Origin of the sequence: Pyxidicoccus trucidator (assembly GCF_010894435.1) — a bacterium.
Classification (GTDB): domain Bacteria; phylum Myxococcota; class Myxococcia; order Myxococcales; family Myxococcaceae; genus Myxococcus; species Myxococcus trucidator.
The window spans coordinates 57,672-115,342 of the sequence record NZ_JAAIXZ010000011.1 but is presented as its reverse complement, the minus strand read 5'-3'; the positions used below and the strand labels follow the sequence as shown (position 1 = coordinate 115,342).

Annotated in this window: 45 protein-coding genes and 1 pseudogene (2 of these 46 cut by a window edge); 20 read left to right on the top strand and 26 right to left on the bottom strand. The window is 70.5% G+C overall.

The window, feature by feature from the left end:
- From G4D85_RS28490 to G4D85_RS28475, 4 genes are all read left to right on the top strand, one after another.
- Positions 1–516, top strand: the 3' portion of a protein-coding gene (locus G4D85_RS28490) for an NAD(P)(+) transhydrogenase (Re/Si-specific) subunit beta (protein WP_164017167.1). Its footprint begins 900 nt before the window's first position; only the last 516 of its 1,416 coding nucleotides appear in the window; the start codon falls outside the window, past its left edge; the stop codon is at positions 514–516.
- Positions 517–525: 9 nt separating this feature from the next.
- Positions 526–984 carry a GNAT family N-acetyltransferase gene (locus G4D85_RS28485; RefSeq protein ID WP_164017166.1) on the top strand — a complete coding sequence of 153 codons (459 nt, stop codon included), beginning with the start codon at positions 526–528 and terminating at the stop codon, positions 982–984.
- A 237-nt stretch (positions 985–1,221) separates the two neighbouring features.
- Positions 1,222–3,327, top strand: a complete 2,106-nt coding sequence (locus G4D85_RS28480) for an AgmX/PglI C-terminal domain-containing protein (protein ID WP_164017165.1) — start codon at positions 1,222–1,224, stop codon at positions 3,325–3,327.
- Between the two features lie 19 nt (positions 3,328–3,346).
- Complete coding sequence (locus G4D85_RS28475) at positions 3,347–3,676, top strand: DUF1330 domain-containing protein (RefSeq protein ID WP_164017164.1); 330 nt, start codon at positions 3,347–3,349, stop codon at positions 3,674–3,676.
- 99 nt (positions 3,677–3,775) lie between these two features.
- Here the strand turns inward: G4D85_RS28475 and G4D85_RS28470 are convergent, their stop codons facing one another.
- The 4 genes from G4D85_RS28470 to polX all read right to left on the bottom strand — a co-directional run bounded on the left by G4D85_RS28470 (position 3,776) and on the right by polX (position 9,186).
- Positions 3,776–5,890: a M4 family metallopeptidase gene (locus tag G4D85_RS28470; RefSeq protein ID WP_164017163.1), complete on the bottom strand. Its 2,115-nt coding sequence runs from the start codon at positions 5,888–5,890 to the stop codon at positions 3,776–3,778.
- 182 nt (positions 5,891–6,072) lie between these two features.
- Complete coding sequence (gene mrtX, locus G4D85_RS28465; RefSeq protein WP_164017162.1) at positions 6,073–6,798, bottom strand: myxosortase MrtX; 726 nt, start codon at positions 6,796–6,798, stop codon at positions 6,073–6,075.
- Positions 6,795–7,412, bottom strand: a complete 618-nt coding sequence (locus G4D85_RS28460) for an MXAN_2756 family trypsin-like serine endoprotease (RefSeq protein WP_164017161.1) — start codon at positions 7,410–7,412, stop codon at positions 6,795–6,797. Before G4D85_RS28460 ends, mrtX begins: the two co-directional genes overlap by 4 nt.
- Before the next feature lie 19 nt (positions 7,413–7,431).
- Complete coding sequence (gene polX / locus G4D85_RS28455; protein WP_164017160.1) at positions 7,432–9,186, bottom strand: DNA polymerase/3'-5' exonuclease PolX; 1,755 nt, start codon at positions 9,184–9,186, stop codon at positions 7,432–7,434.
- A gap of 66 nt (positions 9,187–9,252) precedes the next feature.
- Here polX and G4D85_RS28450 point away from each other — a divergent pair, with 66 nt between their 5' ends.
- The 7 genes from G4D85_RS28450 to eutB all read left to right on the top strand — a co-directional run bounded on the left by G4D85_RS28450 (position 9,253) and on the right by eutB (position 19,168).
- On the top strand, positions 9,253–9,570 hold the full coding sequence (locus G4D85_RS28450; RefSeq protein WP_164017159.1) for a Rieske (2Fe-2S) protein: 318 nt from the start codon (positions 9,253–9,255) through the stop codon (positions 9,568–9,570).
- A 265-nt stretch (positions 9,571–9,835) separates the two neighbouring features.
- Complete coding sequence (locus G4D85_RS28445; protein ID WP_164017390.1) at positions 9,836–10,303, top strand: MogA/MoaB family molybdenum cofactor biosynthesis protein; 468 nt, start codon at positions 9,836–9,838, stop codon at positions 10,301–10,303.
- A gap of 182 nt (positions 10,304–10,485) precedes the next feature.
- Positions 10,486–12,537 carry a M20/M25/M40 family metallo-hydrolase gene (locus G4D85_RS28440; protein WP_164017158.1) on the top strand — a complete coding sequence of 684 codons (2,052 nt, stop codon included), beginning with the start codon at positions 10,486–10,488 and terminating at the stop codon, positions 12,535–12,537.
- Between the two features lie 114 nt (positions 12,538–12,651).
- The gene (locus G4D85_RS28435; protein WP_205525751.1) at positions 12,652–13,644 is read left to right on the top strand and encodes a TIGR02757 family protein; all 993 of its coding nucleotides are present in this window, start codon (positions 12,652–12,654) and stop codon (positions 13,642–13,644) included.
- 91 nt (positions 13,645–13,735) lie between these two features.
- Complete coding sequence (locus G4D85_RS28430; RefSeq protein WP_205525750.1) at positions 13,736–15,628, top strand: ATP-binding protein; 1,893 nt, start codon at positions 13,736–13,738, stop codon at positions 15,626–15,628.
- Positions 15,625–16,779 carry a dienelactone hydrolase family protein gene (locus G4D85_RS28425; protein WP_164017157.1) on the top strand — a complete coding sequence of 385 codons (1,155 nt, stop codon included), beginning with the start codon at positions 15,625–15,627 and terminating at the stop codon, positions 16,777–16,779. Before G4D85_RS28430 ends, G4D85_RS28425 begins: the two co-directional genes overlap by 4 nt.
- A gap of 127 nt (positions 16,780–16,906) precedes the next feature.
- A complete protein-coding gene (gene eutB / locus G4D85_RS28420; RefSeq protein WP_164017156.1) occupies positions 16,907–19,168 on the top strand; it encodes an ethanolamine ammonia-lyase subunit EutB in 2,262 nt (753 codons plus the stop codon).
- A 144-nt stretch (positions 19,169–19,312) separates the two neighbouring features.
- Here the strand turns inward: eutB and G4D85_RS51015 are convergent.
- The 3 genes and pseudogenes from G4D85_RS51015 to G4D85_RS28405 form a co-directional block, all read right to left on the bottom strand.
- Positions 19,313–19,459 (bottom strand): annotated as a pseudogene (locus tag G4D85_RS51015) (tyrosine-type recombinase/integrase); the annotation flags it as partial.
- Between the two features lie 148 nt (positions 19,460–19,607).
- The gene (locus tag G4D85_RS28410; RefSeq protein WP_164017155.1) at positions 19,608–21,206 is read right to left on the bottom strand and encodes a vWA domain-containing protein; all 1,599 of its coding nucleotides are present in this window, start codon (positions 21,204–21,206) and stop codon (positions 19,608–19,610) included.
- Positions 21,207–21,296: 90 nt separating this feature from the next.
- Complete coding sequence (locus G4D85_RS28405) at positions 21,297–21,902, bottom strand: RNA polymerase sigma factor (RefSeq protein ID WP_164017154.1); 606 nt, start codon at positions 21,900–21,902, stop codon at positions 21,297–21,299.
- A 751-nt stretch (positions 21,903–22,653) separates the two neighbouring features.
- On the opposite strand from G4D85_RS28405, the gene G4D85_RS28400 reads away from it, so the two are divergent.
- Positions 22,654–23,406 carry a hypothetical protein gene (locus tag G4D85_RS28400; protein WP_164017153.1) on the top strand — a complete coding sequence of 251 codons (753 nt, stop codon included), beginning with the start codon at positions 22,654–22,656 and terminating at the stop codon, positions 23,404–23,406.
- Between the two features lie 398 nt (positions 23,407–23,804).
- On the opposite strand, the gene G4D85_RS28395 is transcribed toward G4D85_RS28400, so the two are convergent.
- Entirely contained in the window at positions 23,805–25,292 is a 1,488-nt protein-coding gene (locus tag G4D85_RS28395; protein WP_164017152.1) for a phytoene desaturase family protein, read from the bottom strand.
- Positions 25,293–25,581: 289 nt separating this feature from the next.
- Positions 25,582–26,451: a zinc metalloprotease gene (locus G4D85_RS28390; RefSeq protein ID WP_164017151.1), complete on the bottom strand. Its 870-nt coding sequence runs from the start codon at positions 26,449–26,451 to the stop codon at positions 25,582–25,584.
- 174 nt (positions 26,452–26,625) lie between these two features.
- Between G4D85_RS28390 and G4D85_RS28385 the strand changes: the two genes are divergently transcribed.
- A complete protein-coding gene (locus tag G4D85_RS28385) occupies positions 26,626–27,750 on the top strand; it encodes a tetratricopeptide repeat protein (protein WP_240359545.1) in 1,125 nt (374 codons plus the stop codon).
- Between the two features lie 33 nt (positions 27,751–27,783).
- Here the strand turns inward: G4D85_RS28385 and G4D85_RS28380 are convergent, their stop codons facing one another.
- The 3 genes from G4D85_RS28380 to G4D85_RS28370 all read right to left on the bottom strand — a co-directional run bounded on the left by G4D85_RS28380 (position 27,784) and on the right by G4D85_RS28370 (position 31,404).
- Positions 27,784–28,539, bottom strand: coding sequence for an energy transducer TonB (locus G4D85_RS28380; RefSeq protein WP_164017149.1), 756 nt, complete (start codon positions 28,537–28,539; stop codon positions 27,784–27,786).
- A 169-nt stretch (positions 28,540–28,708) separates the two neighbouring features.
- Positions 28,709–29,425 carry a response regulator transcription factor gene (locus G4D85_RS28375; RefSeq protein ID WP_164017148.1) on the bottom strand — a complete coding sequence of 239 codons (717 nt, stop codon included), beginning with the start codon at positions 29,423–29,425 and terminating at the stop codon, positions 28,709–28,711.
- A complete protein-coding gene (locus G4D85_RS28370) occupies positions 29,422–31,404 on the bottom strand; it encodes a sensor histidine kinase (protein WP_240359544.1) in 1,983 nt (660 codons plus the stop codon). The genes G4D85_RS28375 and G4D85_RS28370 overlap by 4 nt, the downstream gene beginning before the upstream one ends.
- 186 nt (positions 31,405–31,590) lie before the next feature.
- On the opposite strand from G4D85_RS28370, the gene G4D85_RS28365 reads away from it, so the two are divergent.
- Positions 31,591–32,340 carry a pyridoxal-phosphate dependent enzyme gene (locus G4D85_RS28365; RefSeq protein ID WP_205525749.1) on the top strand — a complete coding sequence of 250 codons (750 nt, stop codon included), beginning with the start codon at positions 31,591–31,593 and terminating at the stop codon, positions 32,338–32,340.
- Between the two features lie 9 nt (positions 32,341–32,349).
- Here the strand turns inward: G4D85_RS28365 and G4D85_RS28360 are convergent, their stop codons facing one another.
- The 10 genes from G4D85_RS28360 to G4D85_RS28315 all read right to left on the bottom strand — a co-directional run bounded on the left by G4D85_RS28360 (position 32,350) and on the right by G4D85_RS28315 (position 43,713).
- Complete coding sequence (locus tag G4D85_RS28360; RefSeq protein ID WP_164017147.1) at positions 32,350–33,153, bottom strand: hypothetical protein; 804 nt, start codon at positions 33,151–33,153, stop codon at positions 32,350–32,352.
- A gap of 116 nt (positions 33,154–33,269) precedes the next feature.
- Complete coding sequence (nadE, locus tag G4D85_RS28355) at positions 33,270–34,265, bottom strand: NAD(+) synthase (RefSeq protein WP_164017146.1); 996 nt, start codon at positions 34,263–34,265, stop codon at positions 33,270–33,272.
- A gap of 23 nt (positions 34,266–34,288) precedes the next feature.
- The gene (locus G4D85_RS28350; RefSeq protein WP_164017145.1) at positions 34,289–35,866 is read right to left on the bottom strand and encodes a class I adenylate-forming enzyme family protein; all 1,578 of its coding nucleotides are present in this window, start codon (positions 35,864–35,866) and stop codon (positions 34,289–34,291) included.
- Between the two features lie 40 nt (positions 35,867–35,906).
- On the bottom strand, positions 35,907–37,883 hold the full coding sequence (asnB, locus tag G4D85_RS28345; protein WP_164017144.1) for an asparagine synthase (glutamine-hydrolyzing): 1,977 nt from the start codon (positions 37,881–37,883) through the stop codon (positions 35,907–35,909).
- A 14-nt stretch (positions 37,884–37,897) separates the two neighbouring features.
- A complete protein-coding gene (locus G4D85_RS28340; protein ID WP_164017143.1) occupies positions 37,898–38,155 on the bottom strand; it encodes an acyl carrier protein in 258 nt (85 codons plus the stop codon).
- 62 nt (positions 38,156–38,217) lie between these two features.
- A complete protein-coding gene (locus G4D85_RS28335) occupies positions 38,218–38,808 on the bottom strand; it encodes an acyltransferase (RefSeq protein ID WP_164017142.1) in 591 nt (196 codons plus the stop codon).
- Positions 38,805–39,350: an acyltransferase gene (locus G4D85_RS28330; protein WP_164017141.1), complete on the bottom strand. Its 546-nt coding sequence runs from the start codon at positions 39,348–39,350 to the stop codon at positions 38,805–38,807. Before G4D85_RS28330 ends, G4D85_RS28335 begins: the two co-directional genes overlap by 4 nt.
- A 1-nt stretch (position 39,351) precedes the next feature.
- Positions 39,352–40,215: an SGNH/GDSL hydrolase family protein gene (locus G4D85_RS28325; protein ID WP_164017140.1), complete on the bottom strand. Its 864-nt coding sequence runs from the start codon at positions 40,213–40,215 to the stop codon at positions 39,352–39,354.
- A gap of 178 nt (positions 40,216–40,393) precedes the next feature.
- The gene (locus tag G4D85_RS28320; protein WP_164017139.1) at positions 40,394–42,802 is read right to left on the bottom strand and encodes an ABC transporter permease; all 2,409 of its coding nucleotides are present in this window, start codon (positions 42,800–42,802) and stop codon (positions 40,394–40,396) included.
- Positions 42,803–43,032: 230 nt separating this feature from the next.
- Positions 43,033–43,713: a hypothetical protein gene (locus G4D85_RS28315; RefSeq protein WP_164017138.1), complete on the bottom strand. Its 681-nt coding sequence runs from the start codon at positions 43,711–43,713 to the stop codon at positions 43,033–43,035.
- Between the two features lie 308 nt (positions 43,714–44,021).
- Between G4D85_RS28315 and hppD the strand changes: the two genes are divergently transcribed.
- From hppD to G4D85_RS28300, 3 genes are read left to right on the top strand one after another with little or no spacing between them, the layout of a single operon-like run.
- Positions 44,022–45,095, top strand: coding sequence for a 4-hydroxyphenylpyruvate dioxygenase (gene hppD, locus G4D85_RS28310; RefSeq protein WP_164017137.1), 1,074 nt, complete (start codon positions 44,022–44,024; stop codon positions 45,093–45,095).
- Between the two features lie 29 nt (positions 45,096–45,124).
- Positions 45,125–46,450 carry a homogentisate 1,2-dioxygenase gene (hmgA, locus tag G4D85_RS28305; protein ID WP_164017136.1) on the top strand — a complete coding sequence of 442 codons (1,326 nt, stop codon included), beginning with the start codon at positions 45,125–45,127 and terminating at the stop codon, positions 46,448–46,450.
- Positions 46,451–46,459: 9 nt separating this feature from the next.
- Entirely contained in the window at positions 46,460–46,837 is a 378-nt protein-coding gene (locus G4D85_RS28300; protein WP_164017135.1) for a Rieske (2Fe-2S) protein, read from the top strand.
- A 30-nt stretch (positions 46,838–46,867) separates the two neighbouring features.
- Here G4D85_RS28300 and G4D85_RS28295 read toward each other — a convergent pair whose 3' ends face one another.
- From G4D85_RS28295 to G4D85_RS28285, 3 genes are all read right to left on the bottom strand, one after another.
- On the bottom strand, positions 46,868–49,225 hold the full coding sequence (locus G4D85_RS28295) for a hypothetical protein (RefSeq protein WP_164017134.1): 2,358 nt from the start codon (positions 49,223–49,225) through the stop codon (positions 46,868–46,870).
- Between the two features lie 45 nt (positions 49,226–49,270).
- The gene (locus tag G4D85_RS28290) at positions 49,271–52,354 is read right to left on the bottom strand and encodes a sensor histidine kinase (protein ID WP_164017133.1); all 3,084 of its coding nucleotides are present in this window, start codon (positions 52,352–52,354) and stop codon (positions 49,271–49,273) included.
- A gap of 135 nt (positions 52,355–52,489) precedes the next feature.
- Positions 52,490–53,248, bottom strand: a complete 759-nt coding sequence (locus G4D85_RS28285; RefSeq protein ID WP_164017132.1) for a YciI family protein — start codon at positions 53,246–53,248, stop codon at positions 52,490–52,492.
- A 131-nt stretch (positions 53,249–53,379) separates the two neighbouring features.
- On the opposite strand from G4D85_RS28285, the gene G4D85_RS28280 reads away from it, so the two are divergent.
- Complete coding sequence (locus tag G4D85_RS28280; protein WP_240359543.1) at positions 53,380–54,153, top strand: hypothetical protein; 774 nt, start codon at positions 53,380–53,382, stop codon at positions 54,151–54,153.
- A 66-nt stretch (positions 54,154–54,219) separates the two neighbouring features.
- Here the strand turns inward: G4D85_RS28280 and G4D85_RS28275 are convergent, their stop codons facing one another.
- Positions 54,220–56,331, bottom strand: a complete 2,112-nt coding sequence (locus G4D85_RS28275; RefSeq protein ID WP_338052914.1) for an ATP-binding protein — start codon at positions 56,329–56,331, stop codon at positions 54,220–54,222.
- Between the two features lie 215 nt (positions 56,332–56,546).
- On the opposite strand from G4D85_RS28275, the gene G4D85_RS28270 reads away from it, so the two are divergent.
- Together G4D85_RS28270 and G4D85_RS28265 are read left to right on the top strand one after the other, a co-directional pair.
- Complete coding sequence (locus tag G4D85_RS28270) at positions 56,547–57,440, top strand: phytanoyl-CoA dioxygenase family protein (RefSeq protein WP_164017130.1); 894 nt, start codon at positions 56,547–56,549, stop codon at positions 57,438–57,440.
- Between the two features lie 207 nt (positions 57,441–57,647).
- Positions 57,648–57,671 carry the 5' end (the start) of a hypothetical protein gene (locus G4D85_RS28265; protein ID WP_164017129.1) on the top strand. Its footprint extends 777 nt past the window's final position, so 24 of the gene's 801 nt are visible here — the first part of the coding sequence; it begins with the start codon at positions 57,648–57,650; its stop codon lies beyond the right edge, outside the window.

The window sequence follows — 57,671 nt, the reverse complement described above, 5'->3', positions numbered from 1 at the left end:
GGCTCGGTGGAGGAGGCGGCCGAGGTGCTCCGCGCGGCGCGCTCCGTCATCGTGGTCCCCGGCTACGGCATGGCCGTGTCCCAGGCACAGCACGCGGTGCGGGACCTGGCCAACGCGCTCCAGGCCAACGGCTGTGACGTTCGCTATGCCATCCACCCGGTGGCGGGCCGCATGCCCGGCCACATGAACGTGCTGCTCGCCGAGGCGAACGTCCCCTACGACCACCTCTTCGACCTGGAAGTCATCAACGATGACTTCACCGCCACGGACGTGGCGCTGGTGGTGGGCGCGAACGACGTGGTCAACCCCGCCGCGCGCAGCAACCAGAGCAGCCCCATCTACGGCATGCCCATCCTGTCGGCGGACATGGCGAAGACCTGCCTCGTGCTCAAGCGCTCGCTCAACACCGGCTTCGCGGGCATCGAGAACGAGCTGTTCGTGCGCTCCAACACGATGATGGTCCTGGGTGACGCGAAGAAGACGATTACCCAGTTCACCGCCGCGCTGAAGGAGTAGCCGTCCGCGATGATTCGTGAAGCCGTGCCGGAGGATGCGCCGCTGCTCGCACTCCTGCTGCGAGAGGCCTTCGAGGAGTACCGGGGGCGGCTCGACCCGCCCTCCAGCGCCCACGGCAAGACGGTGGAGGTCGTCCTGCGCGAGCTGCGGGACGGGGGCGCCTTCATCGCCGAGTCCCCCTCCGGCGCGGAGGGGTGCGTCTTCTTCCATCCCAAGTCGGACCATCTGTACCTGGACCGGCTGGCCGTGCTGCCTCCCTTCCGGGGCCGGGGTGTCGCCCGGGCGCTGGTGGAGGCGGTGGAGTCCCGGGCGCGTGCGCTGGGCCCCATGCCCGTGCGGCTCAACGTGCGGCTCGCGCTCCAGGACCATCAGGACTGGTACGCCCGCCTGGGCTACACGTTCCTCGCCCACGGCACCCACGCGGGCTACCCCTCGCCCACCTTCGTGGTGCTCCAGAAGCGGCTCTGACGCGGAGGTGGCGCGCTGGAGGTCCGACACCGCGGCTGTGCGCAAGCACCGCACAGGGGCGTGCTCGCGCCCGGATGGGGACGGACATTTCCGCTGGGCCGCTGTTTCGAGTGCGCTCCATGTCCACCTCCGCGCCTACACTCTCCGTTGACGAATCCGCGCGCGGGCATTCCATTGGGGGGAGGTCAGAAGGTGGTCGGGCGGGTCGTCAATCGGGCTCTGGCAAGGAGCGGGTGCATGGTCGGTAACTCAGGGGACGGCGGTAGCGACCTGGGCAGTGCCCAGGGAGGTCTTCCAGGGGAACCGGAGGGAAGCTCCACGCCCGTGCTGGGCGGTGTGTCCGACGCGGAGCTGGACGCCTTCGTCAGCAAGCTGCGCACGGACAAGAACCGCATCGCAGCGCCCGCCACGCAGTCGCGCTCCCGCGGAGAGATGCTGGGCGAGCGCCTGCACCGGGGCCGTCCGCTCGTGTCCTCCGTGCAGGAAGCGGCGGTGAGCCACGACTGGTATGTCGCGCTGGGCGCGAAGCCCTCGGGACCGCACGACCTCACGGCGCTGAAGGGCTTCTGTGAGCGAGGCGAGCTGGGACCGGACTCGCTGTGCTGGCGCGACGGGTTCAGCGCGTGGCTGCCGCTGTGCCAGGTGCCGGAGCTGGCCGAGGCGCTCGTCCCGCTGCCGCGGGAGCGCGTGCCGACGGCGGACGAGGTGCCCGTGGGCGGCGGCGCTCCGGACTTCGAGCCGAAGGGCGCCGAGGCCCTGCGGTCCCTGTCCGCCGAGCCGGTGACGGCGAGCCTCGATGCGGCGGGCGCCCTGGGGACGTCCACGGTCGTAGCGACGCAGGGTCCGGTGGAGGGCCTCGCGGCGGCGCGGAGCGGCTCCGTGGACCCCGCGTGGACGCAGGCTTCCACGGCGATGCACGAGCAGGGGGCGGGCTCCCTCCAGGGAGGTACTCCGGTGGGCGGTGTGGGGACGCACGCGCCCGCGAACATGAGCGAGTCGGGAGCAGGCCTGCTCTCGGTGGGTGGCGCTTCCGTGGACCCCGCGGGGACGCACGCGGTGCTGGGCGCTGCGCCCGCGAACCGGGGAGAAACGCGGTGGCGTCGCGCGGTGGGGCTCGCGCTGCTGGGTGGCGCCACGGGCGGTGTGACGGTGGCCGTGCTCCTCGGCCTGCTGGGGAACGGCCAGGGGAGTGTGCTCTTCGGCCGACTGCGCGGCGGTGATGCCGTGAACGCCGCGGCTTCCGCGTCCGCAACGCCGGGCGGTGCCGGAGGTTCCACTCCTTCCGCGTCCGCAACGCCGGGCAGTGCCGGTGGCGCTGCTCCTTCCGTATCCGCAACGCCGGGCAGTGTCGGAGCCGCTGCGGCTTCCGCCGCAACCCTTCCGGGGAACGGTGTGCCTGTCTCGGCCTCCGCCGACTCGGCGCCTGGGACGGTGGGCACCGCGGCTTCCGCCGCGACCGTTACAGGGAACGGTGTGCCGGGCTCGGCCTCCGCCGGCTTGGCGCCTGGGGCGGTAGGCACTGGCGCGGGCCAGGAGGTTCCTGGCAATGCGATGGCTGCCCCCGGCACGGGCTCGACGGTGGGGACGGTGAAGGGCGCCACCGCCGCCTCCGGTGCTGTCGCGGGTGCTCCGGCCGGAGCCGCCGGCAGCGGTGCCGTCGCGGGCTCCTCGCTCGCGCCCCTTGGCAATGTCGGACTCGAGCGAGGTGGCAGCGTGCCCCTGCTGGCGACCACGGGTGGGAAGGCGGTGACGACTCCCAGCGCCCCGGCCGCGTCGCTGGCCTCCTCGCTGACGACGGCGAGCCCTCCTGTGCGTGCACCTGTCGCCCGGCCGAGCGCGCCCGCCGCCGCGCTCGCGCTGGAGAGTCGCCCGGCAGGTCCTCCGCCCGTGGACGACGCGTCGCCGGACGCGGAGCAGGTGGAAGCCGTCCCCGCCGCCAAGGAGTCGCCCGCGTCGGAACTGGGCCCCGACGAGGCCTTCGAGCGTGAGCTGTCGGAGCCGCCTGCCAAGGACGTGCAGGAGCGCACCGTCTATGTGCCTCCGGACCCGGCGAAGCCGGCCGCGTCGCTCGCCCAGTCCGACATCTTCGAGGTGGTGCTCGCCAACAAGGGCGACATCAACGCGTGCGCCGCGGCACAGCAGCCGCAGACTCCAAGCTCGGGAGGCCGCGTCGTCGTGCGCTGGAGCATCCTCCCCAGCGGTAAGGTCGGCGAGGTCGTCACCGAGACCGCCTCGCTCCAGGGCACGCCCATCGCCCGCTGCATCGAGGGCAAGGTCCGCGCCTGGACCTTCCCGAAGCACGAGGAGCAGGGTGGTCCCGTCCGCTTCCCGTTCGTCTTCTGAGTCGACTCAAGGAGCGTGGATGCCTGCGTACGTGCTGGTCCAGATCTCGGTGCATGATGCGCAGACGTACGAGCGATACAAGCAGCTCGCGCCGCCCGCCATCGCCCGGTACGGCGGGCGCTACCTCGTGCGCGGAGGCGCGACGCAGACGCTCGAGGGCACCTGGGAGCCGCCGCGCTTCGTCCTGCTGGAGTTCCCCAGCGTGGAGCAGGCCCGTGCCTGGTGGGCCTCGCCGGAGTACGCCGCGGCCAAGGCGCTCCGCCATGCCAGCGCCCACTCGGAGATGCTCCTCGTGGAGGGGCTGCCAGCAGGGCTGCTCGACGCGGGCGTTCCGCCCAAGACGTCCTGAGCTGTCACGCCGGCGCGACGTACTGCCCGCCGCGCCGACGTGTGGCGCTCCGGCCCCGGAGTCATGCTTCCCCGGGGCCGTCGCGCCTGGAGCCGCTGGCTAGCTCACGCCCACGGCGGACCAGCTCTCCTTCACCTTCTGGACCTCCGGCGAGTTCGCGCCGTGCAGGTCGGTCGCCGCCTTGACGCAGGCCTCGCGGGCCTGGGCGAAGGTGGTGTTGGGCGTCATGTAGTGGGCGAGGGCGCGGTAGTAGATCTTCAGGCCCTTCTCCATCCCGATGCCGTCCTTCACTTCCTGGCCGGAGGTGCGGTTCGTGCCGCCATTCACCATCAGGAAGAAGGCGTTGTTGGCGATGCCGCTGGAGCCGTGCACCTCCTTCATCTGCGGGTAGTTCTTGTAGTTGTCGATGGAGTACCCGTCCTTGGTCGGGTCATTCATGTAGCGCAGGCCGTCCTCGGTGTTGGTGCCGGGAGTCCACGCCGTCTCGCCCACCGTCCAGTTGAACTTCACGTCCGGGTTCTTCTGCGCCGCGTACCACTCCACGCCCGCGCCGAAGATGTCGCTCATGGCCTCGTTGAGGCCGCCGGACTCGTTGCGGTAGATGAGGCCGGCGGTGCGCTCGGTGAGGCCGTGCGCAATCTCGTGGCCGGCGATGTCCAGCGCGGTGAGCGGGCCGGCCGTCTTGCCGTCGCCGTCGCCGTAGCTCATCTTCTCGCCGTCCCAGAACGCGTTGACCAGGTTGTTGCTGACGTGCACGTACGAGACGAGCTTCTCGCCCGCGCCGTCGAGCGAGTCGCGGCCGAGGACGTTCTTGAGCATGTCGTACGTCATCGCGGCACCGTAGTGCGCGTCCACCGCGGCCTTGGTGCGCGCGTTGTCGCCCGCCTCGCCCCAGACGTCGTTGGCGTCCTTGAAGTCCACCTGGCCGGTGGCCTCTTCCTTGTTCTGTCCGTCGAACGTCACCACGCCCTTGCCGCGCGTGGAGTCCTGGAGGCTGAAGGTGCCGTCCGCGTTCTTCTTCGTCGCCAGGTCCACCTTGCCGCTGTAGAGCGAGGTGTCGTCCGCCTTGCCCGTGGGAGTCGGCGTCGGACCCGGCGTCGGGGCCGGCTTGCCGGTGGCCTTCAGGCTCCAGCTGTTGAGCACGCCCGTGTCGCCGCGCGCCTTGTCGCTCACGGTCAGGGTCCACTCGCCCTTGGCCTGCTCGCCCGCGAAGGCGCTCAGGTCGAAGCTGCCCTTCAGGTCGTCCGCGCTGCCGCCGGTGCGGTTGTGCACCACGGCGCTCTTGCCGGAGGGGCTGGTGAGGGTGACGGTCAGGTCGCCGCGGTACGAGTGCTTCACGTCCAGGTCCAGCTTCAGCTTGTCGACGGTGACGTCCTGGTCCAGCTTCAGCTTCGAGGTGACGGTGCCCAGGTCGCCGATGGTCGCCTTGGGGGTGGCGGTGCCCGTGACTTCGGTGGCCGCGGCGGCGGCGCCCTTCGTGCCCTTCTGCGGCACCACGAAGCCGTCAATCTCGTTGAAGCTCTCGAAGACCTTCCCGGTGTTGGCGTCCACCAGGTAGTTCATCTTGCGCGGGTGCTCCTGGCCTTCAATCCCGGCCATCTCCACGCGGTAGGCGGAGTGGTACTTGCCGGCGGAGTCCTGGTAGATGACGCGCTCCGCGCTGGGCTGCTTGTCCGGCTTCGCGCCGAACTCCTTGCGAGCCACGTCGATGGCCTGCGAGGGCGACAGCTTGGGCTTCGCGCTGCCCAGTCCGGCGGGGATGGTGGACTGCTCCCCGGTGACGTCCTTCACCTTCCCCTCCTTGTCCAGGTGGGTGATGACCTGCTCGCCGAAGACCTTCACGCCCTCGTGCACGCGGTCCATGCGCACGTGCGTCATGCCCAGCTCATCCCGCTCCACGTTGCGCGGGACGAAGGCCGGGGCCTGCGCCACAAGGGACTTGGACTCGGTCTCCGGGGCGAGGTGCGCGAGCGAGGTCTGGATGGCGCTCTGCGCGTCCTTGCTGTCGATGGGAAGGCGGCCCGGGAGGGGGACCGGCTTCAGCGTCTGCTCCGCGCGGGCCAGCTCGCTGCGGCGCGGGGCGGGGCTTCCGAATCCATCCTGGACGACGCGCGGACCGGCGGGCGTCCCGGGCTTCACCGTGTTCTTGGCCTGCGTCTCGGTGGTGGGGCGGAGGGAGACCGGCTTCGGGCCATCAGTACGTCGGATGCTCATGGTGGGGGGGCCTCGCTGCTAGGGGGTACGATATTGTCGGTCCAACGTCGCCAAAGTTGCCGCTGTGCGTTGAATTATTTAGCGGCCCCCTCTGAGCGACGTTCTTCCAGCGTACCCCGCGGTGTCCCCGGGACGGAAATCCCCCCGGAATTGGGGACGGGGATGGCGCCCCCCAATCCGCCTCACGGCCCTCCGAAGAAGGACACTTCCAGGAAGCGCACGTAGAGGTTGCACGCGGCGTGAAAGAGGGCCGCACCGAGGATGGTGCCGGTGCGCTCGCGCATCCACCCGAAGAGGAGCGCGGGGAAGAACACCGACAGGCGCCACACCTGGAAGATGGCCAGGTGCCCCAGCGCGAACAGCAGCGCCGTCACCCAGAAGGCGCGCCCCAGCCTGCCGCCCAGCACCCGGCGCCCCTGGGGCCACGCGTCCCTCAGCCGGGCCTGGAGGTAGCCCCGGTAGAAGAACTCCTCCGGGAGCGCGACGACGAAGAGCTGGTCGACCATCCACTCGGCGAAGCGCGGGGGAAGCCGGGGCCGGAAGTGGGCCTCGCCCACCATGGGCGTCAGGTGGCGCGCCAGCGAGTGGGGCAGGTGGGGCAGCACCTCCGCGAAGCCGGCGAAGGCGAGGAAGAACAGCGGCCCGAAAATCGCCGACAGCACCAGGAACAGGCGCACGTCCTCGCGCCACGCGCGCAGCGTCAGCCCGTAGTCGCGGTAGTCCTCGTCCCGCCAGCGCATGGCGATGAGCGGCAGGTAGAGGAAGCCCACGGTGGCCACCAGCTTGGGGATGCTGGTGCCGCCGAAGAGCAGGAAGGCGGCGATGATGCCCAGGAAGCCCACCGCCCACAGGCCCACTGCTTCCTGCACGGCGCTCGGGCGCCAGGGCGTCGCCAGGGCCTGACTCATGGCGTGTCCGCCGCCGCGAGCTGCACCTTCACCGCCCCCAGCGGCAGCACCCGGCAGCCGCGCTTGTGCCGCTGCACCACCACCGCCACCAGCCGCCCGTCCGCGTCGAACACCGGGCTGCCCGGCGGCAGCGCCAGGGGCACGTCGTAGAAGGGCTCCGGCGCGTTGCCACTGGCCTGCGCCGACACGGGCCTCGCGGGCTGCCCCTTCGTCCCGGGCACCACGCCCACCACCCACCGCCCCGCGAGGCTGTCGCCTTCCTTCAGCAGGCGCACCGGGACGGCGGGGTAGGTGCCATCCGGCGCGGCGACGAGGGCCACCTTGAGCGCCGCGTTGGCCAGCACCACCCGCGCGGGCAGGGACTTGCCGTCGTGCTCCACCGTGGCGGCGTTCAGCCCGACGAACTCCTCGCCCACCGACTCCACCGACGTGAGCACCTGCCCGGCGGCGCCGACGATGACACCGGGCCCCGTCTGCCTGGGCCCGCGCACCCGCACCACCGAGCGCGCGTGCAGCTCCATCACCCGCTGCAGGTCGGCACGCGAGGGACGCTCCTCTCCCGCGAAGGAGGGAAGGGCGAGCAGACAGAGGAGGAGCGGCAACAGGCGGGACATCGGCGCGCGCCGCAGCCTATCACTGGCGGGCGCGCAGCGCGGCGAGGAAGCGGTCCGCCGGGAGCGTGTTCAGCACATCCGCCTTGCGCGCCCAGCCCCGGCGCGCGGTGGCCACGGCGTAGGCCAGGTTGCGCAGGTCCTCCTGCCGGTGCGCATCACAGCTCACCACCAGTCTCACGCCGAGCTGGACGGCCTGTCGGACGTACTCGGCCTTGATGTCCAGCCGCGCCGGCTTGCCGTTGACCTCCACCGCCACCCCGCGCGCGGCGGCCCGCTCCAGCACCTCGTCCATGCGCAGGGGGTAGGGCTCGCGGCTCTGGATGAGGCGGCCGGTGGGGTGCCCGAGGATGTGCAGGCACGGGTTGTCCAGCGCGGTGAGCACCCGCCGCGTCATCTGGTCCTCGTCCATGCCGTGCCGCACGTGGATGGAGCCGATGACCAGCTCCAACTGCTCCAGCACGCTGTCGGGGTAGTCGAGCGCGCCGTCCTCCAGGATGTCCACCTCGATGCCCTTGAGCAGGCGCACCCCGGGCACCGCCGCGTTGACGCGGTCGATTTCCTCCCACTGGCGCTTCAGGTCCTCCACCTTCAGGCCGCCGGCGTAGATGGCCGCCTGGCTGTGCTCGGTGATGGTGAGGTACTTCAGGCCCAGCGCCTGGGCGGCGAGCGCCATCTCCTCCAGCGAGTTCCTCCCGTCGGACCAGGTGCTGTGCGCATGCACCGCGCCCTGCACGTCCTCCAGGGTGACGAGGTCCTGGGGCAGGCGGCCTTCCCGCGCGGCCTCCACCTCGCCGTTGTCCTCGCGCAGCTCGGGGGGCACGTACTGCATGTCCAGCAGCGAGTAGATGGCGGCCTCGTCCGCCACGGGCACCTTCGTCCCGTCCTCGCGGTGCACGCCCCACTCCGAAATCTTCAGGCCCCGCTCGTGGCCCAGGTTGCGCAGGCGGATGTGGTGCGCCTTGGAGCCGGTGAAGTGGTGGAGCGCGGTGGCGAAGTCCTCGTCCGGCAGCACGCGCAGGTCCACTTGCAGGTCCCCCGCCGTCAGGCGCACGGAGCACTTGCTGCCGCCCTTGCCCAGCACCGTTGCCACGCCCGGGGCGTTGGCCAGCGCGTCCAGCACGGGCCCGGGGTCCGCCGCGGAGGCGATGATGTCCACGTCGGCCACGGTCTCCGCGCGGCGACGCACGCTGCCGCCCAGGCTGGCGCGCACCACGCCGGGGCTGGCCTTCACCTGCTCCAGCAGGGCCTCGGCCAGGGGCAGCGCTTCACCCAGGAGCTTCCGCTCTCCGCGAGCGCGCCGGAACACGGCGATGCCCTCGAGAATCTTCGCCTCGCTCTTCTCGCCGAAGCCGCGCAGCTGGCGCACGCGGCCCTCGCGGCACGCGCGCTCCAGGTCCTCGATGCTGCCCACGTCCAGCTCGCGCCAGAGGACGGCCACCTTCTTCGGGCCGATGTCCGGCAGCTTCACCAGCTCCAGCAGGCCCGGGGGGAACTTCGCCTTCAGCTCCTCGAAGTAGCCCAGCCGCCCCGTGGTCACCAGCTCGGTGATCTTCTCCGCGAGCGCGGGCCCGATTCCCGGCAGGCTCTCCAGGCGGCCTTCGGCGACGAGGGGGCCCAGCTCCTGGGGCAGCCCGGCGATGCGGTCGGCTCCCATGTCATACGCGCGGACGCGGTACCCGCCCTCCCCCTGGAGCTGGAGCAGGAGGGAGATGTCCCGGAGGACCTGGGCAACTGCCGTCTTGTCGACGGTGGGTGGGCTGACGTCTGGAGTCACGGAGGGAAGGTAATGCCCGGGGAACGGGGGTGCAGGCCGCACCGCATTATGGGAAAAGAGACCGCGATGACGAAGATCAAGCTGGGCCCGGCGGACTTCGCCGAGAGGGAAATGCGCGGTTACGAAGTCGGCAAGCGCAACGTGTGTATCGCGAAGATTCACGGCCGCTACAAGGGCCTCGATGATTGGTGCAACCACGCGGGCTGTCTGCTGTCGGGCGGCCGCATCGAGGAGAACATGGTCGTCTGCCCGTGCCACGAGGTCGGCTTCGACATGGACACGGGCCGCAACGAGACTTCCCCGGGCGTCTGTGACGACCAGCCGACAGTCTCCGTCGAGGTCCAGGACGGCACCCTCGTCGTCGAGCTGCCCGAGAACACCTGACGCGCCGCGCGCGCACCGGAGCATCCCCATGGCACACGACGACCACGACCACGACCATGACCACGGTCATGGCCATGAACACTCCCACGGGCACTCCCATCCCCACGAGCACGGGCCGGGGCACCCGCACCACGACCACGCGCATGACCACGAGCACGGGCATGACCACGGGCATGGGCACGAGCACCACCACCATCACCCGCACGGGCATGACCACGGGGCCTCGGGCTCGCAGGTGGCGGCCGAGCACAAGTCGCGGGCGCCGGTGCATGTGAGCGCCTTCGTGGTGACGTGCTCGGACAGCCGGGACGCGGCGCACGACGAGAGCGGGCGCGTGCTGCGCGACGCGCTGGAATCGGCGGGGCACCAGGTCGCCGGCTCCGTGGTGGTGAAGGACGACCCGGAGGCCATCCGCGGCGCGCTGGAGCAGGCGCGGGCGGCGGGCGCGCGGGCGGTGCTGTTCAACGGCGGGACGGGCATCGGCCGCCGCGACAGCACCGTGGAGACGCTCCAGGCACTGTTCGAGAAGGAGCTGCCGGGCTTCGGCGAAATCTTCCGGATGCTGTCGTACCGGCAGATTGGCAGCGCGGCCATGATGTCGCGGGCCACGGCGGGCACGTACCAGGGGATGATTCTCTTCGCCCTGCCGGGCTCGCCCCAGGCGGTGCGGCTCGCGCTGGACGCACTCATCCTTCCCGAGCTCGGCCACGCCGTCCGCGAGCTGACGCGCTGAGCCTGTTTCATCATTTTCTCAATTAATGACGCTTCCACCGGGTTGGGGTGGACTGCGGTTGTTTCAGGACCGAGGCCGATTCCCCGCTATCGCGGAAAATGTCACACTCACTGCGAAGGCAGGGAGTTCGCGCCTTCAGGTCCCGCAGCAGCCGTTCCCCCAGCATGGCAGTGGAGAAGCGTATGAACATGAAGCGCCTGGCTTCAGTGGTCCTGGTGCTTGGTAGTGTCCCGGCGTTTGCGAAGGCCCCCGAGGCAAGCGCCCCCGTAGCGAAGGCCCCGGCCCGCGACGTCTGGATTACCGTGGGCTCGGATGTCCTTCACGTCGTGAACGCGACGTTGGTCGGCTCCGGACTCGCGGCGCCGGAGCTCGTCGGACAGAAGGGCGAGGTCACCGCGCTGCGCGTGCCCGAGTCCCAGCTCAACCTCATCTCCCGGGCCATGCACGATAGCGCCAACCGGTGCAGCGGCTTCATCGCCCACGAGTCCGAGTCCGAGGCGCTGGCGGCGCTCGACGGCACGACCGCGGCGAAGGCCATGTCTTCGCTGGCCGTGACGTACACGGTGGACAACGCCGCGACGGTCAACGCGCTGCGAGTCGGCCTCGCGGAGATCCGGATCCGCAACACCATCAAGTACCTGTCCACCCAATTCACGACGCGCTACCACACGTCGACGACGGGCACGGCGGCGGCCAACTGGATCAAGACGCACTGGGAGGGCCTGGCGGCGGCGGCGGGGCGCAGCGACGTCACCGTGAGACTCGAGCCGCACCCCACGACGTCTCAGCCGTCGGTCATCCTGACCATTCCCGGCACCACGCTGTCGAACGAGATTGTCGTCCTCGGCGGGCACCTGGACTCCACCAGCTCCGGCAGCTCGGCGCCTGGCGCGGACGATGATGCGTCCGGTATCGCCACCCTCACCGAGGTGATTCGCATCGCGATGCTGCAGGGCTACCAGCCCCAGCGGACGGTGGAGTTCATGGGCTACGCCGCCGAGGAGGTGGGCCTGGTCGGCTCCAAGGACATCGCCAACAAGTACAAGGCCCTGAACAAGAACGTGGTGGGCGTGTTGCAGCTCGACATGACCAACTACAAGGGCTCGACGGTGGACGTGGCGATGATGACGGACAACACCAACGCCGCGCAGAACTCGTTCATCACCTCGCTCATCAGCACGTACTACAACACCGCGCCGAACCAGATCACCTGGACCAACTCGTCGTGCGGCTATGCGTGCTCGGACCACGCCTCGTGGACGAACGCGGGCTACGCGGCCTCGATTCCGTTCGAGGCCATCATGAACCAGCACAACTCCGCCATCCACACGGTCAACGACACGCTGCTGCGCAGCCAGGACCGGGCGGACCACGCGCTCAAGTTCGCGAAGGTCGCCGCGGCGTACCTGGCGGAGCTGGCCAAGGGCCCGGTGAGCCCGACGGACACCACGGCCCCGGCCGTGGCGCTGACGTCCCCGTCGTCCGGCGGCACGGTGACCGGCGCCGTCACCCTCACGGCGACGGCCACGGACACCAACGGCATCAACCTGGTGGAGTTCCTGGTCGATGGGGCGGTGGTGGGCACGGCCGACACGGCGCCCTACACGTTCTCCTGGCAAACGGGCGCCACGCCCAATGGCAGCCACACGGTGGCGGTGAGGGCGTATGACGGCGTGGGCCTCCCGGCGACGAGCACCCCCATCACCGTGACGGTGAGCAACAGCTCCAGCACGGCGGCCTACGACTCGACGCTGAAGGCGCCCCGGTGCGCCTCCGTCTCGTCCGTGTGTGACTCCGGCACGCTGCTCAACGGCCGCGGCGGCATGGGGCCCGAGGTCAACATGCCCAACACCGTCAACAGCTCGTGCGCGGACGGCCTGAATGGCGGGTACCACGTGGACGAGTCGAACGACCGCATCAAGGTGTCCACGCTGGACGGCACGCCGTTCGGCGCGGGCAAGACGGTGCGAATCGAGGCGACGGTCTGGGCTTACTCCATCACCGCCGACAAGCTGGACCTGTACTACACGGGGAACGCCGCCAGCCCGACGTGGACGTACATCACCACGCTGTCTCCGCCGGCCAAGGGCGTGCAGACGCTGACGACGACCTACACGCTGCCCTCGGGCACCGTGCAGGCGGTGCGCGCGCGCTTCCGCTACAACGGCAGCGTCGCCGCGTGCGGCACCGGCTCGTACAACGACCACGACGACCTCATCTTCGCGGTCCAGTAGCAAAGCAGTGTCCGCTCCCCTTCCTCCGCTGCGAGGGAGGGGAGCACGGGCCGCGAGCGCCCGGGAAGCCCGACCCCCGGGCAGCCGTTGCAGGAGTCATTTGGAGCTTCCGACGTGACATCGCGCCCACCCCGGCGCCCGGGCCGTGACACCGGATTGAGCCCCCAGGCGGCCGAGCACCTGCGCCCCAGGCTGGACGCCTTCCTGGCCGCGACCGACACCCGCGCCCGCATCGGCTTCGACCCGGTGGAGTTCCCCCACCGCTACACCGACGCGCGTGACATCGAGGTCAGCGCCCTGCTCGCCGCGGCGCTGGCCTACGGCCGCGCGGACCTCTTCCGCCCCAAGGTGGACTCCCTCCTCCGGCGCATGGGGCCCTCACCGGCCGCCTTCGTGCGCGCGCTGGACGTCCCCGGCGCCGCCGCGCTGCTCGCGGGCTTCGTCTACCGTTTCAACGTGGGCACCGACGTCGCCGTGCTGCTGCTGGGCATGGGCCGCGCGCTGCGCGAGCACGGCAGCCTGGAGGCCCTCTTCGTCCGGGGGCTCGAGGCGCGGGGCTCGCTGCACGGCGCGCTGGACGCCTTCACCACCGGCCTGCGCGACGTCCCCATGGACGCGCTGCGCGCGACGCTGGGGCCGGAGCGCGGCCTGCACCACCTGCTGCCCTCACCCCTGGGCGCGGGCGCCGCCAAGCGGCTCAACCTCTTCCTCCGGTGGATGGTGCGCGGCCCCGACGCGGTGGACTTCGGCATCTGGAAGCGCGTGCCGCCCGCCACGCTCCTCATCCCCCTGGACACGCATATCGGCCGCATCTCCCAGCACCTGGGCCTCACCCGGCGCAAGGACCTGACGTGGCGCACCGCCGAGGAAGTCACGGCCTCCCTGCGCGCCCTGGATGCCGCCGACCCCGTCCGCTACGACTTCGCCCTGTGCCACTACGGCATGAGCGGCGCCTGCCCGGCCCAGCCCGTGGCCGAGAACTGCGCGCGCTGCCCGCTGTTGCCCGCCTGTGGCGTGGGCCCTGGCGTGGTGGCGGCAGCGACCCGGCGGGTCCGCGCAACCACCCGCCAGCGGAGCCAACCGCTCTCGGGAGTCCGGCGACGTTGACCGCTTCGCCCCGAGGCGCTGCAATCCATGAAGTGGCCCTTCGTCTGCAAGGAGGGTCCTCAGCCCTATCCGGGGCCAGGGAGTGACACGGGTGCACGCAACGCTGGTGGCCGTACCCTTCGCAGTGGCGGAGGAAGTCGAGCGCGGGTTGCGCGAGTCCGAAGCGGGCCGTGGCTGCTACGTGCTGCACGTCTCCGAGGCCCTGCCCGCGGGCTCCATGACGGAAGGGCTGCTCATTGCCTGGGACGACGGAGGCCCGCTGGAAGAGGCCCTCGCGCGCTGCCGCTCGCTCCATGAGTCCCGCGTCCCCTCGCACACGCACCTGGTGGTGCTGACCACGCGGCCTCCCTCGGAGACCGAGGCGCTGGCCAGCTCTGGCGCCGACGAGTGCGTGGCGCCGCCGGGCTCTCACTGGGGCGTGCGGCTGGAGTCGCTGAAACGCCGCCTCCAGGTGGAGCACGCGCGCATCAAGGCCCAGGACCTGCAGCGCACCGCGGACTTCCTGCGCAGCGCGCTCGACGCGGTGCCGGACCCGCTCTTCGTGAAGGACCGGCAGCACCGGTGGGTGGCCGTCAACAGCGCGTTCTGCCAGTTCATGGGCCGGAGCGCGGAAGAGCTGCTGGGCCGCTCGGACTACGACTTCGTCCCCGCCCACGAGGCGGACGTCTTCTGGCGGAAGGACGAGCAGGTCTTCCGCTCCAGCCGCACCGACGAGAACGAGGAGGGCTTCACAGACAGGGAGGGCCGGCCGCACACCCTGGTGACGAAGAAGGCCGCCTTCACCAGCGCGGGCGGTGAGCCGTTCCTCGTCGCCATCATCCGCGACGTCACGGACCGCAAGCACCTGGAGTCGCAGCTGCTGGTCGCCGAGCGCATGGCCTCGGTGGGCACGCTGGCGGCCGGCGTGGCGCACGAAATCAACAACCCGCTGGCCTACGTGAGCTCCAACCTCTCGTACCTGCGGGAGCGGCTGGCCCAGCCCGCGCTGACCTCGGAGCAGCTCCCGGAGCTGCGGGAGGTGTTGGCGGAGGCGGAGGAGGGGGCCGGGCGCGTCGTCTCCATCGTCCGGGACTTGCGCACCTTCGCCCGCGCGGACGAGGACCGCCTCGCCCCGGTGGACGTGGCGCGTGTCGTGGACGCCGCGCTCCGGCTGGTGCGCAACGAGCTGTCTCACCGCGCGCGCCTGGTGTGCACGCTGGAGCCTGTGCCGCGGGTCCATGGCAACGACGTGCGCCTGAGCCAGGTCCTCGTCAACCTGCTGGTGAATGCCATGCAGGCGCTGCCGGAGCGGCCGGTGGAGGAGAACGAGGTGCGCGTGTCCCTGCGCACCAGCCGCACCGGCCAGGTGGAGCTGGAGGTGGCGGACAACGGGCGGGGCATGCCGCCGGAGGTGCGGCGCCGCATCTTCGACCCCTTCTTCACCACCAAGGCCGTGGGAGAGGGCACCGGGCTGGGGCTGTCCATCTGCCTCACCCTGGTGCAGGCGATGGGCGGGCGCATCGAGGTCTCCAGCATTCCGGAGCGCGGGAGCTCGTTCCGCGTGGTGCTGCCCGCGCTCGCGGCGGAGGTGGCGGCCCCACTGGCGGGGGCAAAGCCCCGCCCGCCGCTCCCGACGGTGCCCCGCAGGCGGCTGCTGCTCATCGACGATGAGCCCTCCGTGGGTCGCTCGGTGAGCCGCCTGGTGCGCGACATGTACGAGGTCCGCGCCGTCCAGGGTGGGCGCGAGGCGCTCCAATTGCTGTCCTCGGGGGAGCGTTTCGATGCCATCCTCTGTGACTTGATGATGCCGGGCATGACCGGGATGGAGTTCGTGGTGGAGCTGGAGCGACTGTCACCGGAGCTGGTGCCGCACACCGGGCTGATGACGGGCGGCGCCTTCACCCCGCAGGCCCGCGAGTTCGTGGGCCGCCACTCGCGCGAGCTGCTGGAGAAGCCCTTCGAGCGTGAGCGCCTGTGCACCTTCGTGGAGCACCTGCTTCAATGAGCCGTACCGGCCGGAGGACCCTGGCCGCGTCGCTGGCGGTGCTGCTGGCCCTGGCGGTGTGGGCGGGGCCGGAGCGGCTGCGGGGGCTGGCCTTCGTGGTGCGCGCCGCGGGCATGCAGGGCGGCGCGGCCGAGTCGCTCGCGCGCTGGCGCACGGTGCCCTTCGACGTGAGTGACGTGCGCGTGCCCACGCGCCATGGCCCGGTGCGCGCCCGGCTGTACCGCCCCCTGGAGCGGCGGGGCCGCACGGTGGTGCTCACCTCGGGCGTGCACGCGGACGGCATCGACGAGCCGCGCCTGGTGAAGCTGGCCGGGGACCTGGCCATGGGCGGGCAGTGGGTGCTCACCCCCGAGCCGCCGGACCTGCTGCGCTACGAAATCACCCCGCGCCTGCCGGACGTCATCGAGGACGCCGCCGCGTGGGCCTCGGCGCAGCCGGACCTGGCGCCCGACGGGAAGGTGGACCTCTTCGGCATCAGCTTCTCCGGCGGGCTGTCCGTGGTGGCCTCGGGGCGGCCGGCGCTGAAGGGAAGGGTGGCGGCCACGCTCTCGTTCGGCGGGCATGGCGACCTGCCCCGGGTACTGGCCTTCCTGTGCACGGGGGAGCTGCCGGACGGCACCCGCCTGACGCCGCACGACTACGGCGTGGTGGTCATCCTCCTCAACGTCGCGGACCGGCTGGTGCCACCCGAGCAGGTGGAGCCGCTGCGCGCGGCCATCCGCACCTTCCTGCGCGCCTCGCACCTGACGCTCACCGACAAGGCGCTCGCGGAGCAGACCTTCGCCCGGGCGCGGACGCTGCAAGCGGAGCTGCCCGAGCCGGCCGCCACGCTGATGGGGCACGTGAATACCCGGAACGTGGAGGCGCTGGGGCCGCTGCTGCTGCCGTACGCGAAGGCCTTCGCCGCGGACCCGTCGCTGTCACCGGCCCGCTCTCCGGCGCCGGGCTCGCCCGTCTACCTGCTGCATGGCGCGGGCGACACGGTGATTCCCGCCATGGAGTCCGTGCTGCTGGCCGAGGCGTTGCGGCCCCACACGGAGGTGCACCAGCTGGCCACGCCCCTCATCTCCCACGCGGAGGTGGACCGGCAGGCGGACGCGGCGGACGTGTGGCGGCTGGTGGGCTTCTGGTCTGCCCTGCTCGACGAGTGACGCGGGCGCTTGGGACCGCAACGAATCCGTTCCACGAATACGGAACGGGCGGCCGGGCGTTACACAGGCGACACCCGAACACGTGCATGGCTTCCGGAATGGCTCGCCGGATACATTGTCCCGCGCCATGAGCGTGAGCCTCCGCGACGTCCTCACCGGCGAGGACGTTTTCGGCTACATCCACCGGGTCCAGGGTTCTTTCGACGGGCGCCTCTACCAGCAGATTCTGGGCGCGGCCAACGCCTTCAAGGAAGGCGACGCCGCCCTCGGCATCGCCGCGGCGGACGACGTCTCGCGTGCGCAGGCGCGCGCGCTGCTCTCCCGCACGAAGCTGGGCGCCATCCACTCGCACCCGCCGTTCGAGGACCGGCTGCACGCGTTCATGCTGGAGGCGCTGGACGGGGAGCTGATGCCCCGGCTGGCCGAGTGGACGCTGGGGCAGCTCAAGCGCTTCCTGCTCACCGCGCCCGAGGCGGAGGTCCACGCCATCCTCGGCGGGCTGGGCAGCGACGTCATCGCCTGTGTCGTGAAGCTGATGAGCGACGCGGAGCTGACGGCGGTGGGGGCTCGCATCTTCCACCCGTTGCCGGGGAGCAAGCTGGGCGCGAAGGGCTACCTGGGGGCGCGGCTGCAGCCCAACTCGCCCACGGACCACCCGGACGACATCCGCTGGCAGGTCTTCAACGGCTGGTCCTTCGCGGTGGGGGACGTGGTTCTGGGCACGAATCCGGTGTCCTCGGTGCCCGCGTCGGTGGCGGCGGTGGAGTCGGCGCTGCACGACATCCTCGCCACCTTCGGGCTCACGGAGGTGATGCCCCACTGCGTGCTCTCGCACATCGACGTGCAGGCGCAGGTGGAGGCGAAGCAGCCAGGCACCACGGGCATCTGGTTCCAGAGCCTCGGGGGTAACGAGGCCTCCAACCGCACCTTCGACGTGACGATTGAGAAGATGGTCGCGCATGCGGCCCGCCGCACCGGGAAGTTCGGGCTCTACCTCGAGACGGGGCAGGGCGCGGACGCGACGAACGGGCACCACCACGGCTGCGACATGCTCATCCACGAGTCGCGCAAGTACGGCTTCGCGCGGGCGCTGAAGGCGCGCGTGGCGCTGGCGCAGCTCGGGGCGGGGCGGGCGCCGGAGCCGTGGGTGCACGTGAATGACGTGGCGGGCTTCATCGGGCCGGAGGTGTTCCGCACCCGCGAGCAGCTTGTGCGCTGCTGCCTGGAAGACATTGTCATGGGCAAGCTGCACGGGCTGATGATTGGCCTGGACGTCTGCTCCACGCTGCACATGGACGTGTCGCTGGATGACCTGGGCTGGTGCCTGGAGCAGGTGGCCCCGGCGGGCCCCGGCTACCTCATGGCGCTGCCCACGCGGAACGACCCGATGCTCAGCTACCTGACGACGGCGTTCCAGGACCACGTCCGGCTGCGGGAGAAGTTCGGCCTCAAGGTGGATGACCGGATGTGGGCCTTCTTCCAGGACCTGGGCGTCATCGACGCGCAGGGCGGGCCTACGGAGCACTTCGGGAATCCGGCGTGGGTGTACCTCCAGTACCGGCGGCGCAAGGGGGACACGCGCCCGGACGCGGAGGTGCTCGCGGAGGCGAAGCGGGAGATGGCCGCGGTGCGCGAGCGCAGCGTGCCGCTGGCGGTGGGGCACGGGGAGCGGACGTACGATTTGGACCCGGCGCTGGAGCGGGAGCTCCACGCGCTGTACGAGGACGCGAAGGCGGGCCTCTGGTCCGAGCTGTCCGAGGCGGCGGTGGCGCGGCTTCCGGACGTGGTGCCGCTGCGGACGTGCTCGGAGGACCGGCGCGACTACATCCTGCACCCGCCGTCGGGGGAGCGGCTGGATTCAGCGTCCGAGCTGGCGGTGCGGATGCTGCGGCTGCGGCAGGCCGGGCAGTGGGACGCGCAGCTTGTCATCTCGGACGGGCTGGACGCGCGCTCGCTGATGGACGAGGGGCACCTGCTGCCGTTCGTCACCGAGCTGCGGCGGGAGCTGGCGGCGGCGGGCTGGCGCGTGGCGCCCGAGCACCTGGTGGTGAAGTACGGCCGCGTGCGCGCGGGGTACCAGGTGGGGGAGCTGCTCTTCGGAGACACGGAGGAGTCTGCGCCGCGAGCGCTGGTGCACGTCATCGGCGAGCGGCCGGGCTCCGGGCACCATGCCTTCTCCGCGTACCTCAGCGCGCCCTCGGCGCGAGCGTGGGGACTGCAGGGCAGGGTGGACCACGACATTACCCGGCTGATTGCCGGCATCTCCGACACGAGCGTGCGGCCGGAGGCGGCGGCGCGCGAGGCGGTGCGCATCCTCGCGGAGCTGGCTTCTTCCGCGCTCCATGAGCCGCCCACGGTGGGTGGTTCCATGGAGGCTCGGGGCGCGTAGGCCCCGCAGAGGGCTTGAGCAAACGCCTCTTGGGGCAGGGGGCTCGAGTTTGGAATCGCTGTCCCAGGTGCAGCGGTGTCTTGGTTCAGCCGGTTGGCGCGCGGTCCTGTCGCACCGGAGGGCACGGGTTCAAGTCCCGTACTCCTGTTCCTGGGCCAGTGCGAGCAACTTGTGCAGCACGGTCAGGACGTCGTTGATGGACTTGAGGCTCAGGAGCTTCACCCCGGAGCCCTTGCGCTTGCGCAGGGACTCCTTTGAGGGGGCGTCCTTCCTTCCGGGAATGCCCAAGGGGCTCGCGAAGTACCACTCGGACCAGGTCGCACAGGAGCCCAGGTCCGCTTCCGCCGTGGCCAGCATCTCGGCCTCCAGCGCCGCCGAAGGAGTGCCCCTCGGCGGCGCGGGGAAGCAAGGTGGGGCGCTCAGGCCCCCGCGTCCGACGTCAGGGGACGCTGGAGTCGGTGAGCAGGTAGCTCACCGTGCCCGAGCACGAGAGGCTGGAGAAGCAACCCGCGCGGACCTCCGACTGGCCGGCGCCGGTGGTCGGAACGAGGTAGGAGATATACGAGAGGTTGCCGCAGGCCTGGTCATTCAGGGCCACCTGCGTGCCAGTGCTGCCGAAGAGCCGCAGGAAGGTGTCACCCACGCCCGAGGAACCGGGCACGGTGCAGGTGCCGACCTGGATGCGCTGACCCGGGCGCAGATAGACGGGGCGGTTGGTCGTGTTGACGGTGGCGTTGCTGGTGTTCGCCGCCGAGTAGTTGAACGCGCCGCTGATGGTGTAGGCCGCCGTGCCGCTGCAGGGGTTGTTGGCGAAGCAGCCGACGCGGACCTGGTACGTGCCCGTCGCGGGCGCGGTGTACGTGATTTTGGAGAGGAGCCCGCAGCCGTCGTCGCTCGCGGCGACCTCCGTGCCCGTCAGGCCGAACAGGCGCATGGAGGTGTCACCCGTGGCCGAGGCGCCGGTGACGCCGCAGGTGCCCACCGTGAGGGTCTCCCCGGCGAGCAGGTAGATGCCCTGGTTCGCCGTGTTGACGGTGGCGTTGTTGGTGCCGCTCACGCTGAAGGTGTACTTGTTGCCCGTCGTTCCGGTGTAGGGCATGGGGCAACTCGTCGAGCTCGAACACGGATAGGCCGTATTGTTGTCCTTGGCCCGGCGGTACTCGCCTCCCGACACGGCCGCCAGCGCGGAGAAGAGCTTGTCCTCACAGGCCGCGACGCCGCTGCACGTGGCGGTGGCGGTGAAGTCCGTCTGGCCGGAGGGCGCGAACTCCAGGTCCGTCGCGGACACCCAGTAGCTGGTGCTCGTCTTCACCAGCTTGGTGGTCGCCTGGTTGTAGACCGCGTTCTGCCAGGTGCCCGACGTCAGGGGGTCACCCGACGGCAGCTTGACCCCCGTCGCGTTCTTGATGCAAGGGGTCGAGTTGCTCGAGTTCTCATAGCCGTCCGTGGCGATGTACAGGTTGGTGACCTGGCCCGCCTCCTGGATCGACAGGTTGTCGATGGCCCAGCACATGGCATCCGCCAGCGGCGTGTTCTCCGTGGTACAGCCGAGGGTCTCCACGGAGTTGATGGCCGCATGGGCGGTGGCGCGGCTCACGTAGCCCTTGGTGTGCTTCGTGGTGGTGGCGCCATGGAAGCTCCACACCGCGACGTGGGTCCGCCCCTGCTCGTCGAAGAGCTTGTCCAGCTCGATGCGCGCCTGCCGGATGGCGTCCACGCAGCGGGTGTTGCTCGTGCTGGTGCGGACCGTCCCCATGGAGCCCGAGCGGTCGATGAGAATCATGCCGAGCTTGTCGCCCGGGGCCAGCTCCGCCCGGGGGTCGCCGAAGGACTCCTCCGCCTGGACCAATTGGGTGCGGGACCCATCGCTGGGCACCTCCATGACCTTCACGGGCTCCTCGGCCACCAGGGGCTGGGCCTGGGGCGCCGGCTCCGGCTGGGACGGGGTGTCCGCCCCGGCGTCTCCTTCGGCGCCACAGGCGGAAATCATCGGCACGGCCAGGGCACACATCAGCAATTGCTTGAGCGAGCGCTTCACGGAGGCTCCATCAAACGGCGGGTGGGGTGGGGCACTGCGGCTGATAAAGCGTCTGGCGTCAGCAATTCGGGACATTTTTCTTTTCGACAGTCATTGCCCAGCCGTGTCGTAAGGGCTTCCCCTTACAAGCCGTGTGCTGCGTTTGCGGGCCCGGCTCACGAAGCGCTCCAGCAGCCGGTGCACCGTCTTGCGTGACAGGTCCAGCCCTTCCCCCACTTCCGTCAGCGTCTGCCCCTCCACGAAGTGGAGCACCGCCACCTGGAGGGTGCGCGGGCACTCGCCGCGGGTGAGCAGCGAGAGGTCCTTCGCCGCCTCGATGCGCCTGGCGCCTCCCTCCTGCGAGGACTCCACCGGGTGCGCCTCCGGCTCGGGTTTTCCCTCGGGGCCGAACCAGCGGGCCCGGTGGCGCAGCCGGTCGATGGCCAGGCTCGTGGCCATCTGGTACAGCAGCGACGCCGACTCCCGGGGCGAGCGCATGGGCGCCAATTGCTCCACCAGCGCGACGAAGGTGTCCTGCGTCACGTCGCGCGCGTCGTCGGCGTCCTTCAGCAGGAACATGGCCCGCCGGTAGACGCCCCCCCCGAAGCGCCGGTACAGCCCCGCGATGAGCAGCGCCGGCTGCTGACTGGCAATGCCAGCCTCCGCGCGCTCCTCCGCTGGATATTGACTGTCTGGATTGTTGTTTTTGGCTGTCACTGTATTCACCCCGCATGAGGACAGACAGCGTTGCGAGGCTTTCAAGGGAACGCCGCGTCCGGCCGGCCCTCGGGCACGGCCAGCGTGGACCTGTTCCAGACGGCTCCGGTGTCCCCCTCCTCCCCCTTGATGCCTTGCGCACCCCATGAACGGGAGGGCCCCGGACTCTTCGTTAAAAACCACATTTTCTCGGAACGCGGGACTGGGCCGGTCATGGCGGGCCCGCCCCGGCGCCGGACGTGGAAAAGCCCAGCAAGCCGTTGAGCTTGCTGGGCTTTGGGGTGGAGCAGCGGGGACGGCTCAGAGCGTCTTCATGTACTCGATGAGGGCCCAGCGCTCTCAGCAGCGATAGGCTCGTCGACGCGCCGTCATTCACGCCCCCTACCTGCCACGCTCCACGCTCCTCGGCACCCTGGGCTGGACCGGGCGCTTACCTCGCTGCGGCGGCATCCTGCCGACCCCGCCTGCTTCCTCGCTCACGGACCCCATCAAGTGCGGGAGAGCCACGAAACCGGGGCAAGCCCAATGGGAGTACGCGTACTGACGATGTGGCTGCCAATCGGGAACGCGTTTCCTTTGAACGCGATTGCGTCCATCGAAGACGCAGTTGTGCGGGGCGCGCAGGTCATGCCAGGGGATGCCTTCTCGAACCGCCCCGAGGTTCATCCTGGTACGTCACTTGCTGCTGGGTGAACGTGGTTCCCAGGCAACCGCCTGAGGGCCTCGAAGTCACCAGCGTATAGGAGGCACTATGAGCGAACAGACTCTCCTCTCGCAGCACGACGTCGAACGATTCCAGAACCAGACGGCGGATGCCATTCGGAGCGCCGCGGTGCTCGCCCAGATGCGCGCCGACATGGTCGGCCCGAGGCCGCTGAGAGGCGGCGCCGGCGGTCCGCAGATCCCGAAGTTTCCCGATATCTTCCAGGGGGCGAGGATCTGGGCTCGCTTCGCCGAGGAGTCCGCGCGCAACGGCGACACCTTCGCCCAGTTCTCCGGCGCCGTCGCCGGGCTGGCGGGAAGTGAACTCATCGGGCAGACACAGCGCATGATCCAGGCGGGCCAGGCGGATCCGCGCCTCGTGAGCAATCTTCAGCAGCGCCTCGGATCCAAGGCCCCGGGGGGGCACAACACCCTGCAGATAGGGATCGTGTCGGGCGCCAAGGTCGGCGCCGGCATCGGCGGGATCACGGGCGTGGCGCTCCCGCTGCACGAGGGCAGCAAGGTGAAATGGTTCTCCGGCGCCGAGGCATCCGTTGGAGTGGTCATCGAGTGGGAAGCGGCCGCGATCTCGATCGGCGCGAAGCTGGCCTTTCCACACGAGCTGAAAGGCGAGTTCTGGGGCGCCCACGTCGGTCTTCACGTCGGGGCCGGCCTCGGATTCAACATCTTCTTCAGCGCCGACGACAAGCTGAAGTACGAAGGGTTTTCCTACTCGATCGGCGCGGGTCTCGGCGGCGGCGTGGCGCTCCTCGCCGGGTTCGAGATCGTGACGTCCGACTGATGACCCGGCCGTCCAGTAGTAGGCGCGACCCTGCGCCCAGTTGATCGACTTCAACGCTCGTGAGACCCCCGAAAACATCGTTGTCCTGACGACCGGCACTATTTGTACGACCCTGTCGATGGCCGGAACCGTCTGGCGTTCGACTGACGGCGCGGAGCGGGTTGTTCGGGAACACGACGCAGATGTTCCTGATCGACCGGATTGTCGACCAACTCATCAAGATGAAGCCTGAAGGCGGCTGGGGTATCACTACTCGCAAAGTGCCGGTCAGATAGGGCATGGCCTACCAGGTCTGAGTCAGGTATGGCCATGAACACGCAGGTGCGCGCGGCCTGTTGAACGAGTCCGTCGAGTGGACACTGCTTCCACCGTCCAGGCGAAGGGGTTGGAGTGAGGCTTCAGCTCCGGGAGGCGATGCTTGCCGCCGTGCGCACGCCGCCCACCGCCGTGGCCAGCGTGCTCTGCCCGGGGAACACCGAGTCACCCACGAGCCACAGCCCGTCCATCACCTGCATGGGGCCCAGGTTCCGGTAGTTCCCCAGCCCCGCGCGCCGGGGCACTCCGCCCACCGCGCCGCCCTCCCGCTGCGTGAAGCGCTGATACGTGCGCGGTGACGCCGTCATCGTGTGCGTGAGGCCCGCCATCCACTCGGGCGCGAGCTGCTCCAGGCCCTGGTGCATGCGCTCCTGGATGCAGCGCATGTACGGCGCCTGTTCCTCCGCGGACATGCCCGCCAGCGTCTTCAGCGGCACGTGCGTGGACACCGTCACCGTGCGGTGACCCTCGGGCGCGCGGCCCTCGTCCTTCGCGCCGCTGATGGACATGAACAGGTGGTTGCCTTCGATGAAGGGCGCGCCCGTGTCCTTCACCAGCTCCAGGTGGTGCGCGCTGCCGTCCCCGTGCTCCGGCGCCTTCACCACGAGGTACAGCATCGCCGCGCCCCAGCCCTCCTCGATGCGCTCGGACATCGCTCCCAGCCCGGGGAGCTGTTCGGGTGGCATTCCCAGCAGCCGTGTCACGCCCCTCGGCAGCAGGTTGGCCACGACGTGCCGCGCCAGCAGCTCGCCCTTCCGCGTCGCCACGCTCCAGCCTCCGGACACCCGGGCAACGCCCTTCACCCGGTTGGCCAGCAGCACCGTTCCGCCGCGCGCCTCCACGGCTCTCGCCATCGCCTCCGCCAGCTTCCCGATGCCACCCCGCACATGCCCCGTGCCACGCCAGTAGTAGTCCATGGCCGCCAGGGCGAACGGTGCCTCCGCCTCCGCCGCGCTGCACTGCACGGTGATTTGACAGAGCGCATCCAGGTACGTGCGCAGCGGAGCGAAGCCGGCGAGCCCCAGGTGCTCCAGCACCGCGCCCAGGGGCCGCCCCATCCACCGCAACAGCGGGGCGTACCGGAGCACCCGTCCCGAGTGGCGCAGCAGCGCCTTCACATCCAGCGGCGGTAGCAGCGCCGGGTCATCGAACAGCGGCCACAGCGCCTCGGCCACCTGTGCCTGCAACGCGAACAGGCGCCGGATTCCGGCGACGGGCGCACCGGGCAGGGCGCACAGCGACTCGATGAAGCGGGCCTTGTCCCGGAACACGGGCAGCCGCAGCTCCGGCGTGCGCAGCTCCACCACCGGGTCCAGCCAGTCCACCGTCACGGCCATGCCGTGCTCGCGAATCCACCGCCCGAAGAGCTGGTGCGGCTCGAAGCCGGAGAACAGCGTGGCCCCGGCCTCGAAGGCATGGCCCTCTCGCCGGAAGGTGCTGGCGCAGCCGCCGGGGTAGTTCAGCGTCTCGCACAGCGCCACGCGAGCGCCTCGCCGCGTCAGCTCCAGCGCCGTGGCAAGCCCGCCGAAGCCCGCGCCTACCACCACCGCGTCGTACCAGGTGCTCGACATCGTCCATGCCGGGAACCCGAGGCCGGCCGGCCCCCGGCCAGAGAGGCCCGCCCGTGTGCCTTGGTACCGCGACCCTGGCCCGGTGCGGCGTCCCGCTACTAACGAAGGTGTCCCCCTCGTGCGAGTCTTTCCACGCACCCAGGGGCCCCCATCCGCCCGAAGGAGGACGCCACCGAGGTGCCCAACGGGCAGGCGGGCCTGGGACTCAGCCCCAGGGCGACAGTACCTCCGAGCCCCACGGGCAGGCGGGCACGGAGGCCCGCCCGCCCTCGACTTCCCGCCGCGTGGTTCAGCGGTAGGTGAGCGCCATGCTGTCCATGCGAGCGGACTGGCCGGGCGTGAACTCGAACATGCAGCGGTCGTCCGTGTAGCTCATGTAGTTGTGGATGGGGTCCGGTCCGGGGTCGGCCGGGCACGTGTCCAGTCCATCGGTGCAGGCGAAGGAGGAGCCGCTGGCCCTCGGCGTGTCCGCCACGCCGTCATCCAACGAGCAGCCCTGGTTCGTGTGATTCAGGCCCAGCCAGTGCCCCACCTCGTGCACGGCGCTGTCCCCTTCGTTGAAGGGCGCCGTCGTGCCGCCCGGCACCGTCGAGTTCAGCATCACCACGCCGTCGTTCACCGGGCTGGAGGTGTAGCTCCAGGGGAACGTCGCCCAGCCGAGCAGCCCGCCTCCGGGATTCGCGAGGTACAGGTTGAGCGACTCCTTGCCGCCCCGGCGCAGCGCGGTCTTCGCCGTCCGCTCCGCCGAGCTGCCCGGGGACATCGTGTACCAGGTGAGGTTCGTGGTCCGGGTGATGGCCGTCAGCTCGAGGGCGAAGGGCGTGCCGCTGAACGCACTGCGAAGCACCTCGAACTGCGCGCGCACCACCGTGTCCGGCACGTCCCCGTTCGCCGTCCCCGTCCCCTTGCGGATGACGTGGATGTACGTGGGCACGCGCACCGAGCCCGGCAGGCGCATCGCGCTCACCGCGTGCTCCGCCAGCTCCGCGTCCACCCGTGCCAGCTCCGCGGTGTCCGCCACCTCCGTGGCACACCATGCGGCGGTGGCCTCGGCGACTTCTGGTGCCAGGGGCTCCAGCTCACCGCCACAGCCTCCGGCCATCAGGCCCCCCACGACGAGTGCCAGCGTGCTGCCTCGCTTCATCCACTGCATTCGCATGACCCCTCCTGTGTGTGTCGTTACGGTCGTGAACCGGAGAGAACCGTACTCTCCGTCACTGACGGAAAACGAGGCGCACTGCGACAGGCCATGTCTTTTCATTTCGGGTGCGCGGTGACCCGGCTTCCGGGGCGTAGACTGGCCGCGCCTCCACCACCGAAAGGGCACGCCCTCTTGAATCGCTCACTCATCGCCATCGGCTGTGCGCTCTTCCTGGGTTGTGCCTCCACGCCGAAGCCCGCGGCCACGAAGGGGACGGAAGCGACGGAGACGCCCGCCTCTGCCTCGGGGCCCGGGCAGCCGGAGTTCCTCTCCCCCGCGGAAATCGTGAAGCGCCTGGAGGCGTCGAAGGTCTCCTACCGCGTCGAGGGCAAGGACTCGCCGCCGGGAGGCTGGGCGGAGCCGCTGTGGCCCCAGCGCGTGAAGGTCGTGGAGTTCCCCCGCGTGGTGGTGGAGCGCGGCGAGCGCGTCATCCGCGAGTGGCCCGAGCACGCCGGAGCGCGGAAGCTGCTCGACGAGGCCGAGCCGCACTTCCAGGCCAGGCGCTATGACGAGGCGGGGAAGCTCTACGCGCGCGCCACCGAGGTCTGCCCTGACTGCTACATGGCCTGGAACTTCCGCGGGGACGCGGCCTACTTCGCTGGCGACGTGCCCACCGCGCTGGAGCACTACCGCAAGGCCAGCGCGCTCAACCCGGATGACCACCGCTCGTGGTTCTTCCAGGGCAATGCGCTCGCGAAGCTGGGGCGCTTCGACGAAGCGCTCGACGCCTGGGCGTGGTGCCTGGTGCTCAGCCCGCGCTACCCCGTCATCCGCCAGTTCTTCCGCAACAACTCGCAGCTGGGGCTCATCATCCGCGAGGACTCCATCGTCCCCCGTGGCTACGCGGAGCGGGCTGGCGAGGACATCTCCATCCAGTTCGACCCGAACCACGACCCGGCCTGGTTCGCCTTCGCCAACTGCAAGGCACTGTGGCTGGGAGAGCCGTCCCACCGCCAGGAGATGACCGGCTCCACGGAGGAGCACTTCTCCTCCGTGGAGGAGCTGGAGTGCCTGGGCTCCGCGCTCGTCGTCCACGAGGGCATGAAGGAGCAGGGAAAGGCGGAAGCGTCAGACCCCACCCTGGACCGCCTGTACGCCGTGGCCCAGGACGGCATGCTGCTGGAGGCGGTGCTCTTCGAGGTGGGCTCCCGCGTCCACCCGCAGATTTCCCTCACCCTGGAGGATGCCACCCGCCAGCGCCTCAAGGCCTACGTGCTCAAGCACGTGCTGGTTCCGGTGGGTGGCATCACCCTCTGACGAGGTCTCCAGCGCGACGACCTCTGACGAGGCCTACCGGGGCAACGAGAGGCGGACGGTGAAGACGTAGGACACGCTCACGGCCCGCCCCTGGTACGTCACCGGGCGGTAGCGCCGGCTCTCCAGGGCGTCCACCACCGACTCGTCCATGTGCGGCAGGCCCTTGATGAGGCGGCAGTCCCGCACGCGGCCCTCCACGGTGACGACGCACTTGGCGATGAGCGTGCCTTCCACGCGGGCCGCGCGGGCCGCGGGGGTGTAGTCGATGGGGGTGCCGCCCATCAGCACCGGCGGCGTCATGCCCTGGCCGAACTGGAGCACCTCGGTGCCCGTGCCGCCCTGGCCCGTGCCTCCCGTGAGGCCGGGGATGAGCGGCACGCCGATGGCCGTGCTGTTCTCGTCGCCATCCGGGTGGCCACCGGCGACGCCCTCGCCCGGCTCCGCCGTCTCGTCGGTGTTGCCAGTGTCAGGGGCGGTGGGCTCCACGGGTGCCGGGGGCTCCGTCGGCAGCGGCTGGACCTGGGTGGGGGCGCGGTCCTTGTTGCGCGGCTTCCGGGGCGGCTGGCTGTTGGCCTGCTTCGGCGCGGCGGGCGCCGGAGAGCCCTTCGCCAGGTTGGGGCCCGGGTTCAGCTTGAGGACGTATTCCTTCTCCGGCTCCGGCGGCAGCTCCGCGGGCCTCGCGGAGATGACGAGCACGGCGGCGAACAGCGCCACGTGCACCCCGATGGACACCCACACCCCCGTGCCAAGACGTCCTGCCCTCTGCCGCTCGATGACTGACCTGAACATTGTGGAAGGCCTCCTCCAAGGACGATGCTCCCGGTGTCCGGCCGCTCCCCTACGGCCGGACACCGGCGTGGGCGGTTGGCTTTGGAGCGCCCCGTCCACGCACCATTCAAACTACGGAGTCGGCGCCACGGAATGGCCGTGGCTTGGCCATCTCTTCGTCACCGTTCAGTCATGGCCCGGAGACCTCCATCCGGTAGCCCACGCCGCGAATCGTGTGGATGGTGAACCCGGAGGCGCTCGTCCACCCCAGCTTCTTCTTCAGGCTGGAGACGAAGTTGTCCACCGTGCGCGGGTCCACCACCACGTCACGGCCCCACACCGCGTCCAGGATTTCTCCCCGGGGCAGCGCGCGGTCCTTGTGGCGCAGCAGGAAGGCGAGCAGGTCGAACTCCGTGCGCGTCATCTCCACGTCCGTCCCGTCCGGCCGCGCCACCGCGCGCCGGCCCAGGTCCAGGGAGTAGCCGCTGAAGGTCATCACCTGGGGCGGCGGCGTGCCGGCCCGCCGCACCAGCGCGCGCACCCGGGCCAGCAACTCCCGCAGCCGGTAGGGCTTGGTGAGGTAGTCCTGCGCGCCCGCCTCGAAGCCCCGGAGGATGTCGTCCTCCAGCGAGCGCGCGGTGAGCATCATCACCATGCTCTTCACGCCCTCGGTCCGCAGCCGGCGGCAGAAGCTGTAGCCGTCCTCGCCCGGCAGCATGACGTCCAGGATGAGCAGGTCGAACTCGCGCTCGCGCAGCAGCGGCTCGGCGTCGCGGGCGGAGGGCGCCTCGGACACCACGTAGCCTTCGTCCTGCAGGTTGTCTCGCAGGCCGATGCGCAGGTGGGCATCGTCCTCGACGATGAGGACGGAGGGGCGGGTGTTCTGGGGCGGCGTGGCGGTCGTCATCGAGAGGGCTCGTGAAAGTTCAGGGCGAACGTGGTGCCTTCCGGCCCGGAGGTCACCACCTGGATGTCGCCACCGTGCAGCTTCATGATCTTCCGGCAGAGCGCCAGTCCCAGGCCACTGCCATGGGCCTCCAGCCCCGCGGGGGCCAGCCGGTAGAACTCCTGGAAGACGTTCTCCCACTCGGACGCGGGGATGCCCACGCCGTTGTCGCTGAAGAGCACGGTGCAGTAGAGGCCGGGAATCTGCTGGGCGGTGACGGAGATGACCACCGGGCTGCGCCGGTTGTAGGCGCACGCGTTGCGGCCCAGGTTGGAGAAGAGCAGCCGCAGCAGGGACGGGTCCGCCTCCAGCTCCGCGTCGCCCACGTCGGTGGTCAGCTTGAGCGGGACGCTGGTGGCGCTGGCCAGGTCGTCGCGCAGCGGGTTGACCAGCTCCTCCAGCCGCACCAGCGAGGTCCGCAGCTTCCAGCGGCCCTTGTCGATGCGGTTGAAGGACAGGATGTTCTCCACGAGGAAGTGGAGCCCGTCCGCCGCCTGGACGATGCGCGTCGGGTAGTCCCGCACCTCGGGGGCCTGCGACAGCTTGCGCTCCAGCGTCTCGCCCAGCAGTCGGATGGAGGCCAGCGGCGTGCGCAGCTCGTGCGACACGGTGGCCACGAAGTCGCTCTTCAGCTCCAGGAAGCGGTACTTGCGCTGCTGCGACACCACCGACAGCGCGAAGATGGCCAGCGCCAGCGCGCCGCACACGGCCACCAGCGCCGTCTTCAGGCCATAGCGCGCCTCGATGTCCGCCTCCGCCCGCGCCCACTGGGGCATGTCCGCGAGGACCTGCACCGTGCGCACCTGCTGCACTCCGCTGCCGGGCTTCAGCCGGAGCACGCCGTCCGCGTCGAGGAGCTGGCGCGCGCGCAGGTCCTCGGCGATGGGGCGCAGCAGGTCGTCCATGTTCACCGCGATTCCGTAGACCGCCTCCTTCCGGGAGGTCACGTACCACTGCTCGCGCATCAGGACGGGCTCACTGAGGTCGTCCGGTATCACCAGCCCGCCAGCGCCCACCTCGGTGGCGCGCTCCACGAAGTCACGGAAGGGCTCGCCCAGGCTGGCGCTGAGCTGGAGGACGCGGGTGTGGAGGAAGTCGAAGTCCACCTGGGTGAGCCGTGGGCGCGCGCGCAGCAAGTCCCGCTGGAGTCCCGACGCGCGGGCGAAGCCGCCGAAGTCCTCCGGCAAGCCCTCGCGCAGCAGCGCCCGGACGAGCGGCTCCGTGTCCGGCCCACGCTGCAGCTGCTCCGCGGCCAGCAACAGGAAGAGCAGCTCCTGCGGCGCGGGCAGGGGGTTGTCGGCGTGGAAGCGCAGCATGGCCTCCACCCGCCTGCTGGCGCCCCGGGCTCCCGGTGTCGAGAGCGCCGCATCCGCGGCGTGCAGCAGCTCCAGGCGCTGCTCCCATCGGCTCGCCGTCGAGCGGTCCACGAGGGGGGCCGCGAGGGGCCGCTCCCAGACGTCCTCGCCCTTGTCATTCAAGGGGGGGACGATGAGGGGCTGCTTCCACCCGTCCTCGTCCTTGTCATCCACGGGGGGGAGGACGAGGCGCTGCTCCAGGCGGACCGAGGAGGCGCCCTCCCGCAGGTGGGCCTCGAGGGCGTAGTACGCGTCGCGGACGGGCGCCTGCGTGCCGGGGCGGGGGCGGGTGGGGCGCGGCAGCAGCTGCTTGCCGCGGAAGCGGAGATAGAAGCCCTCCGCCGAGACGAGCGGGTCTCCCGCGGCGTCGTGCAGGGCGGGGAGCCGCGCCTCGAAGTGCAGGGGCAGGCTCAGCCGCAAGGTCTGGGTGGCGAAGTGCTGCAGGGCCTCGCGGCGCGAGTGCACCTGGGCGCGGGCGTCCTCGCGCTCCTGGAGGAAGATGCGCTGGAGGCTGAACAGCCCCCAGCCAAGGGCCAGGAGGCCACAACCCAGGGCCACGAGCGTGGGGAGGAGCCGGCGGAGCATGGGAATCCGCCGCCAACTATTGCACAGCCCACGGCCCCACAGGCCCTTCGCGTGGGCCCTGGGACGGAGACAAGTGTCCTCGGAGGGCGGACGGGCGGCCTTCCGGTCCACGGGCCGACAGCGCGGGGGGCGCGGGGTTGGCGCGGTGCGACGTGAGTGGGGAACGCTGGGGCCTGGAGGTCCCGCATGCGCGTCGTGTTCCCGCTGTCGCGTCCCTGGCCCGGTGGCCCCGTGGTGCTATGGGGGGGCTCGCTCCCCGCGGGGAGCCTCAAGTACCTCACCTTCTCGCGGTACCTGGAGTCCTCGCTGCCGGAGGGGGCCACGGGGCTGGTGGAGCTCTCCGGGGCCGCCACCGCGCTGGCGCTGGACGCGCTGGGGCGGGAGCGGGGCCTGCCGGTGGTGGCGCTGACGGACGCGCAGGGGACGGCGTACCTGCGGACGAACGGGTTCGGCGGCGAGGTGCGCACCGTGCGCGGGCTCTCCGAGGCGTGGGAGCTGGCGCAGGGCTATGAGCGCCGGGGGTGGTGCTGGCCGAGGCAGCTCGCCAACGGGGCGCTGGTGGAGTGCGTGGCGTCCTGGGCCGTGAAGCTCCGGGAGGTGGTGCGCGACGCCTTTCCCGCCGTGAGGACCGTGGTGTGCGGCTTCGGCACGGGCGCCACGGTGGTGGGGCTGCACCGGACCTTCGCGTCGGAGGGCTACGAGGTGGTGGGCCTGCAGCCCGCGCCGGGCCGCTCCATGCCCGGCTGGCGGTGCTGGGCGGAGCAGAGCCTGGGGGAGAAGGACCTCTTCTATCCGTACCGCGAGGACGTCTCGCTGGAGGTGGCCCGGACGCGGGGCGCAGACGGGCTGGGCGCGCTGCTGGCCTGGGCGCGCGAGGAGCCGAGGTCGGAGGAGGTGCTGGTCATCTCCCACAACGCGCGGCCCCCGTGTGGCTGAGCGGGGCGACTACGGCTGCGCGCCGTTGGTGCGCTCACCGCGCCCCCCGCGAGGGCGGTCGCCGCCGCCTCCTCCTCCGCCTCCGCCTCCGCCTCCGCCTCCCCGGCCCTCTTCGCGACGCAGCTCCCGGTACTTCGCCTGCTGGGCCTCGTCGAGGAGCGCGGCCATCTCCTGGTCCGTCGTCTGGCGCTCGGCGCGCAGCTCCTGCCGCATGTCGCGGGGGTTCTTCGTGCCGGCGCGGACCTCCTCGATGAGGGCCTGGCGCTTCGCCTCCTCCGACTGCATGCGGCGGGTCAGCGTCTGCTCCTGGTTGTAGTTGAGCTTCGCGTCGCTGACGAACTGGCGCAGCCGCTCCGCGCGCTGGGTCTGGCCCTGCGCCTGGGCCTGCACCCACTCCTGCTGGCGGGCCTCGCGCTGCTCCGTGCGCATCTCGTCCTGCACCGAGCGCACCGCGTCCTTCAGGTAGGCGCGCCCGCCCTCGGAGTGGAGCGCCTCACCGGCGACCATTCCGCGCACCTCCGCGCGAAGCTGCTCCAGCTCCGCGGTGAGCGCCGTGGGGGCGGCCACCGGGCCTCCATCCGCGGACACCGCCGGCCGCTTCTCCAGCGCCATCAGCCGGCGGGACAGGCCCAGCGTGGTGTCCTCCATCGCCTGGATTCGCCGCTCCAGATACTCCAGGTCCTCGGGCGCGACGGCGGCCGATTCGTCCTGCGGGGCGGGGGTGGGGGATACGGACTCACCTCCGCCCCAGAGGGCGACACCGAGCGCAGCGGAGGCCAGGAGGAGGGAGGCGATGCCGAGGAACCTGTTCATGTCTTCTCCGACGTGGGACGGGAGCCCGTATTCCATACCCCGTCCGTCGGTCCGGCTCCACCCACCCGCCGGGGAACGGGCGGCGGAGCCCTCGGTTCGGGCAACAGGGGGCCTGCTCAGCCCAGCTTGAACGCGTCCAGCTCCGGCACCTTCTCCAGCAGGAGCGGGGCGGAGTGGAGGTACGCGGTGGAGCGGCGCTTCTGGTCGATGTCGTCGTAGACGCGCTGCACCTGCGTGGGCGTCAGGCCCATCACCTGCGCGGCCTCGTCCGTGGACACTGCGTGGTTCTTCGCCCACATCAGCAGGTCCAGCTGCGAGTAGTGCACGGAGAAGTAGAAGTCCTCCTGCGACTGCGGAAGGCTGAACGTGTCCGTGGTGGGCTCGCCGCTGGTGATTTCGTCGATGACGCCCAGGTGCTTCGCCAGCTTGTAGACCTGCGTCTTGTAGAGGCCCGCAATCGGCTTCACGTCCGCCGCGCCGTCACCGAGCTTCACGAAGAAGCCCTGGTCGTACTCCAGGCGGTTGGGCGTGCCGGCCACCGCGAAGTTCAGCCGGTCCGCGTGGAAGTAGTCCATCATCTTCCGGGTGCGCTGCTTGAAGTTCGTCGCGGCGACAATCTGCGTGTACGCCTGCGGCGAGAGGCGGAAGCGGCGCTCCTCGCCGTTCACCTGCACCACCACGTTGAAGAAGTTCATGGTGTCCGTGTTCAGTCGGTCACCGTGCATGACGATCTTCCACTTCATGTCCGGGGTGAACTCCGGGAACACCGAGCGCACCGCCTCGTCCCGCTGCCGGTAGCAGCCCGCCGCCTCCAGAATCGGAGCGATGTCGTGGAGCTGGTACTTGATGCCCAGCTTCTCGGACAGCTTGCGGCCCAGCTGCGAGCTCCACCCGCTGGAGTCCTTCTCCGGCAGGAGGATGCCGAACACGCGCTCCGGCCCCAGCGCCCGCACCGCCAGCGCCGCCACGCACGCCGAGTCGATGCCACCGGAGATGGCCACCACCAGCCCGCGCTTCTTCAGCTTCTTCAGCACCGCCTCGCGGAGCCCCTCGGACAGCTCGGCCGCCTTGGCCTCCCAGTCCAGTTCCAGCACCTGCTTGGAGAACTTCATCGTGTCCACCCCTCTCGAATTCCTTACGAAGAACCGACTGACGAATACCGTGTGCGCAGCTCCGCCTTGAGCACCTTGCCGGCGGGTCCGCGCGGGAGCGCTTCCGAGAACACCACGTGCTTCGGCACCTTGTGCACCGGCAGCGACTCGCGACAGAAGCGCCGCAAGTCGTCCTCCTTCACCTCGGCGCCCTCGTGCGTCACCACCACCGCGCAGGCCGCCTCGCCGCCCAGCGCGTCCGGCACTCCCACCACCGCCACCTCCTTCACCGCCGGGTGGCGCGCGAGCTGGTGCTCGATTTCCGCCGGGCTCACCCGGTGGCCGTTCACCTTGAGGATTTCCTTCGCGCGCCCCACCAGGAAGAAGCAGCCGTCCGCGTCGCACCAGGCCAGGTCGCCCGTCCACAGCCAGCCGTCCCGCAGCACGGTGGCCGTCTCCTCGGGCGCGCCCAGGTAGCCTGGCGTGACGTTGGCGCCCTTCGCCACCAGGTGGCCCGTCTCGCCCACCGGCAGCGGCGTGCCGTCCTCCGCCACCACGCGCAGCTCCACGCCCGGAATGCCCATTCCGATGGAGCCTGCCTTCTCCCGCGCCAGCCTCGGCGGCAGGTAGCTCAGTCGCGCGGTGGCCTCTGTCTGGCCGTACATGACGAACAGCTCCGCCGGGCGGAACGCGTCGCGCGTCCACTGAATCGTGTCCGGCGCCATGCCTCCGCCCGCCTGCGTGACGTAGCGCAGCTTGAGCGTGGACAGGGACTCGGGGCTGGCCTGTCGCTTCAGCAGCTCGAAGGTGAGCGGGACTCCGGCGAAGCCCGTGCTGCCCTCGGCCGCCATGGCCTCCAGCACCACCTGCGGGTACATGAAGCGCGGGTCCAGGAACACCGAGCCGCCCACGAGCAGGTGCGTCTGGAGCACGCTCTTCCCGTAGCAGTAGTGCAGCGGGAGGATGAGGTGTGCCCTGTCTCCCGGAGTCAGGCCCAGGTACTCGACGATGGAGCGCGTGTTGGCGGCGATGTTGCCGAACGTCTGGATGACACCCCGGGGCGTGCCCGTGCTGCCGGACGTGTAGACGATGGCCGCGTGCGTGTCGGCCGGCGTGGAGGGCAGTGCCTCAAGCGGAGCGGCCTTCGCCTCCGCGTCCAGCGCGCCGTCCTCCTGCACCCAGGCGCAGCCGGCCGGCGCGAGCACCTGGAGCATGCGCTCCGGTGGCCGCGAGGAGTGCACCACGTAGAAATGGCTCAGGCCGGACTTGCCGGCCCACTTGCGCGCGTCCTGTCCGAAGAGGAAGGCGTGCCGCGCGCCCGTCTGCGTGAGGATGGCGTCCAGTGACGCCGCGCCGGACTCGCGGTCCAGCTCCACCGCGCACGCGCCCAGCGCCTGCACCGCGAGCCCCGCCACCACCGCCGCCGAGCCGAGGGGCAGGGCGATGAGCACCTTGTCTCCCGGGCCGACGCCCGCCGCGCGCAGGTGTCCGGCCAGCGCCAGCATCCGGTCCGCGAGCTGCCGGTACGTCAGCCGCACCCACGGCGAGTCCACCGCGGGCGCGTCCGGGGTGCGCCCCGCGTGGCCGAGCACCCAGGCGGGAGAAGAGTCCGCGGCGCTCATGAGGCCTCCCGCACCACGGCGTCCACCGTGCACCCGGCGCTCATGCGGCCTCCAGCACCACCGCGTCCACGTCAGCGGCCGGGGGCGGGCGCGGGTGGAGGAAGTGGTGGGCCAGCAGCTGCGTGGATGCCATGGCGAAGAGGGCCATGGTGTCCGCCTCGCTCTCGGCGGCGTTGGGCGCGCGCAGCTTGGCGACGAGCCGCTCCGCCTTCTTCGCGTCGAAGACGCCTACCTTCGCCACCGCTTCGGGCGCGAGCAGCTCCCGGGCCCAGGCCGGCGCGTCGGGGCCCACCAGCGCTCCGGCGATGGGGGCACGGTAGGGGAACTTGCTCCGCTCCAGGATGGAGGCGGGCACCTTGCCCCGGGCGAAGCGCTTGAGGAGGTGCTTCTCGTCCAGCCCCTTCAGGCGCAGCCGCTCCGGCACGCGCGCGGCGAACTCCATCACCGCCGTGTCCAGGAAGGGGAAGCGCCCCTCCACCGCGTTGCCCAGCAGCATGCGGTCGCCCTGCGCGGACAGGAGGTAGCCGGACAGCAGCGTCTTCGCCTCCAGGTACTGCGCGCGCGCCAGCGGCCGCCACCGGGCCACGTGCTCCGGCACCGACTGGAGCACCGAGGCCACCGGGTCCTCGTCCGCCACGCGCGCGGCGAACTCCGGCGCGAGGAAGCGGGAGATGCGGCCGCTGTTGGACCAGCGCACCAGGTGCGAGAAGGCCAGGCTGCCCGGGTCCTCCAGCCCCATGCCGAAGAACTCCCGCAGCAGCTCCACGTTCTGCTGGCTCACCGACAGGGTGGGGTAGAGCTTCCGCAGCAGCAGCGGGCGGTACTTCGACGCCGGCTGGCGCGCCCAGAACTGGCGGACCTTCGTCTCCTTGAAGAGGTCATAGCCGAGGAACATCTCGTCCGACCCTTCCCCGGTGAGGACCACCCGGATGCCATTCTCCCGCACCCACTCGCTCAGGCGCAGGAAGGGCGCGGGCGCGGAGCGCATCATCGCCTGCTCGGCGTGGAAGATGACGCCGGGCACCAGCTTGCCGATGTCCCCGTCCTTCATCTCCACCACGCGGTGCTGCGTGTGCAGCTCCTCCGCCACGGTGGTCTGGTGCTGGCGCTCGTCGAAGCGCGCGTGCGCGAAGCCCACGGAGAAGGTGCGCAGCGTGCCGCCCAGCTGCCCCTGCGCCAGCGCGCACAGGAGGCTGGAGTCCAGCCCGCCCGACAGGTACGCCGCCACCGGCACGTCCGCCCGCAGCCGCAGGCGCACCGCGCGCTCCAACACCTCGCCCAGCTCCTCCAGCAGCTTCGGCTCGTCCGCCGCCTCCGGCGTCACGCCGAAGTCCAAATCCCAGTACCGGAACACCTCCAGCTTCCCGTCCCGGAAGCGGGCCGAGTGCGCGGGAGGCAGGAGGCTGACGCCCTCGAACGAGGTGCGCGGCGCCACCGGGGACCAGAGCTGGAAGGTCTGCTTGAGGCCGCGCGCGTCCAGCGCCGGAGTCACCAGCCCGCCCGCGAAGAGCGTCTTGGCCTCCGAGCCGAACGCCAGCTGACCGCCCGGCAGCTCCGCGTAGTACAGCGGGCAGATGCCCACCCTGTCGCGGGACAGCCAGAGCGTCTTGTCGCGCGGGTCCCACAGGGCGAAGGCCCACTGGCCCTCGAAGCGGCGCACGCAGTCGATGCCCCAGGTGAGGAACGCCGCGAGGATGACCTCGGTGTCCGAGCGCGTGCGGAACGCGTAGCGCCCGGAGAGCTGCTCGCGCAGCTCCACGTGGTTGAAGATCTCCCCGTTGAAGACGACGGTGAGGCCCGTCGCCGCGTCCCGCATGGGCTGATGGCCGCCCTCCAGGTCGACGATGGAGAGCCGCGTGTGGCCCAGGCCCACGCCATTCAGCAGCAGGGCCCGCTGTGCGTCGGGGCCCCGGTGCTTGATGCTGGCGGTCATCCTTCGCAGCCGCTCGGCGGACTCCTGCCGCGCGGCGCCGGCGCTCTCGCCCGCCGGAAAGGTGAAACCCGTGATGCCACACATGGCGGTGCTCTCTCTCAGCCGGCCTGGGGCAGGCGCTGCTGCTGCTTCTTCTCGACGAAGGCGACCACGCGCGACAGCGAGTCCAGATTCTCCGGCACCAGCTCGCGGTCCTCGAGCTTGAGGCCGAAGTCCTGCTCCAGGAAGGCCACCAGCTCCATCATCCCCGTGGAGTCGATGAGGCCCTTGCGGAGGAAGGAGTCGTCGTCGGCGAACTCGTCCACGAAGAAGGTGTCGACGATGAAGGTACGGATGCGCTCACGGAGGCTGCTCATGGTTTCGTTCCTGTCTGGAATGAGGTGAAGGGAAGACGGAATGCGGCCGCGACTCGCGGGAGTCAGGCGCCCGACTCGCGGGCGACCAATTCCAGGCTCATGTTGCGGGCGGGGTTGCCCATGGCGAGCGAGTCTGGCGGTACGTCCTGGGTGACGATGCTTCCGGCGGACACCACCGAGCGCGCCCCCACGCGCACCCCCGGCATGATGATGGCGCCGTGGGCCACCCAGACGTCGTCCTCGATGACGATGGGCGCGGTGCGGTGTCCGTCGCGGTCGCTGATGCGTACGAACGAGGCGAACATGCATCGCTCACCGAGGGTGACGGACTCCCAGGCCTCCAGGGAGACGCCGTAGTTGAACTGAGTCTCGGCGCCAATGGTCAGCCGGGCACCCGGGTGGCTCACCAGCGAGCTGGGCATCATTCCGCCCACGAAGGTGAGCCGGTCCCCCAGCTTCATGGTGCCCTCGTTCTTCACGGAGAGGGGCCCGTACGCGGCCACGTTGTGGCCCACGGACTGGAGCGAGCGGAACAGCCAGCGCGCGCGCACCAGGGCCACCGCGCGCTCGGCCCGGGGCTCCAGCGACTCGCGAAGCCCGTGGAGCTGGGCCACCACGGTGGACAGCGGGACGGAGGCAATTCTCGGAGTCATTCGGCCACCTCGCGGCGAAGCACCCGGGCCGGCGAGCCCCCCACCGTCACGCGCGGGGGGATGCGGCGGGAAATCACGGTGCCGGGGGCCACGGTGGCACCCTGCTGCAGGTGCGTGCCCGGGAGGAGGATGGCGCGGCTGCCCACCGTCACTCCGTCCTCGATGACCAATGGGACGGAGGGGGGCCGCTCGTGCCGGTTGCCTCGCAGCGGGTGGTGCTGGTTGTCCATCACCTTGCAGAAGGCACCCAGCTTCGCGCCCGCGCCGACGGTGATGGACTGGAGCGCCTCCAGCGAGGCGCCTCCTTCGATGGCGACGTCGTCGCCCAGGACGATGCTTCCGCCCCGCATCGCGTGCAGCTCGATGGGCGCCATCCGCCCGTCCAGCACCACGCGGTGCCCCAGGCGGACTTCCCCGGGGCCGTGAATCCATACGCGGCCGAGCACCGTGGGAGCCTCCCCCACCATCCGGCAGCGCCGCAGCTTCAAGCGCGAGAGCAGCGAGCCCAGCTCGCGCGACAGGGCAACAGGTAGGGGGCTCATGTCACGGAGTGGGTTGGGCAGCGGGGATGGGGGGCTGCACGGCGGGCGCCGGCAGCGTGGACAGGAAGGCGAGGAACTCCTTTGCCATGCGGGCCTGCCCCGCGGCGTTGAGGTGGCCGCCGTCATCCGAGTACGCCGGCACCATGGCCGGCCACGACTGCCCGTTCAGCTCGTACGTCTCCGGCGTCCCCTCGGCGGTCGTGGACTCCAGCATCGCCAGGTCGAACAGCGGCGCCTTGCCGCCGCCGTACGTCTGGCGCAGCAACTGGTTGAACGTCTCGCGCTGCACGTTCTCCGTGAGGCCCCACACGGGCCGGCCCAGCAGCTCCTTCAGCCACGCCTTGGCGCCGCGCTGCACGGTGGTCAGCGGCACGGTGACGTGGACGAAGGTGGTGCCCGGGTGGCGCGCCTTCAGCCCGTCCATGGTCGTGCGGTACTTCTCGAACAGCGCGCGCGTGTCCGTCGTGCCGCTGAAGTCGATGTAGCAGAACTTGAAGAAGGCCACGTCGGCCTGCTTCGCGAGCCCCGCGTCCATCAACCGCTCGAAGTCGGCGATTTTCGACTCGGGCTTCAGGTTCTCACCCACCATGGCGTGGGCGATGGTGCCGGGCGCCACCGTCTCGGTGGGGGCCTTCACCTCCACGATGCGCGGCGCCGCGCCAAGCTGCTTGACGCCGTCGAGGATGTTGCCGCCCACCGACTGGTGGCCGAAGAAGATGCGCTGGCGGGACAGCTTCTCCATCGACACCCCAGAGGCGGGAGTGGAGGGAGTCGACGCGTGCGCCGCGCCGTGCAGGGCCATGAGCATGATGGCCGGCAGCACCAGCGCACTCATCCGCACAAGAAAGGTCCAGTCGAAGTGCATGCGGACTCTTAAACCCGACGCTTGCCAAGCGTCAAAGGGTCAACCGTCCATCACTCCGGATAGGGTTTCTCCGCTCCGCCACCGAAGGCCGGGATGAGGGTGGCGCCGACCCCCCTGGTCGCCCGGGCAGCAGGCAGCCGGGCGGCGGTATTGACAGGAGCGGCGCCGGGCGCGGGGGCTACTCCGAGCGCAGGGAGATGGCCGGCGACACCCGGCTGGCGCGCAGCGCCGGCAGCCAGCTGGCCAGCAGGGACACCCCGCCGAGCACCACCGCCACCCCCAGGAAGATGGTCGGCTCGCTGGCGTCCACGCCGTACAGCAGCGACGCCAGCAGCCGCGTGCAGCCAAAGGCGGCCAGCAGTCCCACCCCCACGCCCACCACCGTCAGCCGCAGGCCCTGTCCCAGCACCAGGCGCAGCACCTGCCTCGGGTGTGCGCCCAGCGCCAGGCGGATGCCCAGCTCGCGCGTGCGCTGGCCCACGGTGTACGCCATGACGCCATAGACGCCCACGCCGGCCAGCACCACCGCCAGCAGGGCGAAGGCGGCCAGCAGCCGGGCCGTCGCCGTGGGGCGCAGCAACTGGCTGTCGATGCGCGCGGTGAAGGGCGCCAGGTCGAAGATGGGCTGCTCCGCGTCCACCGCCTTCACCTCCTGGCGCACGGCGGCCATCACCGGCGCCTCCGAGCCCCGGGTGCGCAGCAGCAGCGTCACCGTGGGGACGGGAAGCTGGGCCAGCGGGAAGTACACCTCCGGCCGGGCGGGGAGGGTGAGCCGGTCATGCCGCACGTCCGCCACCACGCCGACGATGTCGTGGAACGCGCTGTCCCCGTTCCAGTCCAGCTTCACCCGCCGGCCCAGGGCCTCGCCGGTGCCGAGGTAGCTCCGGACGAAGGCCTCGTTGACGATGGCGACGGGCGCGCCCTTCTCCCCGTCCTGGGGGCCGAAGGCGCGGCCCTGGCGCACGGGGATGCGCATGGTGCGGAAGTAGTCCGGACTGGCCACGCGGTACTCGGTCAGGTACCGCTCGCCGGGCTGGACGGGGCTGCCCTCCAGGGTGAAGTCTCCGTTGGTGTTGCTCTGGCCCAGGGGGGCGTCGTTGATGAGGCCCACCGCCTCCACCCCGGGCAGCGCTCCCAGGCGTCCCTGCAGCTCGTCGAAGAAGGTGGCCCTGCGCGGCGCATCCACGTACTTCGCGGCGGGCAGCGACAGCCGCGCGGACAGCAGCCCGTTCGTGTCGAAGCCCAGGTCCACGGACTGCACGTTCTGCAGCGTGCGCACCATGAGCCCGGTGCCCACCAGCAGCACCATCGCCAGCGCCAGCTGCACCATGACGAGCGCATTGCGCAGCGGGTGGTGGGCGCGCGCGCCCGCGGAGCTGCCGGACTGCTTCAGCAGCGGCAGCACGTCCATGCCGGAGGTGTGCAGCGCGGGCGCCAGCCCGAAGAGCAGCCCCACGCCCACGGACAGCGCCATGCTGAAGGCCAGGGCCGGGACGCTCAGCTCCAGCGGCGCCAGCCGCAGCATGCTGGCGGGCAGCAGGGTGCGCACCAGCTCCAGGCCCCACAGCACCAGCAGGAGTCCCACCGCCCCGCCGACGAGCGCCAGCAGCACGCTCTCCGCCAGCGCCTGTTGCATCCTCCGGCCGCGGCTGGCCCCCAGCGCCGCGCGGATGGCGCCGTCCCGCTGCCGCGCCAGCGCCCGCACCAGCATCAGGTTCGCCACGTTGGCGCAGGCGATGAGCAGCACGAAGGCCACCGCGCCCCACAGCATCCACAGCACGGGACGCATGTTGCCGGTGAGCTCCTCCTGCCAGGGGCGCGTCGTCACCCCGTGCGGAGTCGGGTCTCCGGGCTCCGGGCGGTGGATGAGCGTGGCCACCCGCCCCAGGTCCGCCTGGGCCGCCTCCAGCGTGACGCCCGGCGCCCGCCGGCCCAGCACGGACAGGTAATGGTGGCCATGGCGCTGCGGGTCCAGGCCGAGGGGAAGCCAGACCTCCGCCTCTTCGGCGTACTCCGGGAAGTTGAAGGACTCCGGCAGCACGCCCACCACGGTGTGGCCGCGGCCGTCCAGCACCAACGTCCGGCCCACCACGTCCGCACCCCCCGCGAGCGCCCGCTTCCAGAAGCCGTGGCTCACCACCACCACGGACGCCGGCTGGCCGGGCCGGGCGTCCTCGTCGGTGAAGTCGCGGCCCTGCGATGGCCTCACCCCCAGCGTGGAGAAGAAGTTGGCCGTCACCACGCTCGCGCGGACCCGCTCCGGTGAGTCCACCCCGGTGCGGTTGAGGTCCTTGCGGCCAAAGGCCGCGAGCTGGGCGAAGCTCCGGCCATGCTCCCGCCAGCCGAGCAGCTCCGGCTCCGAGACGGAGGCCGTGTCGAGCCCTCCGCCCTGGCGGCACCAGGCGCGCACCAGCTCCCCGGCTTCCTGGAAGGGCAGGGGCCGCAGCAGCATGGTGTGGATGGCGCTGAAGAGGACGGTGTTCGCGCCAATGGCCAGCGCGAGCGTGATTCCGGCGGCCAGCGTGAAGCCGGGGGTACGCGCCAGCGTGCGCAGCGCGTAGCGGAAGTCCTGGCGGAGGGAGTCCATATACCGGGGCCCAGAGCGAAGGACATGCCAGCGCCCGGGGTCGGGGCAAGCCCCCGGGTTTCCGAGGGAAGGCTTCCCCACGGCCGCCAGCGGCTGCACGGATGCGGGATGTCACGTCCCGGAATCGGACACCCCACGCCTCGGCGCCGGTGACGGGGCCGCGTCACCGGCAACCGGGGGGCGCACGGAAGGGGCCCGGAGCCCGCCGGGCCCCGAGCCCGGGGCCGGGTTCAGTTCACGTCCCAGCGCGCGGCAATCTCCTCGCACGCCAGCTTCACGTCGTTCATCCGGCGCTGCTGGGCGCGGGGCGCGAAGTACAGCCGGCCGGCGAAGACGTCGAAGACGCCCACGAGGCGCGGGTCCACCGGGCCGCGCTGCTCCAGCCGCTGCTCCGCGTACCGATGGAGCACGGTGGCGATGTACTGCCCGGAGCGCTCGTCCAGCGGCGTGTGCTTGGAGAAGTAGAGCTTCAGCAGGCCGGAGCGCATCTGCCCCTGGGCATCCACGCTGCGCAGGATGACCTCCGGCCGCACGTTGATGGCGACGCCCGACAGCTCCAGCGGCGGCAGGTCCGCCTCCGCCGGGCTGGCGATGGCGTTCGCGGCGAGCCCGTCCACGGAGACGAGGCAGCGCTGCAGGGCCTCGGCGCACAGCGCGAGGCGATGGGCGTCGAAGTCCGACTCCGGCGCGGCGTTCAGCAGCCGGCGCTGGTGGTAGCGGAGGATGACCTCGTCGCGGCCCTCGCAGAGGAACTCGACGATGGCCTGGGCGGCGGCCGGGTAGCGCAGGTACTGCGGGTCCACCGGGTGCTTCTGGCCGTGGATGATGCGCTTCCGCAGCGAGGGCGTCGCGGTGAGGTACTGGCCGAGCTTGTTGACGGAGACACGCGGGTTCTCACGAGTGGCAGTCATGGCGACCTTCCTTTTCGGCTTCGCTTCGTTGATGGAAGGAGACTACCGGAGGGGTCTGACATTCCCTCGGCCGGCCGGCGGTCCAGAGGGAGGGCATCGTTTCCTCCCTGGGCGGTAGGAAGTGGGGACCCCACCGGCGGTCCTAGCCGCACCGCATTGTGCAGAAGGCTGACAATCTATGCCTGCCCTTTGTACTTTTCTCCGATGGGGTCGATCCCTACCTTGCGCCGCGAAGAGCCTCCCTCAGCTGGGGGCTCCAGGGACCGGCGCGGGAGCTCGCGCCCAACGCGATGCGCGGAGGTGGTGCAATGGTGGATACAGCTGAGAATCCCCTTGGGCTGAACGGCTTCGAGTTCGTGGAGTTCACGAGCCCTGCTCCCGAGGTGATGGTGAAGCTCGTGGAGCGGCTGGGCTTCGTTGCGTACTCCAAGCACCCGAGCAAGCACCTGGTCCGCTACAAGCAGGGCGACATCAACCTGCTCATCAACGAGGAGCCCACCGGACAGGCCGCGGAGTTCCGCGCGGCCCACGGCCCCTCGGCCAGCGGCATGGCGTTCCGCGTGGCCAATGCCCGGACGGCGTACGAGATGGCCCTGGAGCGTGGCGCCCGCGCCGCGGACCCGTCGCGGGGCGCGCTGGGCGAGGGCTCCTATGTGCTCGAGGGCATCGGCGGCAGCCTGCTGTATCTCGTCGACCGCTACGGCGCGAAGGGCTCCATCTACGACGCCTGGGAGAAGATTCCGGGCGCGGACGCCGCCGAGGCGAAGAACAGCGTGGGCCTGGAGTCGCTGGACCACCTGACGCACAACGTGCGCCGGGGCCAGATGCGGACCTGGTCGTCGTTCTACAGCCGCATCTTCGGCTTCACCGAGCAGAAGTACTTCGACATCAAGGGTCAGGCGACGGGCCTGTTCAGCCAGGCGATGATTGCCCCGGACAAGGCCATCCGAATCCCGCTGAACGAGAGCCAGGACGACAAGTCGCAGATCGAGGAGTTCCTCCGCCAGTACAACGGCGAGGGCATCCAGCACCTGGCCCTGACGACGCGCGACATCTACGGCACCGTGGAGCGCCTGCGCCAGCGCGGCGTGTCCCTGCAGGACACCATCGAGACCTACTACGACCTGGTCGACAAGCGCGTCCCCAACCACGGTGAGGACCTGGAGCGGATGCGGAAGAACCGCATCCTCATCGACGGCAACGAGCAGGAAGGGCTCCTGCTGCAGATCTTCACCGAGAACCTCTTTGGGCCCATCTTCTTCGAGATCATCCAGCGCAAGGGCAACGAGGGGTTCGGTAACGGGAACTTCCAGGCGCTCTTCGAGTCCATCGAGCTTGACCAGATCCGCCGCGGCGTGATCAAGGTCGACCCCGTTCGGTAACGCGCCCGCGCGCCGAGGGAGGAGACACGGTGACCACCGATACCCAGGCCGGCAGCGAGCTGAAGAGAGCTCCCGGCGGCTACCTCTCCGGCTTCGGCAACGAGCTCGCGACCGAGGCCGTACCCGGGGCGCTGCCCCAGGGGCAGAACTCGCCGCAGCGCACGCCCTACGGGCTCTATGCCGAGCAGCTGTCGGGCTCGGCCTTCACCGCGCCGCGCCGGGAGAACCGGCGCTCGTGGCTCTACCGCATCCGTCCGAGCGCCAACCACCCCGCCTACGAGCCTCACCCGCAGGGCCTGCTGCGCGGCGGCCCGTTCGACGAGGTGCCCGTTTCGCCCAACCGGCTGCGCTGGAGTCCGCAGCCGGCGCCCACGAAGCCGACGGACTTCGTGGACGGGCTCGTCACCTACGCCGGCAACGGTGACCCGGCGACGGGGGCGGGCATCAGCATCCACCTCTACCAGGCCAACACGTCCATGGTGGACCGGGTGTTCTACGACGCCGACGGCGAGCTGCTCCTCGTCCCCCAGGCGGGGCGGCTGCGGCTCGTCACGGAGCTGGGCGTGCTGGAGCTGGCGCCCGGCGAGGTGGGCGTGGTGCCTCGCGGCGTGCGCTTCCGCGCGGAGCTGCTGGACGGACAGGCCTCCGGCTACATCTGCGAGAACCACGGCGCCTTCTTCCGCCTGCCGGACCTGGGGCCCATCGGCGCCAACGGCCTGGCCAACCCGCGCGACTTCCTGACGCCGGTGGCGGCCTACGAGGACGTGGACCGGCCGACGCAGGTGGTGCAGAAGTTCCTGGGCCGGCTGTGGGCCTCCCGGTTCGACCACTCACCGTTGGACGTGGTCGCCTGGCACGGCAACCTCGCGCCGTACAAGTATGACCTGGCGCGGTTCAACACCGTCAACACGGTGAGCTTCGACCACCCGGACCCGTCCATCTTCACGGTCCTCACGTCCCCCAGCGAAATCCCGGGCACGGCCAACTGCGACTTCGTCATCTTCCCGCCCCGGTGGATGGTGGCCGAGCACACCTTCCGGCCGCCCTGGTTCCACCGCAACGTGATGAGCGAGTTCATGGGGCTGGTGCACGGTGTCTACGACGCCAAGGCCGGGGGCTTCGCGCCGGGCGGGGCCTCGCTGCACAACTGCATGAGCGGCCATGGGCCGGACCAGGCCAGCTACGACCAGGCCATCCACGCGGACCTGAAGCCGCACAAGCTCAAGGACACCCTGGCCTTCATGTTCGAGTCGCGCTGGGTCATCCGGCCGACGCGCTTCGCGCTGGAGACCCCGGCGCTGCAGTCGGACTACGACCACTGCTGGTCCGGCTTCCAGAAGGCGAAGCTGCCCTGAGGCGCGTGCGTGAGTGACGGAGCACAGCCGCCCCGGGCACGGCTCACGGCGACGCCGCCGAACGTGAAGCTCCTCCCGCTGGCGGCGCTCCAGGACCCGGGCGCTCGCAACCTCGTGCTGCAGATTGGCGACGCGTACTTCCACGGCTTCCTGGTGCGCACGGGCGACGAGGTCCACGGCTACGTGGACCGGTGCCCCCATGCCGGGCTGCCGCTGGCCCAGAAGCTGGACCAGTACCTCACGCCCGACAAGCAGCTCATCGTCTGCTCCTGGCACGGTGCGCTGTTCCAGCCGGGCGACGGGCGCTGTGTCGGCGGGCCGTGCGTGGGAGCCAGGCTCACGTCCTGGCCCGTGAAGGTGGAGAACGGCTTCGTCGTCACCACCTAGGGTTGCCTTGCGCGCAACGTCTCGGGCTCGTCAGGGGGCCGACTGCAGCGGTTTGCGCTCCTTCACGCAGACCTGGATCAGCTCGAGCACGCTCATGCTGGCGCCGCCGACGTCGAACTTCTGCTCCTTGAACTCGGGATACCGGTTCTCCAGGATGCGCCCCTCCGCGATGCAGTCGTTGAACTGCGCGAGCGCCTCGTTCTTGCGCCCCTTGGAGAGGAGCTGCTTCGCCGAGTCGTAAGCCTTCCTCGGGCCTTCGACGAACCGAAGCTGCACGTCGGCCCTCTTCTGTGGCTCCTGCAGCGCCTCAGCCTTCTGGGCGCACTGAGCCATCACCTCCTGGGGCCGGGTGGGGACACCGCCAACGAGCACGTCAATCGTGGCAAGGCTGGCGTTCTCCTTCACCATCCTGGAGCCGTCGTCCTGGCAGGCCTTGAGCTTCTCCATCGCGCTCGCGTACAGCTCCTTCCGCTTGCGCAGGTCCGCGGAGGCCGCGGCCGCCTCCGACGCCTTGCTGGCGGCAACCAGGGCCTCACCGGTCATCCGGCGCAGCGCCCGCGCTTGCCGCGCGAGCTCGAGCGCCTCCACCAGCTTCAGCCACTCGGCGCGCGCCCGCTCCGCATACGCCGCATAGCCTGCGTCCTGCCTCTCCAGCTCCGCGCGCGCCTCGAACATCTGCATGACCTCGTCCACGCTCTTCGAGGCCGTCTCGACGTCGCCGTCGGTCGCTGAGACGCGCTTCGCGGTTTCGAGCTTCTCCTTCGTCGTGGCCAGCCGCTCGGTGAGCTGAGCGCGGGCATCCGCCGCGGCCAGCACGATCTTCCGCCGGGTGACGCGCTCGCTCAGCTCCGCCATGCGCTCCTTCGTCTCCTTGGCGTATATGGCGTAGTCGCGGTCCTTCTTGACGAAGTGGGCGCCAGCCTCCAACACCGCGCCGATCTGCTTGATCGCGTTCTCTGCTTCCTGGAGCTGTGCCTCCGAGGGCTTCTCCTTCTGGAGCTGGGAGACCAGGGCCGCCGCGTTCTTCCGCGCCTCGTCGACCTTCACGCGCTGCTGCTGCAGGTCGACCTCGTACCGGCGCCGCTCCATCGTCGCCCGCCCGTCCTTGAGCAGCTGACGCGCCTCGGCGGCGGCTCCGCTGATCGCCGGGTTCTTCGCGTGAACCGTCTCGAGCGTCTTCTCCAGGACGACCAGCGCCGTCTTCGCCTCCTCGAACTGCTCGGCGGTCGCAGCCCGCTTCTCGATATTGCGCAAGGCCTGCGTGACGTCGGCGCGAGCCGCATCGAGGCTGCGGACCTGGAGCGCCACCTCCACCTCCACGAGCGTGTTCTTCACCTCGGCGAGGTACTGGCCGATCGGCTGGCTCCGCGCTGCCTGCGGCTCGTACTTCTCCACCAGCTTCCGGACGACGAACGCCGCGGTCTTGGCCTCGGCGAACTGCTCGGGCGTCGGGCGCCTCGCGCGGAGCGCCTTGGCGGCCGCGACGAGCTCCTCATGGGCAGGCCCCAGCTCCGTCTTGACCCGAGAGACTCCCGCCTGCGCCACCAGCTCCTCCATCCGGCGCCTGGCCTGGGTGATCTCGGCTCGTGCCTTCTCCGCCTCCGCGCGATACGCCCTGTCGCGCTCCTCGAGCGGCTTGCCCTCCTCGAGCTGCTTCTGCAGCGCCACCGTCGCCTTGTCGGCGGCTCCGAACTTCTCGTCCGACCAGGCCTTGCCCAGCTCGGCGAGCGCGGTGGACAGGGCCTTGCGGCTCTCGTCCAGGAGCCCTCGCTGCTTCTGTGCCGACTGCTGCAGCCACCGTTCGTCAATCGTCTTCTCGTGACGGGCGACGGTCGCATCGACCTCGGTGAGGTACGCGGCGAACTTCGGGTCCTGGTTCGTCAGTGGCCGGCCCTCCTCCGCCAGCTTCTTGAGCGCCTCCACCGCGGCCCGGGCCTCGTCCATCGCCTTGGGGCCAGGCTCTCTCTCCGCGAGCTTCGCCATGCGCTCGTTCACGGTCGCGAGCGCGCCGTCGATGCGCCGGCGGAACTCGTGGATGTGCACCTTGGCCCGGCGCTCTTCGACGTACTGGCGCTGCGTCCGGAGCTCCTTCCGTGCAGCCAGGACGGTCTTCGCGTACTCGAGATCCTCCGTCTCGAAGTTCGCTCCCGCATTGAGCGCATCTTTCAGCGCTTCCACCGCGGCGAGGGCGGCGTCGAGGTCGGCGTTGCTCGGCGGCTCCTTCTCGATCCGCTGAACGGCCGTCGCGAGGGCAGTGCGAGCACTCTGCACTCGCTTTGATGCCTCCTCGACGGACCTCGCGGTGCCAGCGTCTGGAGACGCGGCAGCTGCAGCGGCGGAGGCGAAGAGGAAGAACCCGATGAACACCAGGATTGGAGTACGGAACATTCGCGCCAACCTACTACAGCGAGGCTGTGGGGTGTTCGCTTCGAATCAGGCGCTGCGGGCAGCGGCGCCCTGCAGTGGAAGCTCGACGACGAACGTGGAGCCCTGGCCGAGCGTGCTCTCGGCCTTCACCGTGCCGCCCAGGGCCTCGACAATCTGCCGTGAGATGTAGAGCCCCAGTCCCAGTCCCCCGTAATGACGCTCGGACACCGCGCGCTCGAACTTGCCCCAGATGCGCTGGAGGTTCTCCGGCGCGATGCCGATGCCCAGGTCGCGGACCGTCAGCCTCGCGCGCCCCTCCACCACCTCCACACTCAGCGTCACCGGGTGGCCGGGACCGTACTTGACTGCGTTCGCCAGCAGGTTCGTCACCACCTGCTCCAGCCGCGAGCTGTCCCAGTCGCCCTGCACCGGCGCGGGAGCGTGGAGGCGCACCTCGCAGCCCGCGCGCTTCACCTCGGTGTCGAAGCGCCCGGCGACGTCTCGCACCAGCGCCGCGAGGTCGCACTGCTGGGGTTTGAGCGTGAGGGTCAGCCGTCCCGCCCCGATGCTCGACACATCCAGGAGGTCGTTCACCAGGTCGGCGAGCCGCTTCACCTGCCGCCGCATGACTTCCACGTGGGGCGCGAGCCGCCGGGCCAGGGGGGACTCCGGCTCGGCTCGCGCCTCGCGCATGAGCGCCTCGAGCTTGAGGGCCAGGGGCGTCAGCGGCGTCTTGAGCTCATGGCTGGCAATGCCCAGGAACTCGTCGCGGGCGCTGACCGCCAGCTTCAGCTCCTCGAGGAGTCGCTCCCGCTCCTGCTCCGCCTCCTTGCGCGCGGTGACGTCCACGCCCACCACCACGCCGTGGGTGATGTGGCCCCGCGCGTCGCGCACGGGCGTCGCGCTGTACTCGATGATGCCCCGGCTGCCGTCGCCCCGGATGACGTGGATGGCCTCCGCCATGACCGGCACTCCGGAGGTGATGGCACGTGCCAGGGGCCACTCGTGGGGCTCGTACGGCCGCCCATCCGCATGGAAGCCCGGATAGGCGCGGTACCCCTCCACGTTGCTGGCGGGCTGGGCGGGGCCGCGAATCTGGGCCTCCGCCTGCGCGTTGGCGAGGAAGAGTTTTCCGCTGGGCGCCTCCGCGATGTAGACGGAGTGGGGCAGTTGCTGCAGTACGGCCTGGAGGATGCTCCGCTCGTGCATCAACTGGCGGATGAGCTCCTCCCGTTCGGCCTCCACCCGGACGCGCTCCGTCACATCCAACGACGCGATGCTGAGGGTGGTGACGCGGCCGGCCTCGTCCAGGACGGGCTGGTAGAACACCTCGAAGGTGAGACCGGCGGTCTTGACGATGGTGGAGAAGGTCTCTCCCCGGAGTCCCCGGTGGAGGCACTCCAGCACGGCGGGTTCGTTCGCGTACATCTCGAGGGCGGACTGTCCCACCATCTGGCCCGGAACGAGGCCCATGCTCCGGAGCCCCTTGCCCTCGGACAGGACGCAGCGGCCCTCGGCGTCGAGCACGGCGAGGACGATCGGCCCGCTGTTGATGACGGTCCGCAGCCGCTGCTCCGCCAGCACGCGCTGCTCCTCGGCCTTCCGCTGCTGGGTGACGTCGCGCGCGGAGGCGTAGATGAGGCCCGTCTCCGGCACGGGCACGGAGGTCCAGTTGAGCCACCTCCACCCGCCATCCTTGCACTCGACGCGGACGGTGAGTCCGGGGTCCGGGCTTCCCTGCTTGAGGGCGGACAGTGTCTCTTCCCCCCTGCCGCGGTCCTCCGGGTGGATGAAGTCCAGAAGGGGCCGTGCGCGAAGCTCCTCCTCGCTCCAGCCCAGGATGCGCGTGAAGGCCGGGTTCACCCGCTTGTAGAAGCCGTCCATGTCGGCGATGCAGAACATGTCCGGCGCCAGGCGGAAGAAGCGCTCGCGCTCCGCTTCGGCCTCCTTGCGCTCGGTCAGGTCCAGCACGAAGGTGGCATTGTGATTCGAGGCGGGCAGGCGGACGCTGCCCAGCATGACGGGCACGCGACGGCCGTCCTTGCGCACGTATTCCTTCTCGAAGGTGCTCGCCACGCCGCGGGCTTCGATTTCCTCCAACGCCCGCCGCGTGACTGCGTGGAACTCCGGCGGAGTGATTTCCATGAAGTTGATGCGGCCCGCCTCCAGGTCCTCGCGGCTGTAGCCCACGATGCGCAGGAAGGCGTCGTTGGCATGGAGGATGTGGCCGTGGGTGTCGCTGAGCACGAGCCCGATGAGGTGGGACTCGAAGATGCTGCGGAAGCGCGACTCACCGGCCGCGAGCTGCCTGGCCAGCGCCTCCGCGCGCTCCCGGGCTTCGTGCTCCTGGCGGAGGAGCGCATCCCGCTCCCGCTCGGTGCGCTTCCGGGCCGTTACGTCGCGGAAGCTCCAGACCCGTCCAACCACCCGGTCCCCCATCCGCTGAGGCTGCGAATACCGTTCAAGCGTCCTGCCGTCCTTGAACTCGAGGACATCGAAGCTCGTGGCCTCGGGAGTCGCATAGAGCGCCTCGACCTTCGCGAGGAACGCCGCGGGGTCGACGAGCCGGGCAAGCACGGACGCGAGGGCCCGCTTGTCATCGCGCGTGGCGATGACGTCCTCCGGAATGTCCCACAGCTCCAGGAACTGCTTGTTGAAGTCCACGATGCGCCCTCGCGTGTCCACGACGAGGAGCCCATCGTTCGTCGACTCCAGCGTGGCGCGTAGGAGGGAGTGCGACTGCTCCCAGGCCTGGCTGGCGTGGGTGTTCCGCTCGAGGCGCACCATCAAACACCGCAGCTCGGGCGCCTGGCCCTCGCCGTGGTCGAGCGTGAGCACCTTGGTGAGGAAGGGGAGCGCCTGCCCGTTCGCATCCAGGAACCGCAGCACGCCGCTGCGCTCGGTCCGGCGGTGTGTAGCGCCCAGGAAGAGCGCCAGCGCGTCGTCACGGTCCTCGGGGTGGACGTGCCTGGCGAGGAAGTCCGCCTCGGTCCACCACTGCTCCAGTGGATAGCCGAGAATCCTGGCGGCATTCGGACTCACGTGCAGGAGCTGAAGCGTCACCGCGTCGGCGGCCCAGACGATGACCTCGAACTGTCGGGTCCAGTCGGAGAGGCCGCGCTCTTCGGTCCTGGCCTCCGCTGTCATCATTGCTGCTCCCCCTTTGAGCCGCCGCGGTCAGGGGCCCTCCGTTGATTCTAAGAATGGTCGACAGGGTTGGATGGAGGGGGCGGGGAGGGGGCCCCTGCGTGGGTGGGCTGCCGGGTGACTGGCGTCGTGGCCTGCTCACCCCTCCGACAGCTGCCGGACCTCGATCTCGTTCACCGTCACGATCTCGCCAAAACGCAGCGCCCACTCGATTGCGGCTGCCTTCGACGGCACGTCGAGGATCGCGTAGCCGGCGATGAGCTCCTTCGACTCCGTGAATGGCCCGTCGAGCACGGTGCGCTTGCCGCCTTCGTAGCGGATACGCGCGCCCTTCTTCGTGCTCGCGAGCCCGCCGGTTGCCTGGAGGACGCCCGCCTTCGTCATCTCGTCGATGAGCGCGCCCAGCTTCGCCATCAGCGGCGGAGCTGGCGGCGCTTCAGTCTCCGAGCGTTCGTCCAGCTTGTGCATCAACAAGAAGCGGAGTGGCGCGTTCTCCGGCTTCGGCATCAGGCCAAGGTCCCACGCCTCGTTGACCGGACCCATGAAGAGCTCCACGTCGCCGAGCACGGCCGCGAACTTGTCGCACCAGGAGATCGCCTCCTCCTTCGAGCGTGCGCGCATGAGCGCGAAGCCGGCCACGAGCTCCCTGGCGTCGGTGAAGGGGCCGTTGGTGAGCGTGCGTTTGCCGTTCTTGTAGGCGATGTGCACCCGCTGCGACGAAGGCTTGAGCCCTTCGCCCGAGACGAAGACCTTCTCCTTCGCACCCTCTTCAACCAGCTTGCCGATGCCCTCGATGATGGCTGGAGACGGCGGGAGGCCCTGCTCCATCTCTTCCGTCATCTTGTGCATGACCATGAATCGCATCGCGTCTTCTCCTGGGTTCGAGCTTGGCGTCATGCCTCGCTGCTGGAATCGCGACGAATGAGGCCGGGCCGGATCGACACGCCCGCGGAGCCATCTCGCCGCTGGACGATGAGTATTCCAGAAGTTTGAGAACCAAAGAATCTCGCGTGGTAGGTTCCGCCGCCATGCACATCTCTCTCCGGCTTTCTTCTCTCCTCCTCGCCTCCTCCGTCGCTGCCGGCTGCCTCGGTGCCGAGACGGACACCGACACCCTCCAGCCCACCGACACGCTCGAGGCCACCGAGCAGCAGGCCACGGATCCCACGTTCCGCGTCTACAACATCGTCGAGGCCGTGCTCCCGGCCGCCAACTACGACGGCGTCGCTGGCAACGAGTGTCTCGCCCTCCTGAACCCGGAGCACCGCCTCCGCAAGGTCATCCTCGTCGAGGCCGCCGGCGCCGGCGGCTCCTGCGCGCTCAACGCCTACCCCGCGGGCACCGCCTTCAGCTTCACCTGGGGCGACAGCTCCGTCTACCAGGGCTCGGCCGGCATCACCGCCATCCGCGCCGCGCTCTCCGACAATGACGGCGCCGTTCATCGCCTCATCGGCTCGATTACCTCCGAGGCCGCCACCCTCGCCAACCTGCAGTCCTTCCTCACGCAGAGCGACGCCCAGCAGGCCAGCCAGCTTGGCACCTTCACCGCCAACCGCGTCCACTCCATCTACGACTTCGAGGGCCAGGAAGAAGTGCTTGCCGAGGCCGCCTACCAGGCCGTCCGCGTCACCCAGCCCTGCGAGAACCCCGGCTCACCCACCCTCGAGGCCCGCGTCCACAATGGCTTCGTCTACGGCTACACGGCCAGCAACAGCGGCAGCTGCCACAGCGGCTGGTTCTCCAGGCGCCACAGCTACAACCGCAACTGGCGCCTCGTTTATCGGTACGACTACTCGGAGTAGCTCGCCGCGCTGCGCCTCGGCCTCGCCTGACGTCATGACGCTTCCGGGCCCTGGCCCGGGCCGGCATCACCCGGGCCGGGTCGACGGCGCTTCATCCGCCGCGGGAGCCTTCTGCCTCGCACGCACCCGGACCTCGGCGACGCGGGCGCTGGTGGCCTCCTCATGCCGACCCGCCGCCTCCAGGACGGCCACCGCGCGCGCATGGTGCTGCGCGGCCTCCTCCAGGAGCAGCAGTTCTTCGTCCGCGCGGGCGGCCGCATGCAGGTAGGGCAGGGCGCGGACTTCCTGTCCCGCCTCCAGCCAGTGGTGGGCCAGGAGGTTGGCCGGCGCGCCGTCACGCTCGAATACGGCAGCGAGCTGGCCATGCAGCAGGCGACCCGTGGCCTTGCCGATGGAGGCCTGCACCGCCTCCAGCACCAGGTCGTGGCTGAAGCGCTCCCCCACCAGCAGCTGCATGGCCTCCAGCTCGGAGAGCGCCGCGTGAATGGAGGTTGCGCTCGCCTCCAGCGCCTCGGGCACGAGCGCAGCGCGAAAGTGGGCGCCCGCCCTCGCGGCGAGCTGCGCAACCTGCAGGGCCAGCGGCGAGAGGCGATCCAGGCGGCGCTGGATGAGCGGGCCCACCCGTCCCGGCGGCGGCAGTCGCGGCGGCCAGTCCTTGTGGAGCGAGTCCGTCTCGATGAGGTGCTTGAGCGTCTCGACGATGTAGAGGGGGTTGCCTCCCGTGTACCGGGTCAGCGCCTCCGTGTGGGCCTCGGCGCCGGGCAGCTCCAGCCCCGCCAGCAACTGGCGCACGCTGTCGACGGAGAGCGGCCCCAGGTCGATGACGCGCCCCCTCCCCACGTCCACGAGCTTGCGGATGTTGGCCTCGGCGTAGGCGGGAAGCTCGCCCCGGCGATAGCAGTCGATGAAGCACGGCAGGCGGACCGCCTGGGCCCCGGCGGCCAGCATCCGGGTCCAGGCGTACATCGACAGCCGGGCGCTGGCCCTGTCCCAGTACTGCACATCATCCGCGACGACCACGCGCTCCCCCTCGAGCACCAGGGCCAGCCCTTCCGCGTGTGCCTCGAAGAAGCGCAGCTCGTCGGCCTCGGACGCCAGGGGCGGCACCGGCCGCGAGTCGCCAAGCTCGGGAATGAAGCGCGACAGCTCCGCCCGCAGGCGGTCCGGCAGCTTCATGTCGGGCCGCCGGGCCAGCTGGGCCCGGAACGCACGCGCCTGCGAGGCGTAGGGGACGTCCGGGTCTCCAGGCCGGGCCTCGTTGCGCACCCACCGGCCCTGGGCCGCCGCGAACTCCTCGGCGAGCCGCGACTTGCCCGAGCCCGGCTCGCCCGAGATGAAGATGACCTGACCCGCCTCGAAGCCCTCCAGCAGCTCCCGCCAGGCCGACTCGCGTCCCGCCAGTACCGGAGGACGCAGGACCGTCAGGGGAAGCGCGGGGCGGGAGACGGGAGCCGGCTGCGCCACCTGGGTGCCCTTTTCGATGAGCCGGACCAGCGCCAGGGTGTCTGGCATCGGGGCGACGCCCAGGTCATGGGAGAGCGTGGCCCGCAGCCGCTCGAAGGCCGCGAGCGCCGCGACACGGTCTCCCTGGAGGTAGTGCAGGCGGATGAGGTGACGGCCGGCCTGCTCGGACTCGGGCTCCTGCTGCACCCATTCCTGCGCCAGGGCGAGCGCGGGCGACCAGTCGCTGTCGGCCAGGTGGCGCTGGATTTCCGCTTCGCGCGCCTTGCGAACCCAGCCCTCCACGGAGGCGCGGGCACCATCCAGCCAGCGCGCCAGCTCCTCACAGTCATCGAAATCGAACCCGGCCAGCAGCGGCCCTCCACCCCCGGGCCGCAGGGCTTCGAGGGCGTGCGTCGTGGCGGCGGACTTCAGGCTCGCGAGGTCCATCCCCAGCAGGGGCGACAACGCGAGACGCTCGGAGTCGGCCTCCACCAGCTCCACGCCACCCGATGCAAGCCGCAGGCGGCGCAAGAGCTGGCGCATGTTGTTGCGGACGGTGGTGGGAGGCGAGTCTGGCCACAGCAGACACGCGAGGGGGAACTTGGGCGAGGGGCCTTCCAGCGCCAGATAGGCCAGCAGTGCCGCGGCCCGTCGCTCCAACCTCACCTGCTGCCCCTGGGGCCCCAGCAGTTGGGACATGCCCAGCACCCGCGCGCTCCACTCTGGCCGGCTCACTTCACGCTCCTTGGTTATCGGTGCTTCCCGCGCCGGCCACGCGGGTATCCGCTCAACGAACAAAGCTGGGCTCTATACTGATCCGGGCCTTTCGCGATTGCGAGCACGGACCTCGCGGGCCCTCCTTCCGCGGCGCCAGGAATTGTTCACGAGCACAGACTCGGGAACTGCCCACACTTGCCCACGGTCGGCCTCCTGCCGAAGTTGCCGCCGCCATGCCCTATGAATTTCACAACGACCTGCGTACTCGCGTGCGGCAGGCAGTGGAGCGCAGGCTGCGCCGGGTCTCCTACATCGAGGAGTTCCTCCAACTGGGGCACCGCCTGGCACGGGCCAACCACGTGGAGAAGCTGCCGTGGCTGGACGGGCCACTGCGGGCCGTCTACCAGCAGCTGAGCGAGACCGGGCTCGCCCAGCTCCCGCTGGAGGCGCTGGGCCTCCCCACCGACGAGACGCTGCGCGCCGCGGAGGTGCACGTGGAGAAGCTGCGCCAGCTCCCTTCCGCCTCGGGGCGGCCCTTCGCGCTCACCTCCGACGAGGAGCTCCTGGCGCAGGCCGAGCCGTTCCTCTTCGGCCTGTCGCGGCCGCTCCTGGACCTCGCGGAGCGCTACCTGGGGCTGCCGGTGGACTACCTCGGCGTCAACATCAAGCGCGAGTTCGCCAACGGGCTGAGCGAGGGGACGCGGCTGTGGCACGCGGACCCGGAAGACGAGCGGATGCTGAAGCTCATCGTCTACCTGAGCGACGTGGACGCCGGGTCGGGGCCCTTCGCGGCCATCGACGCCCGCCAGAGCGACGAGGCGAAGAAGCGCCTGCGCTACGCCTGGGGGAGCACCTGCACACCCGAGGCGCTGGAGAAGGTGGTGCCGGCCGCGGAGCGGCGGACCTTCGTCGGCCCCCGGCTCACGGCGGTGTTCTGCGACACCGCGCGCTGCCTGCACCGGGCCTCCCCGCCGACCACGGTGGACCGCTACTCGATGACCTTCTCCTATCTCAGCCGCGAGGCCTATTTCTGCTTCGCTTCCGGACGCACGTTGCAGAGGGCCTTCGTCGAGCGGTGGGGCAAGCGGCTCGACGCGCACCAGCGCTCCTGCCTCATGCCTTGCTGAGGGCGCAGCCTGCTCTACCGGAAGAGCTGCGCTGATTCCGTCGCCGGCACGGTCGGCGCGCGGACGCTCATGTAGGTAGAATGGCGGGAGCCTCTTGGAGAGGAGCCCGCCATCCGTCCCTTTCGTCTCGCTGAAAACCGCCTCGCGGTGCCGGGAGTCATCGGCGTGCGCGCCCCCAGCGGCCTCTCATTCGGAAAGAGGGGGCACGTGCTCCTCGGCCCCGACGCGGGC

Excerpts from the sequence above, each read along its gene's own strand:
- G4D85_RS28485 (WP_164017166.1), top strand. The coding sequence starts at position 526 with ATGATTCGTGAAGCCGTGCCGGAGGATGCGCCGCTGCTCGCACTCCTG.
- G4D85_RS28480 (WP_164017165.1), top strand. The coding sequence starts at position 1,222 with ATGGTCGGTAACTCAGGGGACGGCGGTAGCGACCTGGGCAGTGCCCAG.
- G4D85_RS28475 (WP_164017164.1), top strand. The coding sequence starts at position 3,347 with ATGCCTGCGTACGTGCTGGTCCAGATCTCGGTGCATGATGCGCAGACG.
- G4D85_RS28470 (WP_164017163.1), bottom strand. The coding sequence starts at position 5,890 with ATGAGCATCCGACGTACTGATGGCCCGAAGCCGGTCTCCCTCCGCCCC.
- mrtX (WP_164017162.1), bottom strand. The coding sequence starts at position 6,798 with ATGAGTCAGGCCCTGGCGACGCCCTGGCGCCCGAGCGCCGTGCAGGAA.
- G4D85_RS28460 (WP_164017161.1), bottom strand. The coding sequence starts at position 7,412 with ATGTCCCGCCTGTTGCCGCTCCTCCTCTGTCTGCTCGCCCTTCCCTCC.
- G4D85_RS28450 (WP_164017159.1), top strand. The coding sequence starts at position 9,253 with ATGACGAAGATCAAGCTGGGCCCGGCGGACTTCGCCGAGAGGGAAATG.
- G4D85_RS28440 (WP_164017158.1), top strand. The coding sequence starts at position 10,486 with ATGAACATGAAGCGCCTGGCTTCAGTGGTCCTGGTGCTTGGTAGTGTC.
- G4D85_RS28425 (WP_164017157.1), top strand. The coding sequence starts at position 15,625 with ATGAGCCGTACCGGCCGGAGGACCCTGGCCGCGTCGCTGGCGGTGCTG.
- eutB (WP_164017156.1), top strand. The coding sequence starts at position 16,907 with ATGAGCGTGAGCCTCCGCGACGTCCTCACCGGCGAGGACGTTTTCGGC.
- G4D85_RS28400 (WP_164017153.1), top strand. The coding sequence starts at position 22,654 with ATGAGCGAACAGACTCTCCTCTCGCAGCACGACGTCGAACGATTCCAG.
- G4D85_RS28395 (WP_164017152.1), bottom strand. The coding sequence starts at position 25,292 with ATGTCGAGCACCTGGTACGACGCGGTGGTGGTAGGCGCGGGCTTCGGC.
- G4D85_RS28390 (WP_164017151.1), bottom strand. The coding sequence starts at position 26,451 with ATGCGAATGCAGTGGATGAAGCGAGGCAGCACGCTGGCACTCGTCGTG.
- G4D85_RS28380 (WP_164017149.1), bottom strand. The coding sequence starts at position 28,539 with ATGTTCAGGTCAGTCATCGAGCGGCAGAGGGCAGGACGTCTTGGCACG.
- G4D85_RS28375 (WP_164017148.1), bottom strand. The coding sequence starts at position 29,425 with ATGACGACCGCCACGCCGCCCCAGAACACCCGCCCCTCCGTCCTCATC.
- G4D85_RS28370 (WP_240359544.1), bottom strand. The coding sequence starts at position 31,404 with ATGCTCCGCCGGCTCCTCCCCACGCTCGTGGCCCTGGGTTGTGGCCTC.
- G4D85_RS28365 (WP_205525749.1), top strand. The coding sequence starts at position 31,591 with ATGCGCGTCGTGTTCCCGCTGTCGCGTCCCTGGCCCGGTGGCCCCGTG.
- G4D85_RS28360 (WP_164017147.1), bottom strand. The coding sequence starts at position 33,153 with ATGAACAGGTTCCTCGGCATCGCCTCCCTCCTCCTGGCCTCCGCTGCG.
- nadE (WP_164017146.1), bottom strand. The coding sequence starts at position 34,265 with ATGAAGTTCTCCAAGCAGGTGCTGGAACTGGACTGGGAGGCCAAGGCG.
- G4D85_RS28350 (WP_164017145.1), bottom strand. The coding sequence starts at position 35,866 with ATGAGCGCCGCGGACTCTTCTCCCGCCTGGGTGCTCGGCCACGCGGGG.
- asnB (WP_164017144.1), bottom strand. The coding sequence starts at position 37,883 with ATGTGTGGCATCACGGGTTTCACCTTTCCGGCGGGCGAGAGCGCCGGC.
- G4D85_RS28340 (WP_164017143.1), bottom strand. The coding sequence starts at position 38,155 with ATGAGCAGCCTCCGTGAGCGCATCCGTACCTTCATCGTCGACACCTTC.
- G4D85_RS28335 (WP_164017142.1), bottom strand. The coding sequence starts at position 38,808 with ATGACTCCGAGAATTGCCTCCGTCCCGCTGTCCACCGTGGTGGCCCAG.
- G4D85_RS28330 (WP_164017141.1), bottom strand. The coding sequence starts at position 39,350 with ATGAGCCCCCTACCTGTTGCCCTGTCGCGCGAGCTGGGCTCGCTGCTC.
- G4D85_RS28325 (WP_164017140.1), bottom strand. The coding sequence starts at position 40,215 with ATGCACTTCGACTGGACCTTTCTTGTGCGGATGAGTGCGCTGGTGCTG.
- G4D85_RS28320 (WP_164017139.1), bottom strand. The coding sequence starts at position 42,802 with ATGGACTCCCTCCGCCAGGACTTCCGCTACGCGCTGCGCACGCTGGCG.
- G4D85_RS28315 (WP_164017138.1), bottom strand. The coding sequence starts at position 43,713 with ATGACTGCCACTCGTGAGAACCCGCGTGTCTCCGTCAACAAGCTCGGC.
- hppD (WP_164017137.1), top strand. The coding sequence starts at position 44,022 with ATGGTGGATACAGCTGAGAATCCCCTTGGGCTGAACGGCTTCGAGTTC.
- G4D85_RS28295 (WP_164017134.1), bottom strand. The coding sequence starts at position 49,225 with ATGTTCCGTACTCCAATCCTGGTGTTCATCGGGTTCTTCCTCTTCGCC.
- G4D85_RS28290 (WP_164017133.1), bottom strand. The coding sequence starts at position 52,354 with ATGATGACAGCGGAGGCCAGGACCGAAGAGCGCGGCCTCTCCGACTGG.
- G4D85_RS28285 (WP_164017132.1), bottom strand. The coding sequence starts at position 53,248 with ATGACGCCAAGCTCGAACCCAGGAGAAGACGCGATGCGATTCATGGTC.
- G4D85_RS28280 (WP_240359543.1), top strand. The coding sequence starts at position 53,380 with ATGCACATCTCTCTCCGGCTTTCTTCTCTCCTCCTCGCCTCCTCCGTC.
- G4D85_RS28270 (WP_164017130.1), top strand. The coding sequence starts at position 56,547 with ATGCCCTATGAATTTCACAACGACCTGCGTACTCGCGTGCGGCAGGCA.